The organism is Campylobacter sp. JMF_08 NE1 (assembly GCF_027737875.1).
Classification (GTDB): domain Bacteria; phylum Campylobacterota; class Campylobacteria; order Campylobacterales; family Campylobacteraceae; genus Campylobacter_B.
On the sequence record NZ_JAOVUC010000002.1, the window covers coordinates 172,460 to 230,130 of the forward strand.

A 57,671-nucleotide genomic window follows, 5' to 3' on the forward strand; every position below is an offset into this window, starting at 1 on the left:
ATAAAACTAACAATTATAAAATTTTGAATTTAAAGTAACATTTTAACGAAAATTTAAGATTGTTTTTAGGTATTTAATAATACAATCACATAAATTCTTTCAGAAAGGACTAGTGATGGAAACTAGAAAAGAACACGATTTTATAGGTGAGCTTGAAATTCCTAACGACAAATACTATGGCGTTCAGACTTTCAGAGCTTTGGACAACTTCAAAATGACAGGTCGCAAACTTGGCGATTATCCATTTTTTGTAAAAGCATTTGCACAAATCAAAAAAGCAGCAGCACTTTCAAACAAAGAATTGGGCGTTTTAAAACCAGAAATTGCTGATGCGCTTGTAGCAGCTTGCGACAAGGTTATCGCAGGCGAATTCGCAGATCAATTCGTAGTAGATATGATCCAAGGCGGCGCAGGAACTAGCACAAATATGAATGTCAATGAGGTTTTGACAAATGTCGCTCTTGAAATTCAAGGTCATGCCAAAGGCGAATATCAATTCATCCACCCGAACGATCACACAAACCTAGGCCAAAGCACAAACGATACATACCCTAGCTCAATCAAAGTCGCAGCTTATGCTAAACTTACAGATTTGCTAGCTGCTATGGAAGAGCTAAAAGGCGAATTAGAGAAAAAAGCTGAGGCTTTCAAAGATATCATCAAAATGGGTAGAACAGAGCTTGAAGACGCTGTCCCAACTACACTTGGCAACACCTTCCACGCTTTTGCAAGCTACATTAAAAGCGATATAGCAAAAATCAAAGCTGCAAGAGAGTCAATGAGCTTTTTAAATATGGGCGCAACTGCGATCGGCACAGGTATCAACTGCCACCCAGATTATAAATTTGTAGTAGAAAAACACCTAAGCCAAATCACTGGCGTTGAGTTCAAACCAGCTGAGGATTTCATCGCAGCTACACAAGATACAGGCGATTTCGTGCATGTATCTGGCGCACTAAAAACAGCTGCTGTAAGAATCAGCAAAATCATCAACGACTTACGCCTAATGAATTCAGGCCCAAGATGCGGTCTAGGCGAAATCAACCTACCACAAATGCAACCAGGTAGCTCAATCATGCCAGGTAAGGTAAATCCTGTAATTTGCGAAGTTGTAGGCGAGGCATGCTACGAAGTCATCGGCAATGATGTATCTATCATGCTATGCTCTGAAAGAGGCGATTTCGAACTAAACGCTTTCGAACCAGGCATTGCTTATAATCTATTTAACTCAATCGTAATCTTGGAAAACGCAGTTAAAACACTAAGCGACAAAGCTATCAAAAAACTAACTGCAAATCCAGAAGCTTGCTTAAAATCAGTGCTAAACTCAGTCGGTATCGTAACTGCATTTAACCCAATTTTAGGTTATGAAAAATCAGCAAGTATCGCAAAAGAGGCTCTCCAAACTGGTAAAGCAGTCGGCGATATCTGCTTAGAGCGCGGTTATTTAACAAAAGAAGAAATCGATAAAATTTTAGATCCTAAAAACATGCTAAATCCTGGCATGAAAAAAACAGGTAAATAAATTTTATCGTGGTAGGTCAAATTTTGACCTACCCTAAATTTAGAGTTTTGAATTTTCAAAGGAGTCTTGCATGGATATTATGCTATTTGTCCAACTGGCCGTATTGCTAGCTGGTATCTACCTAGGCGTTCGCTTAGGCGGCATGGGCGTCGGATACGCCGGCGGTTTAGGTATCGTCGTTATGGCGATTATCGGTATGAAGGTGGAATTCAAAGATATTCCAGTAGATGTTATTTTGATCATCGCATCAGTTATTTCAGCGATTGCTGCTATGCAAGTTGCAGGTGGTTTGGATTATTTGGTTCAGATTGCGTCTAGAATTTTGCGCAAACACCCAAAACAAATCAATATCCTAGCTCCGGCTGTTACTTATATGCTAACAATCCTAGCTGGTACTGGTCACACTGCGTTTTCTATGATTCCAGTTATCGTAGAAGTTGCTAAGGGTCAAAACATCAAACCAAGCGCACCACTAGCGCTTTCAGTTGTATCAAGCCAAGTCGCTATTACAGCTTCACCTATTTCAGCTGCGTTCGTAGCTATGACAGGTGTTGTTGAGCCACTAGGTGTAAGCTATCCAAAACTACTTTTCATTTGTATTTCAACAACATTTGTTGCTATGATTATTACAGCGGTTCTTGTAAATACATTTTTCAAACTAGACCTTTCATCAGATCCAATCTATCAAGAAAGACTAGCAAAAGGTTTAGTTTCAGAGGTTAAAGTTACAGAATACGCTGAGCCAAAACCATTTGCAAAACGCTCAGTTGCGATTTTTGCTATCGGTGTTTTGATTGTCGTTGCTTACGCTCTTGCTATCTCAAAAAGCGTTGGTTTGGTCGAAAAACCAATCCTATCTCGCGACGCTGCTATTATTAGCTTTATGCTTACAATCGGCTTTTTTATCACAGTTTTGTGCAAAGTCGATACAGGCAAACTATTACAAGCAAACACTTTCCAAAGTGGTATGAGCGCTTGTATCTGCGTCGTAGGTATCGCATGGCTTGGAACTACATTTGTTAATGGCCACATCGATCTTTTCAAAGATGTAGCGAAAAATATCGTTAGCAACTATCCATTTGTTCTAGCTATCGTTTTATATTTCCTAAGCTGCTTGCTATATTCACAAGCTGCAACTACAAAAGTTATGATGCCAGCAGTTGCATTGGCACTTGGTATGACTAGCCCAGAGACAGCTGGACAAGTTTGGGTTTTGGTTGCTTCTTTTGCTGCTGTATCAGGTCTTTTCGTATTACCTACATATCCTACGACTTTGGGTGCTATCGCTATGGACGATACAGGCACAACAAGAGTTGGAAAATATGTATTCAATCACAGCTTCTTCATCCCAGGAACTATCATGGTCGCGCTATCAGTAGCGTTAGGCTTCTTAGTAGCTCCTGCCTTAATCTAATACTAATTTCTTGCAGAATTTATTCTGCAAGAAATTTTAAATTTTAAAATTCAGTTCTTTTGAAAAATTTCTTCGAAATTGTAAATTTGCGATAGTATGTATGAGAGCATATCTGGCGTAACATCGAGTTTATAATCGTATTTGGAGATCAAATTTAACTCCAATGCCAAATCGCTAATTTTAAGATTATCTAAAAGCAAATCAGGCGCAAACAAATCTCCGTTAAATCTCACCACGCCACGCTCATTGTCCCCCGTGTGAATAAGCGCAAAAAGGCTTTTTAGCTCATCGTATGTTTGCACGCTTTCTAGCGCTCCACTTGGCAAAAGCTCGTTGTGCGAAGCATAAATCGCGAAAATTATCCTATCGCAAAGCTTGTTTAACGCCTCGCTTAGCAAAAGATGATTTAAACTCTCGTTTTGGATACACATATCCTCGAAAAGCGACATACGAAAAATTTTAAAATTTCGGTAAAGTTTGCTAGAAATGTCTTGTTCGCGATACGCCGTGCGCTCCCTCATCGTCACTGGGATACCGGATTTTAGGGCGTTGTAATTTAGCAGTGCGTAAAATTTGCAAAATTCCAAAAAGTCCAAATCCTCAAAATAAAAGCTCTGCCACTGCGCTTCATAATCTAGGTAAAATCTCAAAATTTTTTTATCTGTGATGATGAGATATCTAGCCTCCTCGTGCTCGCCAAGCCTAGCAAACGCCCTTGGAATAACCAAATTTTTATCGGGGTTTGCTTCGTTTAAAATTTCGATTATCCCTATAACCCTGCCTTCATCTATGATATGCGCGCCATAGTCCATAAATTTCATACCCTCATCAGGCAGATATCCCAAACACGCCCCAAAAAGCCCTAGCAAATACTCATCGTTTTTGCGTATCGCGCCAGCCTTTTTGTAAAATTCACAAAACCGCTCCCACGCGATATTTAAATGAAGTCTATCAATATGGGTTTGGGCTTCGATTAAAAGATTGTCGTTGTAAAGTTTCGATCTCATTTTTCTAGTCCAAAAAGTTCTCGTATGCTAACCCCATCATCTTCGCTAAGCACGCTAAATGCGCTAATACGCGAGATTAGCAATCTATCTTCTGCGATATCGACCCTATCCTCGCCTATGCTTAGCGAGGTAATCGCCGTTTTGCCAATCACCGCGCGCTCTTTATTCATACGCCTTAGTCCCCAGACATTGTGAAGCACGGCTGGTGCGCCCTCTATCTCACCTACATAGAGCATTACATGCCCTGGCATATAAATCACGCTCGCATAAGGTTTGGCGTGTGTTTTGATCAAATTTAGTTTCTCGCTCGCACTCAAATTTGCTAGCGAAAATGTCCTTCCGCGCTTTGATTGCGCCTTTGAATTCCTTGGAAGCCAAAGCCCAAAATTCGCCAAAAAATCCTTTGTCAGTAGCGAGCAATCGCGCAGCAGTTTGTATCCGCCCCAGCCGTATTTTTGCCCTATCAGGCTTGCGCTGATTAGTTTTGCGTTTTCGCTATTTAGCTCGGCTGGCCAAATTCTGGCAAATTTATCCTCCACAAAATACGCTCTCACGCCCTCTTTGCTAATCATCTTGCCACCATATAGCCCACCACCAGCGAAATCATACGGCAAAATCGTCCCCGTGCGCGCTCTAAAAATTTCACGCCTATTCTCGTCAAAAATCGGCGCATTATCCTGCAAAATCGCTATAAATCTCGAATTTTTATACGCACTAGCGCCGTTTATCCCCATTTCTTGCACATCGCTAGCCCTCACCCAGCCCCACACGCCGTCATTTTGCACGAAAGCCCAGACGCCGTCTTTGCTAAAATGCGAGATAAAAAGCGGATATCCCACGCCAAGAGCCGAATTTGCCGCATAATCAAAAGGCTCGCCCTCGCCCGGCTCGCTAGGATCACCGAAAATCGGCATATCGCTTGGGATATTTCGCAAAAGCGTGTTTTTTATGGTGATTGCTGGGGTATTTACGCTACCAAGGGCTTTTTTGTTCGCATTTTCGTGCATGGCATCATACACAGCTTGCGGGTAGATGTTTCCCCCTAGATCAAAATGCCTGCCCTTAGCGTAGTTTAGCCCCCAAAATGCGTCCTTTGGGCTAGCGGTGATTTTTTCAGCGTCCCAAACGCGAAAATACCTTTCCTTGAAATTCTCCCCGCTTGCTACGCTTTGGGCGCTCACAGGTGGCAAAATTTCCGCACTTTGCTCAAATTCCAATGCCAAAACCTCTGGATTTTCTGGGATAAATTTGGATTTTTGTGGCGCGTGTGAGGCACAACCAGCCAAAATCCACATAAATGTTATAAATATTAAAATTTGCCTTCTCAAAACTGCTACCTTTAAAAATTTTTGGCTATAATTTTGCCAAAAAACAGGATAAAATTTGATTAATTTCGTATCACAAAAGCTCAAATCACAAAATGTATTTATCACAGGCGGTGGCGGTGTAGGTAAAAGCTATGTCGTCAAAGGCGTCATCGAAGAGTTTCGCACTCACGGCAAAATCGTCATTGTGCTAGGCTCAACCGGCATTAGTGCCGTAGAAATCGGCGGTGTAACCTTGCATAGTTTTTTTAAATTTGGCATTAGTAAAAATTTTGAAGAGCTCAAAAAATTAGACCGCTCGCAAAAAGCCAAAATAACTGAACTTAACCAAATTCTCTCAATTACTGATTTAATCGTGCTTGATGAAATTTCAATGGTCGGAGCTGATGTCTTTGAGATGATTGAATACCGCCTCGTAAAGTCCAAATTTAGCGGTCATTTGCTAGTAACGGGCGATTTTTATCAACTCCCACCAGTCGTCAAAAAAGACGAGCTAAGTGCTGGCAAACAAGGCTCGCTTTTGCGTATGAGCGAGTATGCCTTTGGCACGCACGCATGGGAGCAAATGAAGTTTTTCTACATAGAAATGCTAGGTTCTAAGCGCACGGACGATGAGAGTTTGTATGAAATTTTATCGCAAATCAGGCTTGGCAAAATCAGCGAAAATTTAGTCAAATTTTTGGCGAATTTAATCACTCCGCGTGAGAGTTTAGACGATAATGCGACCATAATCTCTGGGCGAAATGCCGAGGTCGATGCGATAAACGAAGCTAAGCTAGCTGCGCTAGATTCGCAGCTGTATCTGTGCGAGGGGCTGTGTGAAATCCACGAAAACACTTACGATGATAATAAAATTTCAAAATGGCTAAATTCGCTAAATTTAAGCCAATCCCTGCGCCTAAAAGTCGGCGCAAAAGTGCTTTTTACGATGAATAAAACAGGCGAGTTTTACAACGGCGAAAGTGGCGTGGTAGAAAATATCGAGCTAAACGGCTTTGGCGAAATTGAATCTATCGTAGTGCGCAAAAAATCAGGCGCCTTCGTGCGAGTCGAGCGCGCGGGGTATGATTACAGCGAGATTAGAGCGGACGAGGACGAGGCGAGCGATTTTTTAATCGCGCGGTATTATCAATTCCCGCTAAAACTCGCCTACGCGATCACAATCCACAAATCCCAGGGCATGAGTATCGAAAACCTAGCCTGCGATATCGATAGGATTTTTGCCAACGGCCAACTCTATGTCGCGCTCTCACGCGCCACGAGCCTAGACGGCTTAAAAATCCTCTACACGCGCAAAGAAGGTCTTTACGCCTACCTTTCGCGCATAGTCAAAATCGACAAAGCCGTGGTGAAATTTTACGAAGAAAATGAATTTTTTAAAATTTATAATCAAATTTTGTGAAATTTTGCATTAGATTTATTGTTTTTAATCTTTATGGTGGGCAAGGATACCCACCATAAAATAGCTTCTTTTACTATTTCGTTGATATCATATATAAATAAACTAAAATATTCACTATTACAATTCCAAATAGATAAAAAACAGGTTTATAAATATGAACTTGCGATATTCCGTAACTAGCGACATAGCCACAATAATAGCAATATGAAATTATAAAACTTAACCACATAAAAAGCATGGTAATTTTTAATAACTTTATGAGTATTTTTTTGTATGCAACTCGTTTAAAAAATGCAGAAATTAAAATTCCAAACAATGAAATTATCATCAAAAACCATGTGAAAAAAACAAATAAAATAACCTGAAACGGCATATATAAAAATAATTCGTATGGGATTATATAGCCTAAAATCATCTTTACAATATCTAACACAGTTTTTCCTTGAAATCCAAATTTTAAGCGCCATAGAGCGGAGATACTTGCTTGCCGATATACCAAACAAGAATTTCTGCCATGCCAAATCAAACAAAATCAAAAATCAAAATTTCAGGCGCAGTGTTTCTGGATTGCGAAGCGAAATTTTAGAATTTTGAATTTTAAAAATTTGATTAAATTTGCCAAATTTTGCCCGAATTTAAATAAAATTCGAGCAAAATTTCAAAGCAAAATTATAAAAGCCCAGCTTGTTCTTTTAGGTGTTTGGCGTAGCGCTCGCGAATTAGCGGGGTAAATTTGCCGATTTTGCCGCCATTTATCGGCTTGCCGTCAGCTTTGATGACAGGGATCGCCATCAAAGAAGCTGCGCTGATGAAAACCTCGTCCGCGCCATAGACTTCCTCCATGCTAAACGCCCTTTGCTCGACTTTTAGCCCAAGCTCGCCCGCAAAGCCCAAAATCACCTTGCGTCTAATGCCCGGCAAAATGTCGTGCGATAGCGGCCTGGTAATCAAAACGCCGTCTTTTATGATAAACGCACTCGAACTCGAACACTCAGTCACCAAGCCGTCTTCTACCAAAAAGCACTCGAAAGCCCCAGCCTTATGCGCTAGGTGCTTTGAGATACACTGCGCTAAAAGCGAGATTGATTTGATATCGCGTCTATGCCAGCGAATCTCAGGCAGGCTTACGATTTCGATACCTTTGGTGCCAAGAGGATTATCGAAAATCACTTTTGAAAAGGCATAGGCAAACACAGTCGGCTTCGTATCGGTATAGTCGAAGTCCCTAAACGCCGCACCACGCGTGATTTGCGTATAAACCACGCCCTCTTTGACGCCATTTTTGGCGATGACTTCGTTTAAAAACGCCTCGTATTCTTCGTGAGTATATGGGATTTTAAGCTCGATTTGTGCGACAGAATTTTCAAATCTCTCCCAGAAATCGGCTTTATCGCAAATTTTGCCATTTACCACAGGTGCTGCCTCATAAATGCCGTCTCCTAGCATGAAACCGCGGTCAAATGGGCTTATCGCAGCGTCTTTGGCACGCACGATTTCGCCATTGATATAGACAAAATCATCGTTATTCATATTAGCTATTTCAAACATTACGCTCTCCTTAAATTTAAAAGGTGATTTTATCTTATAAAAATTAAAATTCAGATATAATGGCGCCAAATTTGACAAGGAAAAAAGATGAATAAAAACTGCAAAGACAAAATTTTAAATATTATGTTTCATATCTCGGATAAACCTGTGCTTTTTCGCGATTTGTTAGAAGCAAACGCTGAGTTTAACGACGGTATGCTAGTAGATCCCGCTAAGCTAAATTTCAGATTTAATTATGGTCGCTCGTATGCGATTTTTGGGACATTTGCCTTTGTTTTCGTGATGTTTGCCATAGGCATTACTCACCTGCTTTTTACCAAAATCGACTTTCACTTTTCCATACTTTTTACCATTTTGCTGACCTCTGCTGTCTTTATCGGATTTGACTGCTTTAAGGCATGGGGGCGCAAGGAAATCACTAAAAATTTAATCCAAAAAGCTTGGGCAAATCACTTTTTGTATTTTCCATACGAAAAATACTCCAAACCTGTCGAAAAAATCTACAACGAAGCCCTTAAAAACGATATCGCCAAACGAGATTTAGAACAATATGTCCTAAATAAAATAGTCGAAATCAACCCAGAAGAATAAAATTTTAAAATTTGAGATATTTTGATATATTGACAATTATCGAAATGTATGATAAAATCTCGCAATTTTAAAAAAGGTAAAAAATGAAAATTGATGTAATTGAAATTTGCAAAGCACTAAACAACGAAACTAGACTAAATATCCTTAACTGGCTCAAAAACCCTGACGCGAATTTCCCACCACAAGGCAGTTCGCTTGGCGAAGTAGTCGATCTAAAAGGCGGCGTGTGTGTCAGCAGTATCCAAGAAAAGGCAGGTCTGTCGCCCTCTACCGTGTCAAACTACCTCGATATGCTCCAAAGAGCTGGGCTTTTGCTCTGCGAAAGACACGGCAAATGGACATATTATCGTAGAAACGAAGAGACGATAAAAGAGCTAGCTAGCTATATAATCAAAGAGTTGTAACCCAAATTTTATAAATTTTCAAATTTTACTTTTTTTAAATTTATATTTCTAAAATCATAAAAATATCGAATTTTAAAAATAAGGAGAAAAAATGAACTACAACGGCACAATTTACCGCCCACCAGTGGAGGCAAACACCCTTTTACTCCCCATTACTGAGGGCTGTTCGCACAACTCTTGCTCGTATTGCAATATGTATGCAAATGTGAAATTTCGTATGCTAAGCCTTTCAGAAGTCGATGAATTTCTATCCGAAATCACCAAATTTCACGGCTCTTACGCGAGGGAAGCGACGCGAATTTACCTAGTAGGTGGCGATCCATTTGCGCTAGGAACGAAAAAACTTTTAGCGCGAATCGAGCTAATCAAAAAATATTTGCCAAATATCAAAACTATCACAATGTATGCTAGGACCCAAAACATCGCCACCAAAAGCGATGAGGAATTAATCGCGCTAAAAGAGGCTGGCGTAGATGATTTATACATCGGCATAGAAAGCGGTCTTAACGCCGCAATGCGAAATTTAGGCAAAGGTTACGACGCAGATGATAGCAAAACTCAGTGCCTAAGGCTAAATAAAATCGGCATTTCGCATTGTGATTTGCTTATGCTTGGCACGGCTGGGCGTGGCATGGCAAGCGAGTCTGCACGGGCAATGGCGAGGTTAGAAAACGAAATCAAACCAAGCAAAATTTTACTAAACACAATGACTGCGTTTAAGAACACGAAGCTAAATGAGCAAATTTTAAACGCAGAATTTATCCCAGCTAGCGAAAAAGAAATTTTAGAAGAAGAGCGCGAGTTTATCGCAAATTTGGAGCTTGAAGGCACATATTTTTGGGCACTGCATCCGTTTGATAGCGTGAGAATTGACGGCATGCTTAACACTCACAAAGAAAAAATGCTAAGCAAACTCGACTTTGCAATCAAAACTATCGGCGAGAAAAATTTAAGCAGAGTCTCAATCAGCGGAAGTTTATAAAGGAGATAAAATGAATTTTGCAAGTGGAATAAACCGCCCACCATACGAGAGTGCAGACGGGTATTTGCAAACTACGATTGGCTGCTCGCACAACCACTGCCTGTTTTGCACATATTTTAAGGATCAAAAATTTCAAACTTCGCCACTTGGCGAAATCGAAGCTGATATCAAAGAAATCCCAAGCGTTTTTGGCGCACCAAAACGGATATTTTTGCAGGGCGCAGACGGCTTTGCGGCTAGTTACGATACGCTAATGAGAGTCGCTGAACTGCTTCACAAATATGTCCCAAGCATGGAAAGTATCGGCGGATACGCTAGAATAGATAATTTCTACGACAAAAGCGCCGAGCAGATTCGAAATTTAGCCGCCGCAGGGTTTGCCGACCCATACAAAGGAAAATTTGCTAGCTTACATTAAAGAATTTATGCAAAACAGCGATGAAAAAAAGCTTAGCCAGTATCGCAAAATGATAGTAAGGGCGTTTTGAAATTTAGGCAAATTTGCGTTTTTTGCAAATTTGCCGCGAATTTAAAATTCAAGCTCTCTTATACTTTGCCCCATTTTGTTATATTTTTTCTTAAATTCCAACGGATACTCGAATTCTAGGGGTGTCGCACCGTTTTTGCCGATGCGCACAAACCTGCCAAATGGCACGCCGTTTTCATCGACTACCGAGCAAATTAGGATTTTGTTATCATCTGCGATTATGCTTTTTATGATTTTTACGATCCCGCCAGCAGGGGCGAAATACGCCGAAGTGCCAAGCAGGCTAACGACGCTTTTACCGCTATTTAGGGTATTTTGCGAGGCAGTGTTTAAATCAGTAGCTGAAATTTTAGCGTTTATCTCGTCCTTTAAAATCACCATTTCATCGTTGTGAGTGCCTACCACTGGGGCATTTAGAGCAGAAATTTTATCCCCGCTAAATTTCGCAATCTCAAATTTCAGCCTCGCGCTATCTAGCTCGCCAGCCATGCCGATAACGCGACTAGGGGCAAAATTGCTTGCTTTTTGCGCGCACAAAACCATTAAATCAAGCGGATTTGTTACGATGATGATTATCGCATTAGGGGCGAATTTGGCTGTGTTCCTCGCACACTCGCTCACGATTTTGGCATTTGATTTAAGCAAATCTTCCCTGCTTTGCCCCGCTTTTCGCGTAAGCCCAGCCGTGATTACGACGATATCTGCGCTCTTTAAAAGCTCCGGCTCGCTTCCAGCGCACACTTTCACATCGCACTCGCAAAGGCTCGCTAAATGCGCCAAATCCAGCGCCTTACCGCGCGCGATGTTTTCTGCGATATCCACAAGCGCGATTTCGCTGAAAAACCCAGCTAAATTTTCATTTACAATCACATTGTTTGCGACATTTGCGCCGATATTTCCAGCTCCGATTATTGCTATTTTCATTAAATTTCCTCTATGATTTTGTTTAAAATTTTGCTTGGGCGCATGATTTTTTGCATTTTGTCAAATTCCAGCATAAAATATCCGCCAAAATCCACGCCTTTGCCCTGCCCCGCGTTTAATTCATCTAAAATTTCCGCCTCGTTTTCGCTAAATTTTGCATAAATTTGCTCGAATTTTGGCTCGAATTTTGCCAATTCTTCCGCCCAAAATTTAGCCAAAAAATAGTGGCTTGCGCGAATATCATTTTGCCCTACTTCACGGCTTGGGGATTTTGCTTCATTTAAATACCTAAAAATAGCCGCATTTAGCGCATTTGCTAGGGTTTTTGCTTTTTTGTTTTGCTCTTTTTGCGCTACAAATTCCAGCGCCTCACACAGCGCCATAAACTCGCCCAAACTATCCCAGCTAAGGTGATTTTGCTCTCTCATCATAGCCACCAAATCCGGCGCAGTCCCACCAGCACCCGTCTCAAACATCGCTCCACCCTCCAAAAGTGGCACGATTGAGAGCATTTTCGCGCTACTTCCAAGCTCCAAAATCGGGTATAAATCGGTCAAATAATCGCGCAAAATATTTCCCGTCGCGCTTATGACATTTTGCCCGCTTCGGATAATCTCGTTTGTCTTAATTACAGCTTTATACGGATCTAAAATTTCAAAATTTGCGCCCTTAAATTCGGCATTTTGAGCGATTTGGCTTAGCAAAATTTCTTTTATATTTCTATCGTGCGCCCTAGCCTCATCTAGCCAAAAAATCAGCCTCTCGCCACTAATTTTAGCGCGCGAAAACGCCAAATTTATCCAGTTTTTAATCGCTTTTTCTTTGGTTTGCGTCATGCGAAAAATATCGCCTTTTTGCAAATCATACGCAAAAACCACCTCGCCATTTTCGCTTACAACCTCGATACGCCCATCATTTTCCATGATAAAGGTCTTATCGTGCGAGCCGTATTCTTCGGCTTTTTGCGCCATTAATCCCACATTTGCCACGGCTCCGATTTTACCAGGGTCCAAAAACCCATGCGCCCTCAAATCCTCAATCATCGCCTCGTAAATTTTAGCGTAGCTTCTATCAGGGATCGCCGCCATTGCTTCGCGCATTTGCCCATCTTTGGTGCGTAGCTTCCCGCCGTTTCGTATCATCGCAGGCATTGAGGCGTCGATTATCACCAAATTTGGCATATCGAAATTTGTCGTATTTTCGTCGATATGATAAATTTCGGGCAAATTTGCAAACGCTTCGTCAAATTTAGCCTTTATTTGGGCGAAATTTGGCGAATTTTTTATTTTTTCAAAGACCCCTTTTAGTCCGTCGTTTGCATTTATGCCAAGGCTTTTAAACTCGTCTTTAAATTCAGCGAAAACCCCATTAAATAGCACGCTCACAAATCGTCCGAAAATCACAGGATCGCTTACCTTCATCATCGTAGCCTTCAAATGCGCGCTATACACAAGCCCGCTTTGCTTGGCTTTTTGTGCGCTAGCGGCGATAAAATTATCAAGCTCACTCACGCTCATAAACGCGCTATCTACGACCTCGCCAGCTTCGATTTTTAGGGTTTTTAGGCAGGTTTTCTCGCCACTAGCGCAAGTGAAATTTATGCTTAAATTTGCACCATTAGCGAAAATTTTCGATTTCTCAGAAGCGTAAAAATCGCCCCCGCTCATGCTTGCCACGCAGGTTTGCTCGCTCCCGCTCCACTGGGCACTCCACACAGGGTTTGCCCTAGCGTAGTCTTTGACGCTTTTTGCGGCGCGTCTGTCTGAGTTGCCCTCGCGAAGGACTGGATTTACCGCGCTTCCTAGCACCTTTGCATAGCGGGCTTTGATAGATTTTTCCTCGTCGCTTTGCGCGTTATCAGGGTAGTTTGGCAAAGCATAACCCCTCGCTTGAAGCTCGCTAATGCAGGCTTTAAGCTGTGGAAGCGAGGCTGAAATATTTGGCAGTTTTATGATATTTGCATCGCTACTTTTGGTCAAATTTGCTAAAAACGCCAAATCATCGCTAGTTTTTTGCGCCTCGCTCAAATACTCGCTAAAATTCGCCAAAACCCTGCTAGCAAGCGAAATATCAGCCATTTTTACCTCGATATTTTCCGAGCGTAAAAACGCTTTAATTATCGGTAGTAGCGAGTGTGTGGCTATGGCTGGGGATTCGTCCGTGTAAGTGTAGTAAATCGCCATAATCTCTCCTTTTTGTTATTTTGCGCTTCGCGCGGCTCTGACATTGCGCTCGTGCTCGGCCTGTGTTTTGGCAAAATCATGCAAGCCTGTTTTTTTATTTCGCATGAAATATAAAAATTCAGTGCTTGCTGGCGCAAAGACCGCTTTTATCGCGTTTGGCGAGACCACACACACAGGCTCGTGTGGCAGGCCGTCGTTTAGGTATGTATTGTAGTGGCTAGTATCGGTGCGGATACGCGCTGGCGTAACCCTAGTGTGCGAATACAGCCCGTAATTTAGCGTGCCGTCCATTTGAAGTCGCATGCCAATTTTTAGGCGGTTTTCAATCACTGAGGCTACGATTGGCATTTCATCAGCGTTTGCGGCCTCTTTTTGGATAATCGAAGCCTTGATTAGCGCCTCTTTATAGGCTGTATCGTTGCAATCGGCGCAGTGTTTTTCTCTAAATTCGGCGTGAAATTTATTCGCACTCGCACTTAAAATTTTAATGATATTTTTTTCGTTTTCGTTTTTATTGATTTTATAGGTTTCAGGCACCAAAAATCCCTCATAAAACGGCGCAGTTGCGTTGTATTCGCTCTCTAAAATTTCAAAGCTTAACGCACGGGATTTGGCTAAATTTTGCAAAAATACTATCGTGGTCTCGCCAGGAATCAGCTTGATTTCGTTCATCACAGGCTTTGCGTGAGCTAGCTCGTATAAAAATCTATATTTTGGTAAATTTTCCGCGCTAAGCTCCAATTCACCGGTTTTTGCGCCACCATAAAGCGAGAGAAGTCTAGCGTGAGTCTTGCCAAATCTCGCCCCAGTCCCCAGCGATGATAGGATTTTTACCGCGCTTCCTTGGCCTACTGCGACGATTTTTGGGTTTTGCGCGCTTTGGTGAAAATCCCAGAAAATAACTGCTACGAAAATTAGTAAAATTTCAACTACAAAAGATAAAAAACGGATAAGCCTGCCCAAAGATTGCATAATTTTCCTTAATCAAATTTTGCGAAATTATACGAAAATAAGCCCAAATTTTGCCTAAATTTTATATTATACGCACAAATTTATTTAGCCAACAGTTTGGAGAGCGTGTGATACGAAAGATAATCTACGGATTTTTTACCATTTTGCTTTTACTTTTTATGAGTGGAATTATCTTTATAAAAATAGGGGTAAAAATCGATAAATTTGAGAATAAATTCGTCAAAATCGAGGGATTTTTTTTAAAGCTTGAAAACAATCTAATCTTGCGTGTAAAAGATCTGCAAATCAACAAAAAAGAGCTTACAAGCGCAAATCCTACGCCAAAAACCCCGGCCGAGCTTAGAGAAAAAAACGAAAAACTCATCGAATATAGCAAGAAATTTACCCTTGCGATGAAATTTTTCGAGGAAATTAATATCCAAAATTTGCGCATTGGCGAGGATAAAATCGAGGTTTTATACCACGATGATATATTTTTTATCGACACTCGCTATTTTCGCATAAACGCAGGCCTTAGCCAGCTTAGCAACGGACTAAAAGTGAGCGTAAATGAAATCTCACTCAAAGATTTCAACGCCACGCTTAAAGGCGAGGCTAGCGCGAATTTCAAATCTAGCATTTATGATTTTAACGGCACATTTGCTTCGCATGAAATCTCAGGCGAAATTTCTGCGCTAAATATAGGCTCGAATTTAAATTTAGAGGTTTCAAACGCCCACGCCACGAGCCTAAAACGCTTTATGGACGAGCTTGGCGCGCTCACAGGCCTCAATCCTCACGCCAAAGAGTGGATTTACGGGCTGGTCGTAGCGCAGAAATACTACATCGACACCCTAAAAATCGCCATTGATTTAGACGATCCCCACGCCGATGAGAAGCGCATTTTCGCAAGAGCTAGCGCGCAGGATTTAAATGTGAGCTTCGCTAACACCGTTTCGCCAGTTTTGGCTGATTGCGCTGATATCACGCTAGAAGATGGCACGCTAGATATCGCTATCGGCAATCCGACCTTTAATGGCATTAGCCTTGATGGCTCTGGGGTGAAAATCAAGCAAATTTTTAGCGGAGAGCCGATTGTCGCGCTGGATTTGCGCACCAAAGAAAATATCGGCAAGGATTTGATTGATATTTTGGCGTTTTATGGCATAAATGAGCCAGTGTATGTCAGCAAGGCCGAGCAAATCGACGCACGAGTGCTAATCGACATCGACCCAGTGCATGAAAGCGCAGCCCTGGATGCAAATGTGAGCCTAAAAAACGGCGAAATTATGATTTCAAAAGCGAAATTTAAAAGTAGCCACGCTAGCGTGCATATCACAGAGAAAAAGCTTGATATCAAAAACTCAAATCTAAGCAATGAAATTTTCAACGCCACAGCAGACGGGAGTATCGATTTTACCACGCGAAAGGCTAAATTTAGCGGAGAGATAAAAAGCTTTAATATCACGGCTGGGGATAATGAAATTTTAAAATTCTCAAATGTCAAAGACAATCTCACGCTCGATTTTAGCGGGACTGCGCCGATTTTGCACTCGCAGTTTTTAGGTGCAGATATGAGATTTGGCGATAAAATTGACATAAATGTGGCCGAGATAAAAGATCTAATAAATTTTTCCAAAACCCTCAAAACTATCGGAATCACGGGCGGTGATGCGCACATTAGCACGGCTGATTTTTTAAATTTCACAATCACTAGCAAAAATTTAAAATTTGACTTTGGTTTGATAGAAAAAAATGGCAGGTATTACAATAGCGATAGCCTAAATTTAAAGGTCGCAGGAAGCTCGCTAAATGGCGCTACGGGCAATGGCAAACTAAGTTTTAGCAGTGGCAAGGCTGGCACAAATATCACGCTCAAAGACCTCGATATCATGATAAATACTAGCGTCCAAACCAGCGAATTTAACTCAGGCTCAAATTCTGCGCGCTCGAAATTTAACTTTTCTGGCACAAATTCGTCTGTGATTTTAACAGATATGAACAAAACTATCGACTTGGTGTCGTATTCGGGCTCGCTTTCTGGCAAGGATATGAGCCTAAATGCGAAATTCAAGCAAGGCGATTTTAAGCTAATTTTCAAAAAAAGCCTATTTCAAATTTTCGCGCAAAATATCAGTGGCAGGGAGCTAAATCAAATCATCGGCTCGCAAAGCTTCGATAGCGGAAATTTCACGCTCAAAGCCAGCGGAATCGATCCGAGAAACTATCGAGGCGAAATTTTAGTCGAAAATACATTTTTGAAAGATTATATCGTCTATCAAAAACTCCTTAGCTTCCTAAACTCCGTCCCTTCGCTTCTGGCTTTCAAAACGCCGGATTTTAATGACCGCGGATTTAGCGTGAAAAACGGCAAAATTTACTTCCGTCGCAGCGAGGATAAAATCTATCTAAACGCAATGCAGTTTGAGGGCACGAGCGCAGATATCGCAGGAAACGGCGAAGTAAATCTAAAATCAGGCGCGCTAAATATTGATTTGGAGCTGAAATATCTCAAAGACGCAAGCTCGATAATCTCGAAAATCCCGCTTTTAAATCAAATAATTTTGGGCGAGGATAAGACAATCTCGACTATCATCGAAATCCGAGGCACTATGAGCAAGCCGACCTACTCCACAGCCGTTACCACAGATGTTTTAAAAACCCCATATAATCTCATCAAAAACACGCTAATGTTGCCGTTTGTGATATTTAAGGACGAGAAATGAAACAACCCTTAGACGCCAAAGAAAATTTCGCCTCTTCGCTACTTTTTTGGATGGCCAAATTCGTCAGATATAAGCTAAGCTCGCTTTCAAACAAAGAGCTTAAAAACGAGGAGCTGTTTAGCAAAACCATAATGGCACTAGCCAAAAATGTCCCAAATATAGAGGCTCTCTCAGCACTAGCCAAAGACGCTAGAAACGCAGGGCTGACTGGCATTAATACATATTTCAACCCGCTTTTTAAGCTCTATAACGCGCTTTTATCCTACGAGCTAGAAAGTATGAAAAATATCGACGAAGAGCTTTTAAGCGAGGTTTTGGCCTCTATCACGGGAGGGCTAAGCGATGCGAGCAAAAAAAACTACCGAATCGCCGTGATAAACTTTTTTGGCTTCATCGACCGCCAAAACGAAACTAATGGCGCCTCGCACAACTACGGAATAGAGCTTAAAAGCTGGGGCGGTGTGAGTGGAAATCGTGGCGTGAAACTGCCTGAGTTTTTAAGCGAAGATGAAATTTCAAAATTTATCGGCGCGATAAATAGCGCGGATTTTAAGAAATTTACCCATAGAAATAGATTGATTTTAAAGGTGATTATCTACACGGGAATCCGCGTCGGAGAGGCGATAAACCTGCGCCGCAAAGATATCAGCGAGGACGGAGATTTGTATGTATTGCGGATACGAGGCAAGGGAAATAAATACCGCGTCGTAATGATAAAAAAGCGCCTTATCCAGGGCGATTTGGACGCATTGGAAACGAATTTTGCAAACAAAGATGATTATGTCTTTACCAACAAAAAAGGCTCGGCGCTCACTCAGGCTTATATCAGCAGAATCGTAGAAAAACTGCTTTTAAGCGTAGGAATTCGCAAGAAAAAAAACGGCGCGCACATGCTACGCCACACCTTCGCGACCATGCTTTACAAACGCGAAAAAGATTTGGTGCTAGTCCAAGAAGCCCTAGGGCATGCGAGCCTGAATACCTCGCGCATTTACACGCATTTCGATAATGAAAAACTCCGCCTAGCCGCAATGGTAGCAGAGGATTTCTCTGGCGAGTGAAATTTGGCGTGAAATTTGCGGAATTTTAAAATTTTTTGATTTGTATTATTGAAATTTTCGAATTTACTTGATTTGTCATTGCGAGGCGAGTATCGCCGAAGCAATCCACAAACGCAAAATTCATTGCCCTAAAATCGCTGTCATTGCGGGCGAGTATCGCCGAAGCAATCCAGGGAAATTTAAATCAATTTAAATTCGCACATTTTAAGTTCTCACTAAATTTTACTGGATTGCTTCGCTTTCTACGAAAGCTCGCAATGACAAATCAGAGATGAAAAAATTTTTCTGGATTGCCACGCTCGCTTCGCTCGCTCGCAATGACAAATCAACCAAATTTCGCTCGCCAGTGTCATTGCGAGGCGACGCAGTCGCCGTGGCAATCTACGAATATAAAATTTAAGGTCAGTAAATTTGCAGTCACTACAAACGGAGCGAAGCAATCTAGTAGCGCAAAATTTCGGCGCAGTATTTTTGCAAAAATATAAAATTTAGCCAAAATTCGAAAAATCGCTCAACGCTAAATTTATGCGGAATTTTGAATTTAAAATTTACTAGATTTCTTTATGGGCACCAAAACAGCTCCTCGCAATGACAAGAAATTTGCGTTTTGGTAATTCAAACTCGTAGATTGCTTCGCTTTCTACGAAAGCTCGCAATGACAAAAATTTTTAAAATTCAAGCCCAAATTTTACTTGAAATTTTGCGTAAAATTTTAAGTAAAATTTATCATAAAATTTCACGCAAATTTCAAACAAAAAGCCAAATTTGACCCGAATTTCAGTCTAAAAGCCTGTCAAATTTGATTTTATAAATTTTATTTAGGATTGTTTGGATATCGCCAAGCGCGCTTTTGTAGCTCTCGATTTTCAAAAAATCGTCATAAACGCTAAATTTCGCATACAAATCGTAAAAATTCTCGCCACTTCTATTTGTGATATTTTTCAGCGTCTCTTTGTGCTTTTCTAGCAGTGTCGAAATCTGCCCCGCAACCTCAAATTTAGAGCGTTTAATCATCTCGCTATCTAAATTTTCGTTTTTTGCTTTTTCGACGGTTTTGGCGGCATTTATGTTCCACTGCTGGTTTCGCACATCTACGCTCGCAACCCTTCTAGTGTGGTCAGCGTCAAGGTCGATCTTAGTCGGCGCATGGTATTCATCGACGCTGAAATCTTGGCCATTTAGCATGATATCGACGAGGCAAAACATAGTCTCTTTGTCGTTTGCGATGTGCAAAACCTCGATGAGATTGTCGCTAGCGTCGTAAGCTGAGGCATAGACGAAGTGAAACTCCACATCTTTTCGCCCGATTCTGGTTTTGGTATGGCACACGCCCTGATACAGCCTCGGAGCCTTGTCGCCGTAAAACCTAATGCGCCCCGCGCTGAATTTCAAAAATATATCGCCCACATCGCCAAAAAGCACATGGCCAGCTCTGAAAGTATCGACTTTGAGATTCGATAACGAAATATTGTAGCGTTTGATACGATCGAAATTTTCGTTTGCCACGCACATATCGCAAATTTCTTTGTTTCTGCCCGCCCAAAATGTCAAAATATCCTCGTTTATAAACAGCTCGCTTGCAACCACGCTATCAATCATTTTCCGCCCTTTGTAAAAAAAATAAAGTTTATATTGTATCCCCCCCCCCTTAAAATGGGCTAAAATTTGGAAAATTTACGAGAAAATTTGAAAATTTTTTGATTTGAATTATTGAAATTTTGGCTTTACTTGATTTATCATTGCAAAGAAAGGTAAAGCCTTAGCAAAGCAGTCTATGAACTTAAAATTTAAGGTTTGTGTTTTTGCAAACTGACACTTCGGAATTTTAAACTCGTAGATTGCTTCTCTTTCTATGAAGGCTCGCAATGACAAATTAGGCAAATTTTCTGACAAATTGGGAAAAATTGCATATTTAATTAATGATAAAATGTGTAAAATTTGAAATTTGGCTGAATTTTGGCTATTTGAATTCAGCCGCGGCAGTATCTAAAAATAAAATTTAACGAAAATTATCTAGCCAAAATTCGTCTAAAAAACGCGCGATAAAATGCACAAAATTTCGATTCTTTTTTTGCATAAATTGCACAAAATACGCTTTGTAAATCCATTTTTTCTTGCAATGTAATCTTATACATATCAGTCTCCTAATAATTTTTTTATTTTATGTAGCACAAAAGACGCCTCATCGCTATCGAGCTCGCAGAGCATTTGACAAATCGCAGTCGCTGCCTGCGGTTTGGTCGTGCCAAGGCGCCAATCCTGGTATGTCCTCATCGACACGCCAAGCTTTTTCGCCATTACAGCGTGAGAAATCTTTTTGCCCATATTTTTTGCCTCGACGGCATTATGCAAAATATTGAATATATCGCTCGTTTCTAACATGCCAAAATTATACAAGTTTTAGGATTAATTATACATTAATCTGTATAATTTATCTAAATTTTGTATTGTTTATAAGCAAAATTAGTAAATTTTTGCGTTATACCGTGTGAATTATACAGAATTTCTCATAAAACAAACATAAAATTTTACAAAATTTCCAAGAATTTTAAGGGAGAAATTTAGCTATGAAACCGCCAAATTTTGCACTCAAAACCAAATTTTGAAATTTCAAAATTTAGCAAACAAACAAGTAAAGTGCTAAAATTTTTGAAAAACCTTGACATTTTGCCACTCAATGTTGTATAATATTAGCAATCAAAACGAAAGAGTGCTAATAAATGAAAACAAACAAGCGTGATTTGATACTTGATTCTATCATCGAAGCCTATTTAGACCTCAACGCTCCGATTGGCTCGTCGCAGTTAGGCGGGCGCATGGAGGTCGCTATACCAGCCTCGACGATTAGGGTGTATTTCAAAAAACTCAGCGACGAGGGCGCAATCACGCAACTTCATGTCAGTGGCGGGCGTATCCCCACAGTAGCAACCATGCAAGATTACTGGCGCGCCAAGCTCGATTTTAGCGAGATTTTATCGCTAAGAGACGGCGATGAGTTAGAAGCAATCTTAGAGGATTTTGATATTTATTGTATGATTTTTAGCGCAGAAAGCGAGTGTTTGACCGAGGTCATAAAGCACGATGAGCGTTTTATGATTTTGGTTTTCGACAAAGATGAGATTATTTTGAAATTTGATAGCAGAATTTTCGAGCTTTTGTCGAATTTAATCGGAATTTCGCTCAAAGATTTGGAAGTCGCCTCTATGCAAATCGGTCTTAGGGAGCTAAACACCAAAATCCGCGAGCTGAAAAACTCAAAAATCGAGTTTATCGCAAACGAAGTCATGGCGTATAAAATTTTTAAAGATGAGAGATTTAAAATTTTGCTAAACCCCTCAATCGCCGTGAATTTTGACAAAAATTTAATCTTTGCGCCCTATTTCGAGCCTGGTTTTATGGGGATAAAATGCCCAGTAAAATTCGAAAACAAGGACGCTACGATGATTTGCGCTGGAAGTGTTTATGAGGATTATGAAAAATTTTTTAAATTTAGTAAAGGAGTAGCATGAGCCAAGAATTTGACGAAAAAACGCAAAATTCAGCAGGTGAATTTGAGGAAAAAGAGCACAAAAACTGCGGCGCTGGTTGCGGCTGCCAAAGCCCGCTAGCGGACGACGGCGATGAATTTAGCGAAGAGTTACAAAGCGAGTGTGAGTGCGAAAGCGCGCAAGATGATGAAATCACTAAGCTACAAAACGAACTTAGCGAGATTACTGATAAATTTTACCGCGCTAGTGCTGATTTCGACAATATCAAAAAGCGTTTGGAGCGCGAAAAAACCACAGCCGTGGAGTATGCGGCGGAAAAATTCGCAAAAGATCTCTTGCCGATAATCGACGCGCTTGAAGAGGCCGCGAAAATCGATATCGAAGGCAACGAACTAGCCGATAAAATCGAAGAAGGCGTGAAGCAATGTATAAATTTGTTTTTAAGCACATTTGAAAAATACGGCATTACGCCGATTTCGACCGAAAGTGGCTACGAGAGCGAAAGCGGTAAATTTTACCCAATCCAACTCGTAGAAAAAGATGGCGCAAAAACGAACGAAATCGTTCAAGTTTTGCAAAAAGGTTACCTTTACAAAGAGCGAATTTTACGCCCTGTAATGGTTATTTTAGCGAAGTAAATTCGCAAATTTACAAAATTTAAAGAAAACAAAATTTAATAAAAAAGGATAAAACATGGGAAAAGTCATTGGAATTGATTTAGGCACAACCAACTCTTGCGTTAGCATTTTTGAGCGTGGCGAAAGCAAGATTATTCCTAACAAAGAGGGCAAAAACACAACTCCATCAGTTGTCGCATTTACCGACAAAGGCGAGGTTTTAGTCGGCGACAGCGCCAAACGCCAAGCCGTAACAAACCCTGAAAAAACGATTTATTCAATCAAAAGAATTATGGGTTTGATGATGAACGAGAAAAACGCGCAAGAGGCCAAAAAACGCCTTCCGTATAAAATCGTAAATCGCAACGGCGCGTGCGCAGTCGAAATCGCAGGCAAAGTTTATACCCCACAAGAAATTTCAGCAAAAGTTTTAATCAAGCTAAAAGAGGATGCAGAGGCTTTCTTGGGCGAGCCTGTGGTCGATGCGGTCATCACTGTGCCTGCGTATTTCAACGATAGCCAAAGAAAAGCGACAAAAGAAGCCGGCACAATCGCAGGGCTAAATGTCCTTCGTATCGTAAATGAGCCAACCGCGGCAGCTTTGGCGTATGGATTAGACAAAAAAGAAGCCGAAAAAATCGTAGTTTATGATTTGGGTGGCGGAACATTTGATGTTACTGTGCTAGAAACCGGCGATAGCGTGGTCGAAGTGCTATCTACTGGCGGAAATGCCTTCCTTGGTGGCGATGATTTCGATAACAAAGTAATCGACTTTTTAGCAAGCGAATTCCAAGCAGAAAACGGAATCGACCTTAAAGGCGATGTCATGGCAATGCAACGCCTAAAAGAGGCCGCAGAAAACGCTAAAAAAGAGCTTTCAAGCGCAATGGAGACAACGGTAAATTTACCTTTCATCACAGCAGATGCCACAGGCCCAAAACACCTTATGAAAACCATAACTAGGGCTAAATTTGAAAGCATGATTGATAGTTTGGTAGATGAGACAATCGACACTCTAAAACGCGTCGTTAGCGAAGCAGGTCTTGGTATGAGCGATGTCAAAGAGGTCGTTATGGTCGGCGGCTCGACTCGCGTGCCACTTGTGCAAGAAGAGGTCAAAAAAGCATTTGGCAAAGAGCTAAATAAAAGCGTCAATCCAGACGAAGTCGTCGCAATCGGCGCAAGCGTGCAAGGTGCTGTTATCAAAGGCGATGTAAAAGATGTGCTTTTACTCGATGTTACGCCACTTAGCCTTGGTATCGAAACACTTGGTAATGTTATGACAAAAATCATCGACAAAGGCACTACAATCCCAACCAAAAAATCGCAAGTCTTCTCGACTGCCGAGGATAACCAATCAGCCGTTACGATCAATGTCTTGCAAGGCGAGAGAGAGTTTGCCAGAGATAACAAATCACTAGGAAATTTCAACCTAGAAGGCATTATGCCAGCCCCTCGCGGTGTGCCTCAAATCGAGGTTGAGTTTAACATCGACGCAAACGGAATTTTAACAGTTACCGCAAAAGACAAAGCCACAGGCAAGGCAACTGATATTCGCATTACTGGTTCAAGCGGTCTAAGCGACGAGGAAATCGATAAAATGGTAAAAGACGCCGAACTTCACAAAGAAGAGGATAAAAAGCGCAAAGAAAGCGTCGATGCTAGAAATCACGCTGACGCTATCGCTCACCAAACAGAAAAATCACTTGCTGAAATGGGCGAAAAAGTCCCAGGCGAGCTAAGAGCAAATATCGAAAGCGCACTAAATGATCTAAAAGAAGTTCTCAAAAACGAAAACGCGACAAAAGATCAAATTGACGCTAAGGTAAATGCCCTAAGCAAGGCGGCTGAGGATCTTTACAAGGCAGCCAGCGCCAACCAAAACCAAGGCGCAAATTCAAACAACGCCAAAAAAGACGATGATGTCATCGACGCAGAAGTCGAATAAATAAAATTTGAGCTAGCTTGCTAGCTCAAATTTCCGCCCAAATTTCCAAAATATCAAATTTTAATTTTATCCATATACATTAATATTCTATATCAATACAAAATTTGCAGGAATTCGATTATTAGCACAAAATCGTGCTAAATTTATTTAAATTTAAAAATTATAATTTTATACATATTAGAAATTTAGGGATTTATTGCAAATTTTATTGATTTAAATCAATAAATTTGATTAATAATTTGTTATAATTTGCCTTGTGTTTCACAAATTTCTTTGAAAGAAAGGATAATTCTATGGACAGACGAGAATTTATCAAAAGTTCAGCAGCTGCTGCTGCGTGTAGTGCCGCTGGAATTTCTGCCCCAAGCCTAGCTAGTGCAGCGGATGGCGAAAAAGACTGGCGCTGGGACAAAGCGGCTTGTCGTTTTTGCGGAACCGGTTGTGGTATTATGGTTGCCACAAAAGGCGGAAAAATCGTAGCTGTAAAAGGCGATCCACTATGCCCTGTAAATCGTGGTCTTAACTGCATTAAAGGTTATTTTAATGCTAAGATTATGTATGGCGAGGACCGTATCACAAAACCTCTTTTGCGTATGAACGAAAAAGGCGAATTTGACAAAAAAGGTAAATTCGGCGAAGTTAGCTGGAAAAAAGCTTTTGATGTCATGGAAGCGCAATTCAGAAAAGCTTACGAGGAAAAAGGTCCAAGCGGACTAGCTGTATTTGGTAGCGGTCAATACACTATCATGGAAGGTGTCGCTGCTGTCAAACTTATCAAAGCAGGTTTTAGATCTCACAATATCGACCCGAATGCTCGCCACTGTATGGCAAGTGCGGTCGTTGCGTTTATGCAAACATTTGGTATCGATGAGCCATCTGGTTGTTTCGATGATATCGAGCTAACTGATACAGTTGTTTGCTGGGGCGCGAATATGGCCGAAATGCACCCAGTGCTTTGGTCTCGCGTAAATGACGCTAAACTTAAAAATCCTGATAAATACAAAGTTGTAAATTTATCAACTTTTTCAAGCAGAACTTCAAGCATAGCTGATATTGAGATTATTTTCAAACCTCATACTGACCTTGCGATTTGGAATTTAATCGCTCACGAGATTGTATATAACCACCCAGAAGCGTTTGATGAGAAATTTGTCAAAGAGCACTGCGTGTTTGCAACAGGTCCAGTTGATATCGGTTATGGTATGAGACCAAATCCAAAACACCCTAAATTTGATCCAAAAGAGGTCGATACAGTAGAAAAAGAGCTATCAAAAGTTCTTAGCGAAAACGAAGGCGTAACACTATCATACCTTGGTATGAAAGCTGGCGACACGCTAGAAAATAAAAGCAATGGCAAAGCTGATGCTCACTGGCTAATCGGTTTTGAAGATTTCAAAAAAGCCTTAGAGCCTTATACACTAGATTTCGTTGCCCAACTTGCCAAAGGCGATGACAACGAAGATTTAGAAACTTTCAAGAAAAAACTTCAAGGATTAGTTGATTTATATGTCGAAAAAGGCAGAAAAGTAGTAAGCTTCTGGACAATGGGTATGAATCAACACCAAAGAGGAACTTGGGTAAATGAGCAAAGCTATATGGTGCATTTCTTGCTAGGCAAACAAGCAAAACCAGGCGAAGGCGCGTTCTCACTAACAGGACAACCAAGCGCTTGCGGAACCGCACGCGAGGTAGGAACTTTCTGCCACAGATTGCCAGCTGACATGGTCGTAGCAAATCCAAAACACAGAGAAATGACAGAAAAAGTATGGCAAATCCCTGCTGGCACAATCAACCCACGCCCAGGCTTCCCTTATGTAAAACTAATGAGAGATATTGAAGACGGAGCGGTTAAATTTGCTTGGGTTCATGTAAATAACCCATGGCACAACACCGCAAATGCTAACCACTGGATCAAAGCAGCAAGAGAAATGGATAACTTCATCGTAGTAAGCGATCCATATCCAGGCGTATCTGCAAAAGTAGCGGATTTGATTTTACCAACTGCTATGATTTATGAGAAATGGGGAGCTTATGGTAATGCTGAGCGTAGAACTCAACACTGGCGACAACAAGTATTGCCAGTAGGCGAAGCGATGAGCGATACATGGCAAATTTTAGAATTCTCAAAACGCTTTAAGATTAAAGATTTCTGGGGCGAGAGAAAAATCGATGATAAGCTAACCTTGCCAGATGTTTTAGAAGAAGCTAAAAAAATGGGTTACGATCCAGAAGATACTCTATTTGATGTATTATTCGCTAACAAACGCGCACTTGAATACAAAGCAGACGATCCAATCATCGCAGGCTTTGACTGCACCGAAGTTTTCGGCGATAGCAGAAATGTCGTAGGAAGCGACGGAGAGGTATTTAAAGGCTATGGATTCTTCGTGCATAAATATCTATTCGAAGAGTATAGAATTTTCGGCGACGGACACGGACACGATTTAGCTGATTTTGATACATATCACAGAGTTAGAGGTCTTAGATGGCCAGTTGTCGATGGTAAAGAGACTCAATGGAGATTTAATACCAAATACGACACTTACGCTAAAAAAGCTAATCCGGACGGCGATTTCGCATTTTATGGTAACCAAGGCGCATTGCCGACAGGCGATATGAAAAGCGCAACCTCAGGCGATGAGAAAACTTCATTTAAAAACAAAGGTAAAATTTTCTTCCGCCCTTACATGGATCCATGCGAAATGCCAAGCGAAGAATATCCGTTCTGGCTATGCACAGGACGCGTCCTAGAACACTGGCACTCAGGCTCTATGACAATGCGTGTTCCTGAGCTTTACCGCGCTGTTCCAGAGGCTCTATGCTTTATGAACAAAGCAGACGGCGATAAAATGGGCATAGCTCAAAATGATATTGTATGGGTAGAATCAAGAAGAGGAAAAGTAAAAGCAAGAGTAGATTTCAGAGGTAGAAATGTTCCGCCTGTGGGTCTTGTTTATGTTCCTTGGTTTGATGAAAATGTATTTATCAACAAAGTTTGTCTAGACGCGACCTGCCCTCTTTCAAAAGAGACAGACTATAAAAAATGCGCAGTAAAAATTTATAAGGCATAATTATGGAAAGACGCGAAGTTTTAGGTTTATTAGGACTGCTTGTAGCAGGCGGAAGTGGATTTTGTGAATTTGCCAGAGCAGAGGATAAAATCCGTCTAAGACCGCCAGGTGCCCTTGATGAAAAAGAATTTATGAGCAAATGTATTCGTTGCGGGCTGTGCGTCGAAGCATGTCCATTTGATACGCTAAAACTAGCAGAATTTGGCGATAGCGGAGTGCCAAACGGAACTCCGTTTTTCCAGCCAAGACTAACTCCATGCTATATGTGCCAGGATATACCTTGCACAGTAGCGTGCCCGACTAGCGCGTTAGATAAACAAAAAGTTAGCGAAAATGACAAATTAAATATCAACAAAGCTCAAATGGGCGTTGCGGTAGTAGATCAGAAAAACTGCGTTGCATACTTTGGAATTCAATGCGACGCATGTTATAGAGCCTGCCCTGTCATGGATAAGGCACTATTTATCGAATACAAACGCAACACAAGGACAGAAAAACACGCATTTTTACTACCTGTTGTAGATAGCGATTACTGCACAGGGTGTGGAAAATGCGAAAAAGCCTGTATAACCGAAAAAGCAGCCATTACGGTGCTACCACGAAATTCAGTTTTAGGCAAGGTAAATGACAACTATGTCAAAGGTTGGATCGAAGGCGATGACGCGAAGCTAAAAGACGCTGATAGCCAAATCAACTTAAATTTGAAAAAAGGTATTGACTACTTAAACGGAGGCGAGCTATGAAATACACACTTTTAAGAAGATTAGTTCAATTCCTAATCCTTGGCCTTTTCATAGCCGGAAACTGCTATGGATTTAAAATTTTGCAAGGAAATTTAAGTTCGTCAGTGCTTTTTGGAGTTATAAATTTAAGCGATCCTTTTGCCGTGCTTCAACTATTTTTGGCAAGTTTTAGCCTAGGTGCGCTTAGCATGGTTGGCGCGTTAATCATATTTGCGTTTTACGCTTTGATTGCGCCACGAGCTTTTTGCGGTTGGGTATGTCCTATCAATATCCTAACAGATTTGGCAGCTTGGATAAGAAAAGTTTTAAATATCCAAACTAAAATGTTTAGCGTCAGCAAAAACGCTAGATACTATTTGTTAGTTTTAGTCCTACTTTGTAGCGGATTGTTTAGTATAGCAGCCTTTGAGATACTAAATTTCGTCGGATTTTTCACAAGAGCGGTCGTTAGCCTTAGCGTTAGTGCATTTAGTATAGCCGCAATCATTGTGATATTTGAAATTTTCGCAGGAAATAGAATAATATGTTCCCATATATGCCCACTAGGGGGATTTTGGGCGATAGCAAGTAAATTTAGCTTAATTCGCATTTATCATAATGCAAACAAATGCACCAAATGCAACAAATGCAAGAGCGTTTGCCCTGAGGTTCAGGTGTTAAAAATGGTCTCAAAAGAGAGTTTTAAAATCGATTCTGAGTGCATAAGTTGCGGTAGATGTGTCCAAATTTGCGATGATGATGCGTTAAATTTTAGCATACTAGGAGTAAAAAAATGAAAAAGAAATTTGCTTTTTTAAGCCTTGTTGCAGCTACAATTTGTTGTTTGGGTTTGAGCGGTTGCCAAGATGAAAAAGGCAAAGCGAGCTCAAATACAAACCAACCAGTAGCGCAAACACAAGCCGCCTCAGCACCTGCTGCTACTAACGAAGTAAAAGCAGAAGCGCCTAAGGCAGAGGTAGCGCCAGCTGCTGCACCACAAGAACCAGTCGCACCAGCGCCGGTTGCTGAGAAAAAGGAAGATATACCAAATTTAGAGCTTGCGCAAAGTCCTAAATTTAGAGAGGATTACACTAACGAAAACCTAACCTTGCCTACCTATGAGGTAAAAGGTGGCGCACCAGGCGAAAATATGGTATTCGAGAGAAGCTTTGAGAACGCTCCTCCGCTAATCCCACATACTTTGGACGATATGCTACCTATCACAGCCGAAAACAACATGTGCACCACATGCCACCTTCCAGAGGCTGCACAGGCTATGCAGATCAAATCAGTCCCACAAAGCCACTTAGCAGATTTGCGTGATGAGAATCAAAAGAGCCTTGATGGCGCACTTTCTATGGCTAGATATGACTGCGTTTCTTGCCATGTTATTCAAACAAACGCAACCGAGCTAGTTCAAAACAAATTTGAAGCAGATTTTAGTCGCTTTGCAGACTCAAATACTAGCTCAAATTTGCTTGACATTTTAAATCAGGGTGCTGATATCAAATAACCATTTTGTTGTGAGTTTGGACCTCCAAACTCACACAAAATTTACGAGGTAAAAAATGAAAAAATTATTCGTTGCTTTTATCTTTTTAGCAACCTTTCTTTTTGCAAATGACAAAGTCATAGTAGATGGCAACATCGCGATTTTAAAGCAAATGGATGAGAAAATCTATGTTGGCACGGATACTGGAAAGCTTTTTAGTATAAGCGGGAGCGATGAGAACGCTACTCTTGTTTTAGCTCTTCCGCAAGTCAAAAGCTATGTCGATGGCGATATCGATTCTAAGGTCATCGATGTCGATAAACTAGGTGAAAAATTTGCCCTTTTGATAAATGGCGATTATATGCACAAAAAACTCGCCGTGTATGAAAATGGCACGCTTGACACCTTTGATTTGCCGATAACTGGTATCAAAAGACTATTTTTGCTCGATGAAAACACCATGATTTTACTAGGCGTGGGAAGCGAAATTTTATACTACGACATAGCCTCAAAATCGGTGAAATTTGAGCACAAAATTTCAGATTCGCCTTTTGGTGGCGTGAGCTTTGACCGCGAGAAAAATTTATTGCTTCTTTCAAACGAAGGCGGTATGATTTACTTTTTTGACACAAAAGAGAAAAAATTCTTACGCGAAAAAAGTATCCACAAAGACAATGTCTTCAATGTAGCCTTTGTAGGCGAGAGGGTGATAACTGGCTCAAACGACAAAACCTGCTACTACGAAAACGCAAGAGAGTCTAAGCTTTTCGAAACTGGCTTTATCGTGTATAGCGTGGCATTAAGCGAGGATTTTGGCGCATTTACGACACTTGATGGCATAAATATCATAAACAAAGCTGGAAGCGTCATCAAAAAAATCCCTTATGATGGCGAAATCATAAACAACATGACATTTTATGGCGATTACTTAGTTGGCGCAGGATACGACAAAACAATTCATTTTTGGAGCTATAAATGAACATTTCAAGTGTGATAATCTACACAGATAATAAGACAAATTTGGACGAGCTTAGCGCTCTCGTGGCAAAGATAGAGTTTTGCGAAGTCGTAGCTGCACAAGATGGCAAAATCGTAGCGACTATCCAAACCGAGAGCCTAGATCAAGAGTTGGGCGCATTTAAGGCCATGCAAGCCCTAAAAGGTGTAAGCGATGTAGCTATGATATACTCATACCAAGACCTAGACGAACAAATCGACGCCGCGAACAGCAACAATATAGAAGAGATTATGCAAAAAATCGACGATGAGCCAGAAATCAAAAAAATCAAATACGGCGGTAGTTTAAATATCTAAATTTACCTCTTTTTAAAGGCTGAATTTGGCAGAATTTGGCCTTTTTATAAATCCAAAACTTACTAAAAATTTCAAAACTTACCGATAAACTTACCTTAAAGATAGAAAAAAACGATAATTTAGCTGATTAAAATTGCGTATAGAAATGTTTTGGTGACCCATAGGAGACTCGAACTCCTGTTACCGGCGTGAGAGGCCAGTGTCCTAACCGCTAGACGAATGGGCCACAAAAAATAAGAAATATGATTTTACCCAAAGGATTATAAATTTTAGATAAAATTGAAAGCAAATTTGCGCTAAATTTCAAATTTTAAGTTAAATAGCTAAATTTAAAATCAAATTTTGAAATTTGGCGCGGAAATGAACAGCCCGCCAAGACAGTGTCTGAAAACAGCGAAATTTTCTCTCAAATCAACCTAAATTTGCGCACAAATTCAAATTCAACGAGCAAATTTTAAATACAAATTCTGCGGGCAAATTTAGCGCAATTTCAAATTCACAATTTCAAATTCACAATTTCAAATTCACAATTTCAAATTCACAATTTCAAATTCACAATTTCAAATTCACTCAAATTCTACAAGCAAATTTAACGCATTTTCCCTATTTTTTCGTGATTTTATATAGTAGATTTCCCACGCTTTGGATAATCTGCACGACTACTATCAAAATCACGACCGTATAAGCCATGATGTCAGGACGGAAACGCTGGAATCCATACCTAATCGCCACATCGCCCAGTCCGCCACCGCCGACCGTGCCAGCCATAGCCGTAAATCCGATAATCACAATCAAAGTAAGCGTAATAGCGTTTATTATCGCAGGCAGTGCCTCGACGAACATCACGCGGAAGATTATCTGCGACTTACTCGCCCCGAAGCTCTTCGCAGCCTCGATTACGCCGGGATCGACCTCGACTAGCGCACTTTCGATTAGACGCGCGATAAATGGCGCGGAGCCGATTGTTAGAGGCACGATCGCCGCCGTGGTGCCGATACTCGTGCCTACGAGCATTTTCGTAAATGGAAACAGCACGATTAGCAGGATAATAAACGGAAAACTTCGCAAGATATTCACCACGATATCAAGCACGGCGTATAGCGAGCGGTTTTCGTATAGCCCGCCAGCGCGCGTGAGCACCAGCACGATAGCTAGCACGCTACCTAGCAAAAACGCCAAAAATGTCGATACGAAGGTCATATACAGCGTATCTCGCGTCGCTTCTAACAAAAGCGAAGTAATCTGTGAATTAAAAAATCCCTGTATGCTCTCAAACATTCCAATCTCCAAATTTAAACTATCTCAAATTTATGCCAAAACTCTTCGTCGCGCTCGATAAGCCCCCTAGCTACCAGAGTTTCTAGCACTTCGCGCGAACACAGCGTCTCGCCCGGCCACTGCCTATCATACCCGTCCTGCACGCCCTTGCTAGTAGCGTCGATTCCGATATGCTCGCCATTTATAAAAACATCGCGCAGAGCGTCGATATTATTCACCACACGCCAAAGGCTCATATACAGGTTGTTTGGGTCGTTTTTCTCATCTGTGAAAATCAAAATTTTAAAATTCGCCCCAGCTTCCTTGCAAAGCAGTTCAAAGGTCTCCCTCACACTCGAAGATTTTTTCAAATTCACAAGCACAAAGGGATTTTTGCACTCGGTAAAGTGCTGCGCTAGGGAGACTACATCTTTTTTGACATTATGAAAGCTCTCTAACAAATCCTCATCGCTAAGCACCTGTGGCGCAGGACTCGCGCTATCTTGCGAAACATCAACGCCAAGCTTACCGCCAAAGCACGCATTTGGGCTAGCGTGATCTAGTTGGTCGCACACACCCTCGCTAAATGTGAGCGATCTAGGCGAAATCCTATCAAGGATAAATTTTGCTAGCGCCCTGTAATCGCCCAAATTTGGCGCATCTTCACCCACAAAAATCGCGTGTTTTACGAAGCTCATCTGCCCCACGCCCCAAAATGCGTGCATTAACTGCTGTGCGTGCGCTGGGTAGCGAGAGTGAAATTTAGCCAAAATCAGGTTGTGAAAAACCCCATTTTCAGGCATACGATAATCAATCAAATCAGGCGCGCTCGTGCGAAAAAGTGGCAAGAAAATGCGCTCTGTGGCGTATCCCATAAATTTATCTTCTAGTGGCGGTTTGCCCACGACCGTGGCGGCAAAAATCGGATTTGTCTTGTGCGTGATAGCCTCCACTCTCATCACCGGAAACGGCAAAATCGGCGTATAAAAGCCCGTATGATCACCAAATGGTCCCTCATCGCACATCTCGCCAGGCTCCACGAAGCCCTCTATCACGAAATCCGCGTCATGCGGGACATAAATATCGTTTGTGATGGACTTGACTAGGCAGGCTGGCTCTTTGCGGATAAATCCATAAAGCAAAAGCTCGAAAACACCCTTTGGCAGGGGCGCTTGACCGCACCAGATATACAGCGGATCGCCACCGATCGCCACTGATACTGGCATTTTGCGCCCAGCGCGCGCGTATTCGTGATATAAATGCGCGCCGTCTTTGTGGATTTGCCAGTGCATGCCAAGGCGGTTTTTATCATAGACTTGCAAGCGATACATGCCCAAATTTTGGGTATCACCGTTTAAATCTTTCGTATAGACCTGCCCCATAGTGATAAACGCTCCGCCGTCGTTTTTCCAAGTTTTTAGGATAGGAAGCGCGCCCAAATCGACATCCGCGCCAGTATGCACCACCCCCTGACACTCGCCCTGCACTTTTTTTCTTTTTGTAAAAACCTTGCGAAGCGATACTAAATACGAGAGAAAATCTATTTTTTCTTTAAAATTCTTTGGTTTTTTTGGCTTCAAAAGTGCTTCGATTTCGCCTGCGATTTCCTCTACTTCACGGCCTAAAATCAAATTTAGCGCCTCGAAACTTCCAAAAATATTTGTCAGCACAGGCGCAAATTTCGCCCCAGATGAATTTGTCGGGTTTAAAAAAAGCAGAGCTTGCGAATTTGGCTTTTTCACCTCGATATAGCTGATATGAGCGATTTCTAAATCTATATCGCAAGGCTCAGCGATAATGCGCAAAAGCCCAGCCTTGTGGAGTTTGTGAATCCAAGGATTGCTTGTAATGAGATTTTCTATATTTTCTACACTTTTCATTCACACCTCCTAAATTTAAAAAAACAGATTTTTCTCGCGCGGTTTTTGGCTCAAAAAACTCACTATATCGGCGCGGTTGCCGTAAATCAGGGCATAGTGAAACTCTGGGATTGTTTTTAGCATTTCGAGTTTTGAAAATCTAAAATCGATTGCGGTTTCGCCAAACTCATGGTCCCAGCTCGCGCAAATTAAAATTTTATCCCTAAATTTAGCCCGCAAATACTGCGCCGCGCGCACAAAAAGCTCTTTATCACTTTCGATGATAAAGGCGCGGTAACTCTCGCCAAAAGGGGTAATATTTAAAAATTTATCCACGAAAATCGGCTCAAAATGGCTTAGAGTGCTGAAATTTTGAAGTCTAAATTCGATATTTTTGCGCCCCAAAAATTTCAAAATTCCGCATAAATCTGGCAGGAAAATTTGTGGAAAAACTAAATTTGAATAATAAATTTCATCATAAATAAAACTCGAATAAAATATCGACCCGCTGTAAGTTTCGCTTAAATTTTCATCTTTTTCGATTTTTTGATAGCTAATCTCCAAAAGCTGCAAAAATTCCCTATTTTTGGTGAAATAAATGTGCTTTTGCTCGTGGCTGATTAGATGAATAAAAAGCTCGTGAAGCGTATTTGGAGCAAAAATCAGGTTTTTTGGCACGCTGATAAAGCGCAAAATCGAGGCTTGGATTTCATCAATTAGCACGAATTGATGACGCCAAATATCGCCTAAAAATTTAATCATTCTAAGCAAGGCGACATTTAAATTTTCGACCTTGATAAAGGCGACCTCGTCGTTGCTAACCTTAAAATCACTATCAAAAATCACGGCATAAGCGCCGTTTGCAATAGCCATCTCGACATCTTTTGCGCTCGCATTTACCGCTATGAAGGCTGCTTTTTTGTGAATTTTATGCGCACAAATAGAAAAACTCTCCACCGCCGAAACACTCGGGCGGTTTAGCATTTTTCCATTTACAATGCGGACTAGATTGGCTAAATTTGTCATTGTTTAATCGCCAAAATGCGTAAATTCGCGCTAAATTTTAGCAAAATTTGTGCCGAAATTTGGGAGATAAACAGCACAAACCTACCCTACTCGCGCGCCGTTTTTTACTTCGCCATGTGTGCCAAGAAGCGTAAGTTTGCCGTCTTCCGCGCTTAAAATCATACCTTGGCTAATGTGTCCGAAAATTTTGGCTGGTTTTAGGTTTGCTAGGACGCAGACTTGTTTGCCGATTAGTTCTTTTGGACTATAAAATTTAGCGATACCGCTGATGATTTGGCGCGGAGCCTCCTCGCCTAAATCAACCATAAATCTTAGCAATTTATCGCTACCCTCGATATTTTCGCACTCCAAGACCTTGCCTACTTTAATCACGCATTTTGCAAAATCATCGATTTTAATCTGCGCCTCAGCGTTTTCATCTTTTTTAGGCTCGACACTTGCCTCTGGTCTGCTCATAAGCTCGCTTTCTACCTTCGCAAACAGCGGCTCACACGCACTCGCGCTATAATCCAATAACTCGCCGCGAAGACAGAGTTTTTCGTAAATTTCAGTTGAAATTTTAAATCCAAGCGCAGAGGCGATTTTATCCGCAGTTTTTGGCATTGCAGGGCTTAAAAGCACAGCAACTTTTGCCAAAATATTGGCTACAAGTGCCACAAGCGCATTTGCCTTTTCGCTCTCGCCATTTTTTATCAAATTCCACGGCTCGTATTTTGCAATCGCGCCATTTGCCAGCGCAAGAGCCTTCCAAAGCTCCTCTAAATAGCGATTTGTCGCGACTTCTTCAAGTTGAGCAATCGCCGAGCTTATCAAAGTATTTGCCTCGTTTATCTCGTCTGTGTAGTATTTTAAGACATCTTTGGAGTTTATGATATTTGCCGAATACTTCGCGCTCATACCAATAATGCGGTTTAATAAATTTCCAAGTTCGTTTGCAAGTTCTGAATTTATGCGACTAATGATAGCTTTTTGCGAAAAATCGCCGTCTTGACCAAACGGCACCTCACGGAGCAAAAAGTATCTAAACTGCTCCAAACCATAAGCCTCAGCCACTTCGGCAGGATTTACGACATTGCCTAGACTTTTGCTCATTTTGCGTCCGTCCCTAGTCCACCAGCCGTGCGCTGCGATAGTGCGTGGCATAGGCAAATTTAAGCTCATCAAAAACGCCGGCCAATACACAGCGTGAAATCTCAAAATATCCTTGCCGACTATATGAAGCGTGTCGCCCCAAAAGTCCATTTTAGCGTCATCTACACCATAACCTATGGAAGTGAGATAATCCATCAACGCGTCTAACCAGACATAAATCACATGTTTATCATCTTTTAGTTCGCTTGGAATTTTAATCCCCCAATCAAAGCCTGTGCGTGTGATAGAAAGGTCTTTTAAGCCACTTTTTACAAAGCTTATAACCTCATTTTTCTTACCCAAAGGCAAAATACACTTATCGCTCTCATACCATTTTAAGAGCCTATCGCCATAAGCACTGAGTTTGAAAAAATAGCTTTCCTCTTTTAAAATTCTAGTTTTTTTGCCACAATCAGGGCAGTATTCGCCGTCTATTAGCTGATTTGACGGGAAAAAACTCTCGCAACTAACGCAGTAATTCCCCTCGTATTCGCCCTTGTAAATATCGCCATTTTCATACATTTTGCGAAATACATTTTGCACGCCTATTTCGTGGTTTTTATCTGTCGTTCTTGAATACATATCGTAAGAAATTTCAAATTTATCCCATAATTCTCTGAATTTCGCACTGATTTCATCTGCGTATTGTTGCGGTGTTTTGCCCCGTTTAGCAGCGGCTTCTTCGATTTTTTGACCATGTTCGTCGGTGCCGGTTTTAAAGATAACCTCATGCCCTTGCAAACGATAAAATCTAGCCATAGTATCGCAGATAATCGTAGTATAAGCATGCCCGATATGCGGGACATCATTGACATAATAAATAGGCGTTAGTATGTATTTTTTCATCTTTTTCCTTGGGTTTGGTTTATATTATTGGCTGATATCTGCGCCACTTAGCTGATATGAAACATAGCCAGTTTCTGGGCGTATAGTTATAACAGAGCTATCGCCAGCGTCATTTGTAAGTGTAATCCTGCAATCAGTAACAAATACTTTATCATAAGGCGTCTTAGAACTCTTTAAGTTTCCCATTGGGCGTCCAATATGATCAAACGAAATAGTATGATTATTAGCTTCACCACAACCAGTAAAAGCAATATTTGTAATGCCATATTTGCCTTGTAAATTTAGCTTATTATTCATCAAATCGCCTCTGTTGTTAAAAGCTTGATTAGCAAAACCAGAGGTTAAAAGTCTAGCTGGATTTTGTGGATCTCTAGCAATTTGGTTTATGCCATTTGGATTACCACTTAGACTAGTATCCTCATATATAGTATATCTCCACCCAGTAGCATGACCAGCCGTAGCCGCATTGTGGAATTGAATTCTCCATGCTTTTTTATACCAATCAGCGTCATTTGCGTCAAATTTATTATCATACATCGCTAATTGTTGTGTATAGCGTATGTGTGATACGAGCTGATCACTCGCTTCGACTAGGGCATTTCGCTCTGTTTGGGGAACTGCAACCGCTGCAAGTATCCCAACTATAACTACAATAAAAATAAGTTCAATTAATGTGAAACCTTTTCTCATAATTTTTACCTTTCATAAAAATTCGCTATATTTTAACATAAAATTTCGCAATTTGAACGCCTAGTTTATAAATATCAATACTTTGATCGAAATTTCTTTCATTTTTTTCCTCTATTATGGCCTCAAAACCTTTGTTTATACCATAAAATTTAAGCCTTAACTGCATTTGCTCATCATCGCAAAGCACGCTTGCAACCCCGCGCTTTTTTAACTCATTAGCTAAATTTTTTGCCACATCAAATTTATAAATGAAATGTTTGCTAGGGCGATTTTGAAAAAACACCACATACATCGCGTCGCTAAAAATCACAGAAAAATAGCTAAAAACCAAGCTAAAAAGGCTAAGACCAAGCGCAAATTTGTGAAAAGAGCGAAATCTAGGGAGCCTTACTCTGTATGAATTAAACACGACCCGCACGATTAGTGGCGTCGCAATCACGCAGTATGGAAGCATCATCTCCATAGCCACACGCTGTCTAAGCGAAAAAATCAGTGCCAAACAAAACGCGCTAGTAGCGATATACCAGAGCAAATCTTTGTTTTCTTTAATCCAAATTCGATAAATCGCATAGACAAAAAACAAAAAAACAAAAGGCGAAAACGCCCCCGCAAATACGCCAAGAGCGTCTAGGAAATACCCGCGCGGTTTGCCCTGCGTGTCGATATCATAAAAGAGTATGCTAAATATAAAAAGCGCCAAATTTAGCACGAAAATTTCTCGCTTCCCAGATCTCAAAGCCCAAATTCCAAAACCGATATAAAGCATAAAAAACGCCCTATCGATAAAGGCGCTAAGCACCAAAACAGCGATTAACGCACCCCAGTTTTTGGTTTTGGCAAAATAGTATGCCAAAAGCGTAGCAAAGATAATAATGCCGGCTGGATTTAGCAAAATCGCACTACTCATCGAAGCAGGAAGCCCCATAAATAGCGCAGTTGCGACAAGTCTATCGAATCTGCGTTTTAGGGTAAATTTTGAAATTTTATAAATCAAGGCGCAGTTTATGAAATGCAAAATCAAAAAAGGCGCCCTTAGCGCGTAATCATTTTGAGAGAAAATTTTGCACGAAACATTTGCTATGAGCGAAGTTAGGCTGTTTTGGTTATAAAAAATTTCAGCCTCGTAGTAGCTTATGCTTAAATTTGATATGGCGTAAATCAAAAAAAGCGCGTCAGCACAAAACAAAATCGCTAGGATTAAAATTTCGTTTTTAATGATTTTTTCTAAGCTCATATCGTTTTAGTTTCCATATAAAAAATATCGACGCCATAACCACCACGCAAAGCGCGCTTAAAAAGGCTCCCCAGCCAAAGCTATCATACAAAAATCCAGGCACGAAACTCCCCAAAGCCCCGCCACAATAATAAAAACTAATGTAAAGTCCGTTTGTAATGCCCTTGTGAGCGGTGGCCTTTTTATTGACATGCGCAGTGGCGACCGAGTGCGCCATAAACGAGCCGAAATAAAACACTATCATCGAACCAAAAATCACGCCGAAACTCTCCACATGCAAAAGCAAAAGCGCGATGAAATATATCAAAAACCCTATCATAATCGCGTTTGTCGGACCCTTGCAAAAATTCGCAATTCGCGCGACATTAAAGGAAATAAAAACTCCCACGATATAGCCAAAATACATAAAGCCGATTTTCGAGCCGTTAAATTCGCCAAGAAGCCTTTTTAGCTCAAATGGCAAAACATTTAGCGTAGCTTGAAAGACAAAGCACATGCCAAAAATCGCGCAAAAAATATAGATATTTCGCGGAATTGATAAAATTTGGGCTATGTTGCGAATTTTAGGCTTTACAAGGCTGATTTTAATCACAGGCAAAATTTTATAAAGTAGCGCGCTCACGCCAAATGCAAGCACTCCAAGCACAAAAAAGAAAAATCTCCACCCAAACAAATCGGTAAAAAATCCGCTCAAAAATCGCCCGATAAATCCCCCAGCTATCGTCATACCCACATACGCGCCGATTGCGCTGGCTAGGTTTTGTTTGTTTGCGCTTTGGGAGATGTAGCTCATTATCCCAGTCAGGGCCGCTGGAACGATGAAGCCTTGGATTATGCGAATAGTAAGCAAAATTTCATAACTATCTGCAAAAGCAAAGCAAATTTCGCTCGCGCCAAATACAAAAAACACCCCCACTAGGACATTTTTAATCGAAACTTTTTCTAAAATATAGCCATAAATTATCGAAGCAAATGCAAGTGGAGCCAAAATCGCAGTGGTAAAAAGCGAGGCTTTAAATTTTGAAATTTCCAAAATTTGCTCGAAATGCGGTTGCAGGGGCTGTGGCGCATACATAATGCACATTGCTAAAACCGCACAAAAATATAAAATCAAAAAATTAAAATTCTTCACAGCCCACTTCTAAATTTTAAAATTTACTCTTCTATTTTGTAATTTTCCCAGAAAAAGTTAATCCACTCATCGGTCTCTTTGATTTTAAAATCAGGCTGGATTAGTGCCTTGCTTTTGTAAAAAATCACCGCTGTTTTAATCTCGGCATTAGGGTATTTTTCCTCCAAAACACGCTTGATTTCGACCATACTATCGCCACTATCGATGATATCATCGACTAGCAAAATTCTTTTATAAAGTTCCAAATCAGGGATATTAAAAACATCGATTGTATCGAGCTTTTGCGTATCTGCGTAGTGGATTGAGTTAATCGAAAAAATCGTCCTCATATCAAGTGCGTTTGCCAGCGCATGACCAAATGTCAGCCCGCCACGCGCAATCGCTACAATCGCGTCAGGCGCGAAGCTATCGCGCACCTGCTTGGCGATGATTCTACTATCTTTATCAAGTTCTTCGAAGCTGTAAAATTTCATATTTTCTCCTTATTAATGCAAAATAAATACCAGCGCGCTAATCCCTGCTAGCACCAAAACGCCCAAATTTATATCGCTAAACCTTCTTTGCACCAAGCGCACAAGCAAATAGCTGATAAATCCGAAGCTTAGACCATTTGTAATCGAATATGTAAAAGGCATAAGCATAACGATAAAAAACGCCGGAATTAAAATTCCAATATCGCTGTAATCAAGCTTGCCAAGCTCGCTAAACATCAAAATTCCAACCATTACCAAAACTGGATAAATCGCGTTGCTTGGAATCGCTTTAAAAAGCGGAAGCATAAATAGCGTCAAAATAAAACAAACCGCCGCAAATACAGCAGTTAGACCAGTGCGACCACCAGCCTCGACACCACTTGCGCTTTCTGCAAAAGCCGTAACCGTGCTAGTGCCCACTATCGCGCCACCTACTGAGCCAACAGCGTCGGCAGTTAAATTTCGCGCTAGTTTTTTCATACCCTCAGGATCTTCGTCGCTAAAAATTTTCGCCCTATTTCCGACACCAGTTAGCGTGCCGATACTATCGAAAAGGTGAGTTACAAAAAATGTGATGATAAATGGCAAAAACGCGAGTTTTAGCGCGCCCATGATATCAAGCTGTCCAAAAATCGGCGAAATTGAAGCAGGAAGCGAGACGATACCCTCTGGTTTAGGCGAGATCCCAAACACCCATGCAATCACAGAGGTAATCAAAATCGCCAAAATAAACGAAGCTTTTACCTGCAAAACAAAAAGCAAAATCATGATAGTAAGTCCGCCAAGACCAAGCAAAACAAGTGGATCGCGCAAATTGCCAAGAGCGACAAGGGTAGCTTGATCGGCTACGATAATGCCCATTTGTTTAAGTCCGATAAAGCAGATAAATGCGCCAATACCGGCACTTATCGCACGACGCAAATCAAGCGGAATTGATTTGATAACCCAAATTCGGAAATTTGTAAATGAAAGAACAGTAAATAAAAATCCGCTCAAAAACACGATTCCAAGGGCTGTTTGCCATGGAATTTGCGCTCCCATACAAAGCCCAAATGTAAAATACGCATTTAAACCCATACCCACACTAAGTGCGACAGGCGTATTTGCAAAAAAGCCATTAAAAAGCGTCGCCAATATTGTAATTAGCGCAGTTGCAGTAACTAACGCCTCGTATGGCATGCCTGTTTGGCTCATAATGATAGCATTTACAGGCACGATATAAATCATAGCCAAAAATGTGGTAATTCCCGCATTCAACTCTTGCTTGATAGAAGTTTTGTTCTCTTCTAACTTAAATAACGAAGTCATCGCCGTCCTTTTCAGTGATATTTAGTTTTTTTGCTGCAAAATTTATAGTCGTTCCTTGGATTAAAACCGAGATTAAAACCATAAAGAAAACGATATTAAAAATAATATGAGATTCCTCTAAATGATAAACATAAGGATATGTCGCAAGTATGATAGGAACTGCACCCCTTAGCCCTACCCACGAAATATAAAATTTTTCAAATTTGGAATATTTGCTTTTGATAAGTGAGATAAAAACGCTAGCTGGCCTAGCTATAAAAATCAAAACAAGCGACAAAATAATCGCATTGTGCGCGATTTGAGGCAGGTCTGATGGAAAAACCAAAAGCCCAAGGGTCAAAAATACGACGATTTGCATCATCCACGCAATCACTTCGTGAAATGCTATGATATTTTCTTTGTTTGGAAATGCGTATTTGTTCGCCAAAACCCCAGCCATATAGACGCTTAAATATCCATTACCGCCCAAATGCGAGCTTAGCCCAAACATTATAAGTAGCCACGCAATGCTAATTAGCGGGTAAAGTCCTGTTTGCATAAGGCGTAAATTTATGCAAATTCTAGGAAACAAATACCCAAACGCAATGCCCAAAACTCCGCCGACTGCAAACTGCAAGAAAAAGTGCATTAGCATTTTTTCTATCGTTGTATCTTGGGCTAAAACTATCAAATTTAAAATAGCGATTGTCAAAAAAATCGCCATAGGGTCGTTGCTGCCGCTTTCTAGCTCCAAAAGTTCATTTAAGCCATTTTTGAGCTTGATTTTTTGGCTTCGCAAAATCATAAACACAGCCGCTGCGTCTGTCGAAGATATAATCGAGCCAAGTAAAAGTGCGTGAAGTGGCGCAAAACCCAAAACCAAATGTATAAAAACCGCCATTATCAAAGCAGTCAGAAAAACACCAATGGTCGCAAGCAAAACCCCGCTTACCATAACGCTTTTAATGTGTTCAAATTTGGTATTTAATCCGCCACTATAAAGTATGAAAACAAGGGCGATTGTCCCCACAGCTTGTGCCAAATGCGGATTGTCAAATTCGATGCCCACAATGCCTTCGCTTCCTAGCAACATACCAAAACCCAAAAACACAAGCAGAAGCGGAAGCCCGATTTTTTCTGAAATTTTACTAGCATAAACACTGATAAAGAGTATAACACCGATACCGATGATATATAAATTCAGGCTACTTAGTAAAATTTCCATTTTTAACTCGCATAAATTTGGATTTCGTTATACAAACTATCGCGCTCGACTGGGATTAATCCAGCAGTTTGAATTAAATCGATAAAATCTTTTTTATTCACACCCTTTTTGCTCTGCGCGCCTGCGCTGCTTTGGATACTTTCGTTCTCTATCGTGCCATCGATATCATCTGCGCCAAATTCTTGCGCCACTAAGGCTAAATTTAGCGTCGAAGTCGCCCAATACGCCTTGATATGCGCGACATTATCCAGCAAAATTCGGGCGATTGCGATTGTTTTTAAAATCTCAGCCGAACCCATAGCCTTAGGCGTCTGCAAATAGTTATTTTCTCTTTGATACACAAGCGGGATAAATGCGTTAAATCCGCCACCATTGCCGTTTTTAAGGGCCTCATCTTGCAAAGCGCGAATTCGCAAAATGTGATCTGTGCGGTGAGCGAAATTTTCAATATGGCCAAAAAGCATAGTTGCGTTGCTTTGGCGACCCATTTTATGCCAAATTCTGTGAATTTCAAGCCAGTTTGCCGAGCTTACCTTTCCTTTGCAAATCTGCTCCCTCACGCCCTCATCAAATATCTCAGCACCGCCACCAGGCATGCTATCTACGCCACTAGCAATCATATTTTGCAAAGTTTCTTCGTAAGGCATTTTCCATTTTCTCTTGAAAAAATCCACCTCGGCTGCGGTCATTGCTTTGATATGCAAATTTGGAAATTTAGATTTTATAGTGCTAAATAGATCGAAAAACCACTCAGGCTTTAAATTTGGATTATGCGAGCTTACGATATGCACCTCTTTGGTGCCTCTCTCCACAGTATCAGCCACAATGCCCAAAATTTCATCTTTGCTCATTGTGTAAGATTGCTTCTCGTTTTTGCGATGAGCCGAAAAAGCGCAAAATTTACAGGTATCAGCGCACAAATTTGAAGGATTTATATGACGATTTGAGTTGAAAAACACCTTTTTGCCGTTTTTTTGCTCTCTAATCAAATTTGCAAATTTAGCTAGGTCGAAAAGGTCTAAGTCCCACAATTTGGTCGCTTCATCGAAATTTAATCTTTCATTATTTTCTAATTTTTTTAATATTTCCATAAAACTTCCTAAAATTTAAATCGTAATTATATAGTTTTAAAATTTAATCTAGCTAATTTTTTAAAAATTTTCTAACGATTTACGAAAAATTACTATAATTTTACGAATTTTACTGAAAGGAATAAAATTTAAAAATGTGCGGAATCGTAGGATATATCGGAAATAAAGAGAAAAAAAATATCGTCCTAAATGGTCTAAGAGAGCTTGAATACAGAGGCTATGATAGCGCTGGAATCGCTATTATGGAGGGCATGGAAAATGCGAATATTACATATTTTAAGGCTGTTGGAAAACTAAAAAATTTAGATGAAAAAATGGCTGATTTTAGCAGCGAGTGTTTTGGCGTGTCGATCGGGCATACTAGGTGGGCGACGCACGGCAAACCGACCGAGCTAAACGCTCACCCGCATTTTGGCGAATTTAGCTTTGTGGTGCATAATGGAATTATTGAGAATTACCAAGAGCTAAAAGATGAGCTTAGCAGCGAGGGCGTGGTGTTTTTAAGCCAAACAGACACTGAGGTCATCGTGCATTTGTTTGAAAAATACTATAAAATTCACGCCGACGCATTTAAGGCTTACGAGGCTACGATTGCACGCTTGCATGGGGCTTACGCGACACTTTTGATCACAAAAGCAGCACCTGGGAAGGTATTTTTCGCCAAAAACGCAGCCCCACTAATCGTGGGATTTGGCGAGAGTGGTGAAGTTTTGTTTAGCTCATCAGACGCGCCATTAATCGGACTAGCTAGCAAGGTTACCTACCTAGATGACGGCGTGTATGGCGTGGCTAATAGCGATGAAATCAGCGTATATCAAAACGGCAAAAAAATCTCTCCAAACTACGGCGAACTTCCGAAAGACAAGGGCTACGCGCAAAAAGAGGGTTATAGATTTTTCATGGAAAAAGAGATTTACGAGCAATCCCAAGTCATCACAGAGACCATGATGGGGCGCGTGATAAAGGCTGGGGATATTAAATTTGATGAAATTTCGCCTGATTTGTTTAAGGGTGTAGATGAGATTATGATTTGTGCGTGTGGCACGAGCTACCATGCTGCGCTAGTTAGCGCGTATCTTTTCGAAAGACTAGCCAAAATTCGCACCAAAATCGAAATCGCTAGCGAATTTCGCTATAAAGAGCCGTTTTTAAACCCAAACGCGCTTTTTATCGTAATTAGCCAAAGTGGCGAGACAGCCGACACCCTAGAAGCCCTAAAAATCGCCAAAGAAGCAGGATTAAAAACCCTAGCAATCTGCAATGTCGATAACAGCTCAATCGTGCGCTTAGCAGGCAGTGTAATCCTAACTCGCGCTGGTATCGAAAAGGGCGTGGCAAGCACAAAGGCCTTTGCTACGCAGGTCATGGTGCTATGGATGCTAAGCGTCTATGCTGCAAGGCTTCGCAAAACTATCAGCGAGGACGAGCAAAACGAGCAAATTTCAACAATGCTTAAAATTCCACAAATTTTAAAAGTTGATCCGCGCCTGCAAGAGCGAATTTACCGCCTTAGCAAGCACTATTTGCACGGACATGGATTTTTCTTTATCGGGCGGGATATTTTCTATCCGCTAGCATTAGAGGGCGCACTCAAACTAAAAGAAATTTCATATCTCCACGCAGAGGGCTATCCAAGTGGCGAGATGAAACACGGCCCAATCGCGCTAGCAGACGAGCACCTTTTCACAATCGCGCTAATGCCACAATCTCTGCTATATGAGAAAACCAAAAGCAATGTCGAAGAGCTCGCTGCTAGGGATTCTTACATTTTGGCGATAAGTCCGAAAGAATTTGACCTAGCAGATGATTTTATCAAAACCAGCGACCAAACCAGCCCAATGGCTGAATTTTTCGAAATGATGATAATACTGCAACTTTTAGCGCTTGAAATCTCTGTGCGCCTTGGCAACGATGTGGATATGCCACGAAATTTGGCAAAAAGTGTAACCGTAGAATAATTTTAAATATTTATTTACTTTAAATTTATAAAATTCCGTGAAAAATTCACTTTCACGGGGTTTTTATGAAACTTGCAGGACAAATTCTAAACAAATCTGTAATCTTAGGCGACGATGGCAAAAGATACACCTACTCTACCTTTGATTTCCACGACGAAAATTTAAAAATCGGCGATTTTGTAAGCTTCATCGCCGAAAAAGACAAAGCAGTTTTTATCAAATACATAAAAGACGGCGTAAGCCCAGAGCCACAGGACGAGACTTCATTTCTCAAAAAAGAGGTAAATTTCGAATTCGTCGAAATCGAGCCTAAACAAAACGAAAATTTAGAGAGCAAAATTTATTCAAATTTCATACGCAAACACGGAATTCTCTCGTGCATTTTGCCACTGATTTTCGCTGGGGGATTAATGTTTTTCAAAGGCGAAATAATCTCATTTTTGCTCGCTAATAGCGCAAATTTGGGCTTTGCAAATTCAGCTTCGGTTGGGATTTGCGTAGATTTAGCCATAGTTTTTATCTGGTTACTTGCCTATTTAATACCGCTAAATTTCGCATTTAACGGCCTTGCAGTCGCCACGCACGATCTATACGCCAAACGCCAAATCAACTCATTTAATCTATTTTTTATCCTAACTTTGATTGTCGCACTAGCAGAAATGAATAATTTCTTTGGGCTGCAAAAATACGGCCTTGGCCTGCTGTGCGCGCTAGGCGTGCTGGGGTTTTGCGGATATTTTTACAAAGCCAAGGCATTTTTTTATCTTAGCAAAAAAACAGGGGTCAAACTCTTCATTTTAGCCCTGATTGTGGATTTCGTGGCTGTATTTAGCGCAAATGTGCTAAACAGATTTTTTGGCTTTATTAACCCTGATTTGATTTGGTGGCAGCATGTCGCAATCTGTGCTGTTATCGCGCCACTTTATATACTTTCGTTTTTGCTTATAAAACGCCTTGTTTAGGCGTTTTATTTAGCTCTTTTGGCGTAAAAATTTAGCCTAAATTTAGCAAATTCGCCCCGCATTATCGCTTCTCGCATTTGTTTTACTAAATTTAGATAATAATGCAGATTATGAATACTTGCTAGGCGGTAAAATGTCAGCTCGTGCGCGCGAAATAGGTGGTTTAAATACCCGCGCGAAAAGTTTTTGCAAGTGTAGCAATCGCACTCATCATCAAGTGGTCCATGGTCATGGACGAAACAAGCGTTTTTAATGCTAAATTTGCCCCTGCTTGTAAATATCGTGCCATTACGCGCATTTCGCGTAGGCATTACGCAATCAAACATATCCACGCCCCGCGCGACATTTTCGACCAAATCCTCTGGCGTGCCCACGCCCATTAAATAGCGCGGTCTGTTTTCATCAATAAAAGGTATAACCCCCTCGACCGTGTCATACATTAGCTCGTTTGTCTCGCCTACGCTCAATCCGCCGATTGCAAGCCCGTCAAAGCCCATTTCACAAAGTGCGAGCGCGCACTCTTTTCGCGCCTCATAATCCGTGCCACCTTGGATAATGCCAAAGATATTTTGGTGAGTGTGAGATCCGCGCGCTTTGTTTTCGCTGTGAAATTCCACTGCTTCCTTTGCCCATTTTATAGTGCGTTTCACGCTCAAATCAATGCGCTTTTTTAGCCTAATTTTAGCCTCGCTTTCAAGCTCGTTTGGATTGCGTGGCAAATCGACCAAATCATCTAAAATCATCATAATGTCCGAATTTAGCGCGTATTGCGTCTCTATCACAGAGCGAGGCGTGAAATAATGCGTGCTTCCGTCAATATGGCTTTTAAATTTTATGCCGTTTTCGTCGTTTTTGGTGTTTGCCCGCAGTGAAAAGGCCTGAAACCCACCGCTATCTGTTAGAAAATTTCCCCCAAATTTGCTAAATCCATGAAGTCCGCCAAACTCCTCTACCACGCTAGCTCCTGGGCGCAGATACATGTGATATGTGTTTGCTAGGATTATCTTTGCGCCTAGTATTTCGCTCGCATCGTGCGCGTCTAGGCCTTTGATAGCACCCACCGTGCCAACAGGCATAAAAATCGGCGTTTGCACCACGCCGTGCGCCATTTCTAGGGTGCAGGCGCGCGCTGCGCCGTCTTTTGCGTCTATTTTAAATTTCATTATTTTCCTTTGGTAAATTTTGCGCTATTTTACCAAAGTTTTTGCCTTTTTTAGAGTTTTTGAAATTTTTGCGTCCGCTTAAATACTCGCTGTATCTCGTGCCATACAGACTTGCGTGCCAAATCGCAAAGCCAAGCATACTAATTCCGCTTATTTTGTGGATTTTGCGCCATGCCTTGCCCTTTTTAAACCCGCTAAACGCGCAGATTCCCATACTTACTGCAAGGCTGTTTTTGGCTAGTTTTCGCTGAAATTGCAAATCCAAAATTTTATCCTTACTTTTCAAATTTAGCCCCTTTTATCGAATTTAAAAGCAGAGCAATCGTCGTGCCGTTATGCAAAATCGCCGTGGATATCGGGCTTAAAATCCCAAGCGTAGCCAAAAGCAAAATCGCTGAATTTATCCCAACGGTGGCGTTAAAATTCCGCCTAATCAGCCTTAGTGTATCATCTGCTGCGGCTTTGATTTTCGCCACGCCCTCGATATCGTTTTTCAAAAGCAAAATTTGCGCGCTCGCCTTTGCGATGTGTGCAGAGCTAGGCATACCTATCCCCACATCTGCCGCCATTAGGCTAGGAGCGTCGTTTATGCCGTCGCCTATAAATGTAACCTTATGCCCGCGCGATTGCAAATCTTTGATAATCTCGGTTTTTTGCGTCGGCAAAAGCTCCCCATACGCCGCGTCAAGCCCCAACTCGCGCGCCACTTCATCGGCTTTTTGCTTCACATCGCCACTTAGCATTATGATTTGTTTGACCCCTATTTTGCGAAGCTGGGAAATCACAAATTTAGCATTATCACGAAGTCTATCACGCAGTCCAATCACGCCCAAAAGCTTGCCGTCAAATGCGATAAAAAGTAGCGAGAGGCCGCGATTTTCTAAATTTTCAATCCGTTTTTTAAACGGAGAAAAATCTATCATCTCATCATCTTGTAAAAAATGCTTCGAGCCAATGATTAAAATTTTGCCCTCTATGTTTGTTTTCACCCCGTGCGCTACGACAAATTCGACCTCATCGTGGCTGACATGGATAAATCCACGCTTTTTGGCTGCTTCAACGATAGCCTGGGCGACTGGGTGGAAATAATGCTCCTCCGCGCTCGCTGTCAAATTTAAAATGTCTTTATTGCTGAAATTTTTATCAAAGGATATGATTTTTACGACCTCTAAATTCCCGTGTGTGAGCGTGCCTGTTTTATCGAAGACAAAGGTATCGCTAGCTCCAAGGCTCTCTAAGGCTTTCGCCCCTTTTATGAGAATTCCAGCCTTGCCAGCCTTTGAAATACTCGATTTAAAGGCAACTGGCGTTGGGAGTTTGAGCGCACAAGAATAATCAGCCTGCAAAACAGAGGCAACGCTAGTAAAATTTCGATTTATCAGATACGAAACCCCAGCTAGCCCAAAGGTAATAGGCACTAGCTTATCGCCCAGCCTCATCGCACGCGCGCCGATTTGCGAGCGCTCTTTGAGTGCGTTTGCGATGTATTTTTTGATACTGTGCGCTGATGTTTCATCGCCCACGCTCTCAGCCCAAATTCGAATTTTACCCTCTGCGACAATCGTGCCAGATAGCACACTATCGCCCCTGCTTTTGCGCGCTGGCAAGGCTTCGCCTGTCATGGAGGATTGATTAATGAGTGCTTCTCCGCTTAAAATATGGCCATCTACGCCGATGATATCGCCAGATCTTACCACGACGATATCGCCTGTTTTAAGCTCTTTGGCCGGGATTTTCATCTCGATTTTTTCGCCGTTTTGCTCTACCTCGACCCACGCCTCGCTAATATCAGGTTTGGCTAGTTCTTTTATCAAATCATCGCTTTTATAAACGGTGCTTTCTTCCATATACTCGCCAAGGGCTAGCATTGTATTTGTGCTATTTGCCGCGAAAGTATCGGCCCTGCCAAAGGAAATCCCCACAGCCAAAGCTTCAAGCGTTTTAGAAGTTAGTCCATGCGCAAGGCTCTCTTTTGCCCCCTCTTTAAGCAGCGGCAAACAAGCAATCAAGCTAAAAAGTCGCACAAACGCCGAATTTCGAAAGAAAAAATTCGCCCCAAGCGCAGCAGCTGAGACAATCAAAGCGTTTTTGCTAGGGGCATGTGAGCGTTCGCGCTTTTTGGCGCGCTTAAATTTGGCTAAGTCTAAATTCACTAGGTGCTTTATCAACTCGTCGCGAGTGCTAGTATTTGCGCTCTTGCGAGAGTTTGCGCTATTGCGGGAGCCCTCACTCTCGCCCTTGGCTTTGCGGGCAGTATTTTTGAAAGCTAACCTAGTAAAATTTTTGTCATAATTTATAATTAAAGCACCGATTTTAGCGTTAAATCTGCACTCTTTAACGCCACTAAATTTTGAAATTTCTTTTAAAAATTCGCCCTCATTTAAATTTTTAAAAGCGCAAATTTTAAGCCTGATTCGCCCCGCACACTCGTGTTTTATCTCAAATTTCATTTTCGCTCATTTGCGCTTTTGCGTCCAAAAAACGCTCCTTCATCTCCTCAATCCCCATTTCAAAGAGCTCTGAGCCCTTTGCGATAAATTTAAAAAGGTTTGTTTGCGCATTTTCGTTAGTGAAAAAATACACAACCGCAGCGCCCAAAATTGCGCCATTTAGAAATGAATTTTTCTTAAAAAATTTGCTTTTGCCTAATTGATTTAGCCCGGCAAAATTTGAAAGGTTTTTGGATTTTTTGCCACCAAGTGCGCTATTTATCCATTTTGATAGCTCGCCAAGCTCGCCATTTGCGCTGTTTTCGCAATATTTTAAAATTTGTTTTAACTCTTTTTTAGAAATCTTTTTTTTGCTCATTTTTCTTCCTTTGTAATTAAATTTTCGCTCATTTCTAGCGCGCATGTCGCCAAAACTGCGCCCACAAGCGCCCCCAAATACTCGCCCTGGACAAGTTTGTTTGCGCTATAAATCGCCCCGCCTGCGATGATGCCTCCACGAAGCGCCGAATTTAGCCCGTCGCGCATAGCCTGCTTTTTGTTTTTTCCTTTTTTGACATTTGCAATCTCGCTCGCAGCCCCAGCAATCGCCCCAGCTAGCGCGCCACTTAGGGCATTATCGATTGGCGAGCGCGACAAAGTTAGTTTTGTATTCATACCCTAACCTTAAATTTGCGTCTCAGTCGCGCCCTCTGCGCGTTTGGCGCGCGGTTTAGGGGTGGTTGATTTTTTCGCGCGTGGTTTTTTCACTGGTTTTTCGACACTTTTTTTGTTTGCGGATTTTTTCGGCTCATTAGCAGTTTTTTCTGGCTCGCCTTTTGCATTTTTAAATTTCTCGCTAATCTCATCACCTGCCCTATTTAGCGTGGTTTTAACGCCCTTGCTCGCGCTTTTTACCTTATCTTTTAGCTTTTTTGCGCCCTCTCTTTTGGCAAGCTCGCTAAGACCTTGTGCGATTTTTTTGCGATTTGTGAGCGCATAGACACTAGCCCCGCCAAAAACTAAACCTAAAAAAAATCTAATCGGCATAATTTCTCCTTTTAAAATTTTGAAATTTACATACTTATGATTTTTGCTATCATAATTAGAAAAAGTAAAATTTGATTTTACGCTAAAACACCTTAAAATCAAAATTTCAAGGCGTTTTAAACGATAAATTTATCAAATTTTTAGTGTGAAATAATAGAATATTTTTGTATAAAATTAGCTGAATTTATAAAAACGATTTTCATTTAATTATGAAAATTTTAAGAGCAAATATCATTAGCCGTAGAATTTACAAGCGAAATTAGCTCAGGCGAAACCTGCCCAGATAAAAACTCCTCCCACAGCTGGGGCTTAAAAATTTGGCTGTCATAAAAAATCGTCAAAGAGCCAATTAGCGGGTTAAATTTATACTCTTTTATCCCGCTAATACTAGCGATTTTCGCCTTCAATTCCGCCTCACTAACCCCGCTAATCTCCCTAATCTTGGGGCTTACGCGAATTCGCAAACGCCCCCTTGTGTGGGCGATTTTGGTGAAATATTTGGCGAAATTTAAAATATCGTTTTTCTCAATTTGCATTTTTACTTCTTTTTTGGGCGAAAAGCTGTGATTTTATCGCTTACCTCGATATAAGCACCACCGATTAAATCTATGCAGTATGGAATCGCCGGGAAAATCGGCTCTAAACACTGCAAAATCGCCTTTGGATTGCCCGGCAAATTTACGATAAGAGAGTTTTTGTAAATACCGGCCGTTTGCCTCGATAAAATGGCGGTTGGGACATATTTTAGGCTCACAGCGCGCATTAACTCGCCAAAACCAGGTAGCATTTTTTCGCACACTGCCTCGGTAGCTTCTGGCGTGACATCGCGCGGGGCTGGACCTGTGCCACCTGTGGTAAATACAGCGTCGCACCCGTTACCACACATTTCTCGCAAACTTTTCTCGATTAGCGCGCTCTCATCGGCGATTATGCGGTAGTCAAATTCCACCTCGCCCTCTATCCACTCGCTCATTATGCGCTTTATCTCTGGGCCGCCAAGGTCTTCATAAACCCCGCTTGAAGCGCGGTCGCTAATGGTTAAAATTCCTATTTTTACCTTTTTTTGCATATCTTTCCTAATCATCGAAATTTAATCTATCACTTCTAGGCGCAGGTGTTTCGCTCTGAATTTCGCTGTGAATTTCACCCTGCTCTTCGCCCAAATTTTCCTCGTCCTCATCAAGCTCTGGTTGCAAGATCGAGCGCACGCCAGAGTGAGTGATATACTCATAAACAAAAATTTGCTTCGCTATCAAATTTAGCGCCTCTTGCATAGTGCGAAGCGTCTCGCCCACATCCTCAAAGCACGAATTTAATATCTCATTGACGCTGACTGGATTTGGCACGAAACTATCCCCCATAGCGTATTCATAGACCATTTTTTGCGCCAGCTCGGTCGCTTCTTTGACATCGTTTGAGCCGTTTGTAAAGGCGTCGTTTTTGTGTATCGCAAGGGCTGCGGTGCCGCTGAGTAGGACTTTGATTTGATTTAGCATTTGGGTTTTGGAGCGGATTTCGAAATCATCGTTTAAAAATTTATCGTTTAAAAGCTCGATTTTATCGAAATTCATCGAATACCAATACGCAATTAGCGCCTTTGCAGCCTGATAAAAAGCTTGGATTTCTTTTTCGTTTTCGGTTAAAATTTGGCTTTTTTGCACGCCATAAAAGACCTTTGTGCGCACATTTTCGAAGTCTATTAACTCGATTTTATCGCTTCCCCTCTCCAATGCCTTCATAGCAGCCTCATTGACAAATGTCGCCACGCCTGCCCCACTAAATCCCACGCAAAGGCGACTTACCTTGGTTATATTTAAATCAAATTTTTTATCCGCAAGGTAAATTTTTAAAATTTCAATCCTGTCTTTGTAATTTGGTAGTGAGATAAAAATGCGCCTATCAAACCTGCCAGAGCGAAGCAGAGCCTCGTCGATCAAATCGATTTTATTTGTCGCGGCGATGACCATTACACCGCTATTTTCTTCAAATCCGTCCATTTCTGTTAGAAGCTGATTGAGCGTAGCCTCTCTCTCGTCATTTCGCCCAACACCCCTTTTACCGCCCACAGCGTCGATTTCGTCGATGAAAATAATCGCAGGTGCGCACGATTTTGCCCTCGCAAAGAGCTCCCTGACGCGCTTTGCGCCCACTCCGACAAACATCTCAGCAAAACTCGCCCCGCTTTGGTAAAAAAACGGCACGCCAGCCTCGCCAGCTACGGCCTTTGCAATTAGCGTTTTTCCCACACCTGGCGCTCCTATCATCAAAACGCCTTTTGGGAGTTTTATGCCAAATTTTTGGTATTTGAGCGGATTTTTTAGAAAATCTACGATTTGGATTAGCTCGTCTTTGACCTCGCTAATACCTGCAATATCGCTAAATTTCACATCGCTTTTAACTGGTTCAAATGAGTTTGGTGCGAAATTTTGCGGCGCAGTATTTTGGGCTTGCGAAGCTAAATTTTGCCCTTTTTTACGGCGCGAAAGCACGGTTTCAAAATAATAGACAAAAAGAAAAAAAGCAAAAGTGAAAATCACCAAAATCGCGCTGATTGTCATTTCGCCACTATTGCCGTGCGATTTGCTGATAACTGCGTGATTTGCCAGCTCTTTGAGATCGACGATATCGGCTAAAATGCGGTATCTTTTGCCCTCGTAAATGAAATTTAGCGCGCCGTCCTCGATATGGGCTCGCTTGATTAAATCCCTTTGCATAAGCTCGCTAAATTCGCGCTCGCTGATGTATTGCGCGTCATCTTTGAAATACACAATACTAAGCAAAACGATAAGCAATCCCAAAAACACAAGGATCAAATTTAGCTTGTTTGCCTTAAATTTCTGCCACATTTGACTCAAATTTGACTTCATAATCTTCTATCCTTACCCATTTTTTAGATAAATCTTTTTCGCTTTTTATCAAAATTTTATTATAAAACTCATCGTATCCTTCGAAAAATTCGCCGTTTTTGCGCTCTACTAGCACCGAAAGTGGCGATTTGTGAGCTTTGCGAAACTCGAAATTATTTAACGCTACGATATTTTTAAGCATTTTAAGCCTAGCTTTCGCCACTTCGCCATTAATCCTCCCACTCATCGAAGCAGAAGCTGTGCCCCAGCGCGGAGAGAAAATAAAGGCGTGCAGGTGCGTAAGCGGGAATTTTTTGAAATTCTCAACCGCCTCGCCCCAGACTTCCTCGCTCTCGCCTGGGTGAGCGACGATGAAATCAGTCCCAAGCGCAAACCCTCTCTCGCCTAGCTCCAAAAACAGCTCCAAATCCCTAAACGCTGTGTTTCTGCGACGCATAATGCTAAGCATAGTCTGCGAAGTGTGCTGCAAAGCGATATGCAAATGTCGCTCCAAAAAGCTCTCGCCCAAAATTTCGCGAAAACTCTCATCAATCTGACTTGGCTCGATTGAACCCAGCCTAATGCGCTTTATGCCCAAAATCCCGCCAAGCCTTTGCAACAAAGCCCCAAGAGATGTGGCACTATCTTTGCCATAACTTCCGATATTCGTGCCAGTTAGGACGATTTCGCTAAAACCATTTTGGGCTAAATTTCGCGCCTCATTTATAATCAAATTCTCATCGATAGAGCGCGCGCGCCCCCTTACAGAAGGGATTATGCAGTAAGCACACGAAAAATCGCAACCCTCTTGGATTTTGATAAAGGCTTTCGTGTGATTCTCAAAATCGCCAAGCACGCTACTTTCTTTATACTCCAAATCTCCGATATCGTAAAATTTCGTATCTGCTCGCAAATACTCATCGATTTTGGCCTTTTGGCTCATACCAAAAACGCCAAAAATTTGATTTTTTGCTAGCAAATTTTGCCCCTGAGATTTGGCTCCACAGCCTGTTAAAATCACCCTTTTTCCAGACCTATTCATACGCGAAATATAGCCTCTGACATCGCTATCTGCGCCGTTTGTAACGGTGCATGAATTTACCACAATGATATCTGCTTCGCTCTCATTGCCCACAATCTGCGCGTTTTGCACCATTTTTTTGATTAATTCAGTATCGTAAATGTTCGTGCGACACCCAAAGGTCTTAAAATACACCCTCACCTATACTTCCCCCATAGGTGGCTCGTTTGGCTCGAAATTTGGCGCTTTGTTTGCGCCGTAAGTTTTGCCGTTGTAAAGCGTGTAGGCTGGGTAAGCGATTTTGATATCATCTTCTTTTTGTAAGCTTTCTAAAATTTCACTTGAAATATTGCTTCTAAGCCCCAAAGTAGCGTATGAATTCGTCATATACCAAACCGAAATTTGAATACCATAAGGCTCAAAAAAGCTAAAAATTCTAGGCTCCACATTTGGGTTTTTTATGCTGTATTGAGAGCGAAGTTTTGACATTTGCTTTTTGGCGATATCAGTATAGCCTTTCGAATACTTCCTAACTATGTTTTTGATAATATACATAGCTTTTTTGTGATTGCTATCAAATGTGAGTAAGATATCGATGCCGTCCCAAACGGTCTTTAACCCGGAGTGCGTATAATTAGCCAGCAAATCTGTAAAAATGTAGTTATTCGGTATAAATACAACCCTACCTGCGCGTTTATTTTCTCTCCATGTTGTCATCGTAACATCTTCGAAAATCGTCATTCTAAGCACGGAAATATCGATGATATCGCCCACATACACGACGCCATTTTTGCAGACTTTGACGCGATCCCCTACTCTAAATGTGCCGCCAAATACGATTACAAGCCAGCCAAGCGAGCTCATAAACATATCCTTCATCGCAATCGCCAAACCTGCCGAAGCAAAGCCCAGCACGGTGACAAAATGCGTCATATTATCAATATACGAAAATAGCAAAATCAGCACGATAATGGTGAAATTTATGACATTTATGATTTTATTGACAAGGTAGAAATTTTCATCATTTATGACATATCGTTTGGCGATAAATTTGGCTAAAAACGCCAACGCCAAAACTATGCCAATCCATATAAGGATATTTCCAGCGCGCTTGATTTGCGTCGTGATATCGGCAGTTAGCGCGGTGATTTGGGAGTTTATTTTTTTCTCATACACATCATAAGTAGTGCCTGCAAGCTCGTAAGCAGAGCTAAATTCGCCGATTTCATATTTTAAATTTTTGTAATCTTTGATGAGTTTATCATCTGGGGAAATTTTCTCCACTTTGGCGTATAATTCGGCCTTGGTTTCGAGTTTTTCTATCAAAACCTTTAAATTTTCGATTTTTCGTTTTTGCTCCAATTTTTGCTCTTGCAAATTTCGTATCGTCGAAAAACCCGTGATTATCGAAAAGGGATTGCTCACACGCTCTGGCTCTGGGGTCTCTGGCATAGCGACAATGTCCAAAAATGGGCTTTTTTCATACTCTTTTAAAAGCGAGAGTTGCTCATTTACGGCGCGAAGTTTTTTGCCTATTTCGTTGATCTCGTCCGCGTCGCTTAGGGATTTTTGCTCATCTTGCAAGATTTTTTGCTGTTTTAAAAGCTCTTGGTAACCGATGAAATTCGCAAATCTGCTAACCCAAAGATTGTTTTTGATCTCCTCATCAATCGCCCTAATCTGCTCGCCAAGCGGAGCAATCATCGCTACATCGGCACTTTCGCTCGAATTGACATATTCTTTATTTAATCTAGTGGCGGAGCTGTTTTGCTCTGATAAGCTTAAATTTTGCTCTGCTAAATTTTCGCTTAA

Annotated in this window: 51 protein-coding genes and 1 tRNA gene (1 of these 52 cut by a window edge); 21 read left to right on the plus strand and 31 right to left on the minus strand. The window is 41.3% G+C overall.

Features of this window, described 5'->3' with window-relative positions; genetic code table 11:
* Positions 1–115 precede the first annotated feature (115 nt).
* Together OFN91_RS02830 and OFN91_RS02835 are read left to right on the plus strand one after the other, a co-directional pair.
* On the plus strand, positions 116–1,525 hold the full coding sequence (locus OFN91_RS02830) for an aspartate ammonia-lyase (RefSeq protein WP_270858973.1): 1,410 nt from the start codon (positions 116–118) through the stop codon (positions 1,523–1,525).
* Positions 1,526–1,595: 70 nt separating this feature from the next.
* The gene (locus tag OFN91_RS02835) at positions 1,596–2,939 is read left to right on the plus strand and encodes an anaerobic C4-dicarboxylate transporter (RefSeq protein ID WP_270861796.1); all 1,344 of its coding nucleotides are present in this window, start codon (positions 1,596–1,598) and stop codon (positions 2,937–2,939) included.
* A 50-nt stretch (positions 2,940–2,989) separates the two neighbouring features.
* On the opposite strand, the gene OFN91_RS02840 is transcribed toward OFN91_RS02835, so the two are convergent.
* Positions 2,990–3,946, minus strand: coding sequence for a hypothetical protein (locus OFN91_RS02840; RefSeq protein ID WP_270873198.1), 957 nt, complete (start codon positions 3,944–3,946; stop codon positions 2,990–2,992).
* Positions 3,943–5,274 (minus strand): SH3 domain-containing C40 family peptidase, encoded by a 1,332-nt coding sequence (locus OFN91_RS02845; protein ID WP_270873199.1) that lies wholly within the window; start codon positions 5,272–5,274, stop codon positions 3,943–3,945. Before OFN91_RS02845 ends, OFN91_RS02840 begins: the two co-directional genes overlap by 4 nt.
* 55 nt (positions 5,275–5,329) lie before the next feature.
* On the opposite strand from OFN91_RS02845, the gene OFN91_RS02850 reads away from it, so the two are divergent.
* Positions 5,330–6,673 carry an ATP-dependent DNA helicase gene (locus OFN91_RS02850; RefSeq protein WP_270873200.1) on the plus strand — a complete coding sequence of 448 codons (1,344 nt, stop codon included), beginning with the start codon at positions 5,330–5,332 and terminating at the stop codon, positions 6,671–6,673.
* Positions 6,674–7,063: 390 nt separating this feature from the next.
* A complete protein-coding gene (locus OFN91_RS02855) occupies positions 7,064–7,267 on the plus strand; it encodes a hypothetical protein (RefSeq protein ID WP_270871917.1) in 204 nt (67 codons plus the stop codon).
* A gap of 75 nt (positions 7,268–7,342) precedes the next feature.
* Here OFN91_RS02855 and OFN91_RS02860 read toward each other — a convergent pair whose 3' ends face one another.
* A complete protein-coding gene (locus tag OFN91_RS02860; protein ID WP_270861801.1) occupies positions 7,343–8,221 on the minus strand; it encodes an aminotransferase class IV in 879 nt (292 codons plus the stop codon).
* A gap of 87 nt (positions 8,222–8,308) precedes the next feature.
* Between OFN91_RS02860 and OFN91_RS02865 the strand changes: the two genes are divergently transcribed.
* The 4 genes from OFN91_RS02865 to OFN91_RS02880 all read left to right on the plus strand — a co-directional run bounded on the left by OFN91_RS02865 (position 8,309) and on the right by OFN91_RS02880 (position 10,616).
* Positions 8,309–8,812, plus strand: a complete 504-nt coding sequence (locus tag OFN91_RS02865; RefSeq protein WP_270858980.1) for a hypothetical protein — start codon at positions 8,309–8,311, stop codon at positions 8,810–8,812.
* 83 nt (positions 8,813–8,895) lie between these two features.
* The gene (locus OFN91_RS02870) at positions 8,896–9,216 is read left to right on the plus strand and encodes an ArsR/SmtB family transcription factor (RefSeq protein ID WP_270873201.1); all 321 of its coding nucleotides are present in this window, start codon (positions 8,896–8,898) and stop codon (positions 9,214–9,216) included.
* Positions 9,217–9,307: 91 nt separating this feature from the next.
* Positions 9,308–10,198: a radical SAM protein gene (locus OFN91_RS02875; RefSeq protein ID WP_270873202.1), complete on the plus strand. Its 891-nt coding sequence runs from the start codon at positions 9,308–9,310 to the stop codon at positions 10,196–10,198.
* Between the two features lie 10 nt (positions 10,199–10,208).
* Positions 10,209–10,616 carry a hypothetical protein gene (locus OFN91_RS02880; RefSeq protein ID WP_270873203.1) on the plus strand — a complete coding sequence of 136 codons (408 nt, stop codon included), beginning with the start codon at positions 10,209–10,211 and terminating at the stop codon, positions 10,614–10,616.
* Between the two features lie 111 nt (positions 10,617–10,727).
* Here the strand turns inward: OFN91_RS02880 and OFN91_RS02885 are convergent, their stop codons facing one another.
* The 3 genes from OFN91_RS02885 to mltG are packed head-to-tail and all read right to left on the minus strand — an operon-like array spanning position 10,728 to position 14,764.
* Positions 10,728–11,609, minus strand: coding sequence for a lactate/malate family dehydrogenase (locus tag OFN91_RS02885; protein WP_270873204.1), 882 nt, complete (start codon positions 11,607–11,609; stop codon positions 10,728–10,730).
* Positions 11,609–13,792 (minus strand): NADP-dependent isocitrate dehydrogenase, encoded by a 2,184-nt coding sequence (locus OFN91_RS02890; protein ID WP_270873205.1) that lies wholly within the window; start codon positions 13,790–13,792, stop codon positions 11,609–11,611. Before OFN91_RS02890 ends, OFN91_RS02885 begins: the two co-directional genes overlap by 1 nt.
* A gap of 15 nt (positions 13,793–13,807) precedes the next feature.
* Positions 13,808–14,764, minus strand: coding sequence for an endolytic transglycosylase MltG (gene mltG, locus OFN91_RS02895; RefSeq protein ID WP_270873206.1), 957 nt, complete (start codon positions 14,762–14,764; stop codon positions 13,808–13,810).
* A gap of 107 nt (positions 14,765–14,871) precedes the next feature.
* On the opposite strand from mltG, the gene OFN91_RS02900 reads away from it, so the two are divergent.
* Positions 14,872–17,469, plus strand: coding sequence for a YhdP family protein (locus OFN91_RS02900; RefSeq protein ID WP_270873207.1), 2,598 nt, complete (start codon positions 14,872–14,874; stop codon positions 17,467–17,469).
* Complete coding sequence (locus tag OFN91_RS02905; protein WP_270873208.1) at positions 17,466–18,530, plus strand: tyrosine-type recombinase/integrase; 1,065 nt, start codon at positions 17,466–17,468, stop codon at positions 18,528–18,530. Before OFN91_RS02900 ends, OFN91_RS02905 begins: the two co-directional genes overlap by 4 nt.
* A 777-nt stretch (positions 18,531–19,307) precedes the next feature.
* Here OFN91_RS02905 and OFN91_RS02910 read toward each other — a convergent pair.
* Complete coding sequence (locus OFN91_RS02910) at positions 19,308–20,129, minus strand: hypothetical protein (protein WP_270873209.1); 822 nt, start codon at positions 20,127–20,129, stop codon at positions 19,308–19,310.
* Positions 20,130–20,666: 537 nt separating this feature from the next.
* Positions 20,667–20,912, minus strand: a complete 246-nt coding sequence (locus tag OFN91_RS02915) for an XRE family transcriptional regulator (protein WP_270859471.1) — start codon at positions 20,910–20,912, stop codon at positions 20,667–20,669.
* 338 nt (positions 20,913–21,250) lie between these two features.
* Between OFN91_RS02915 and OFN91_RS02920 the strand changes: the two genes are divergently transcribed.
* From OFN91_RS02920 to OFN91_RS02960, 9 genes are all read left to right on the plus strand, one after another.
* Positions 21,251–22,039 (plus strand): HrcA family transcriptional regulator, encoded by a 789-nt coding sequence (locus OFN91_RS02920; protein ID WP_270869799.1) that lies wholly within the window; start codon positions 21,251–21,253, stop codon positions 22,037–22,039.
* The gene (locus tag OFN91_RS02925) at positions 22,036–22,656 is read left to right on the plus strand and encodes a nucleotide exchange factor GrpE (RefSeq protein ID WP_270873210.1); all 621 of its coding nucleotides are present in this window, start codon (positions 22,036–22,038) and stop codon (positions 22,654–22,656) included. Before OFN91_RS02920 ends, OFN91_RS02925 begins: the two co-directional genes overlap by 4 nt.
* A gap of 55 nt (positions 22,657–22,711) precedes the next feature.
* Positions 22,712–24,583 carry a molecular chaperone DnaK gene (gene dnaK / locus OFN91_RS02930; RefSeq protein WP_270873211.1) on the plus strand — a complete coding sequence of 624 codons (1,872 nt, stop codon included), beginning with the start codon at positions 22,712–22,714 and terminating at the stop codon, positions 24,581–24,583.
* Positions 24,584–24,876: 293 nt separating this feature from the next.
* Complete coding sequence (gene napA, locus OFN91_RS02935; RefSeq protein WP_270873212.1) at positions 24,877–27,654, plus strand: nitrate reductase catalytic subunit NapA; 2,778 nt, start codon at positions 24,877–24,879, stop codon at positions 27,652–27,654.
* Between the two features lie 2 nt (positions 27,655–27,656).
* Positions 27,657–28,397, plus strand: a complete 741-nt coding sequence (gene napG, locus OFN91_RS02940) for a ferredoxin-type protein NapG (protein ID WP_270866451.1) — start codon at positions 27,657–27,659, stop codon at positions 28,395–28,397.
* The gene (napH, locus tag OFN91_RS02945; protein WP_270873213.1) at positions 28,394–29,173 is read left to right on the plus strand and encodes a quinol dehydrogenase ferredoxin subunit NapH; all 780 of its coding nucleotides are present in this window, start codon (positions 28,394–28,396) and stop codon (positions 29,171–29,173) included. Before napG ends, napH begins: the two co-directional genes overlap by 4 nt.
* Entirely contained in the window at positions 29,170–29,889 is a 720-nt protein-coding gene (locus OFN91_RS02950) for a nitrate reductase cytochrome c-type subunit (protein ID WP_270873214.1), read from the plus strand. Before napH ends, OFN91_RS02950 begins: the two co-directional genes overlap by 4 nt.
* A gap of 55 nt (positions 29,890–29,944) precedes the next feature.
* A complete protein-coding gene (locus OFN91_RS02955) occupies positions 29,945–30,847 on the plus strand; it encodes a WD40 repeat domain-containing protein (RefSeq protein ID WP_270873215.1) in 903 nt (300 codons plus the stop codon).
* Positions 30,844–31,182: a chaperone NapD gene (locus tag OFN91_RS02960; protein ID WP_270873216.1), complete on the plus strand. Its 339-nt coding sequence runs from the start codon at positions 30,844–30,846 to the stop codon at positions 31,180–31,182. The genes OFN91_RS02955 and OFN91_RS02960 overlap by 4 nt, the downstream gene beginning before the upstream one ends.
* A 151-nt stretch (positions 31,183–31,333) precedes the next feature.
* Here OFN91_RS02960 and OFN91_RS02965 read toward each other — a convergent pair.
* The 12 genes from OFN91_RS02965 to mqnE form a co-directional block, all read right to left on the minus strand.
* Positions 31,334–31,408: transfer RNA gene (locus OFN91_RS02965), tRNA-Glu, on the minus strand.
* 377 nt (positions 31,409–31,785) lie between these two features.
* Positions 31,786–32,460 (minus strand): methionine ABC transporter permease, encoded by a 675-nt coding sequence (locus tag OFN91_RS02970; protein WP_270859153.1) that lies wholly within the window; start codon positions 32,458–32,460, stop codon positions 31,786–31,788.
* 14 nt (positions 32,461–32,474) lie between these two features.
* Complete coding sequence (locus tag OFN91_RS02975; protein WP_270873217.1) at positions 32,475–34,319, minus strand: menaquinone biosynthesis decarboxylase; 1,845 nt, start codon at positions 34,317–34,319, stop codon at positions 32,475–32,477.
* Between the two features lie 15 nt (positions 34,320–34,334).
* Complete coding sequence (locus OFN91_RS02980; RefSeq protein ID WP_270873218.1) at positions 34,335–35,324, minus strand: hypothetical protein; 990 nt, start codon at positions 35,322–35,324, stop codon at positions 34,335–34,337.
* A gap of 81 nt (positions 35,325–35,405) precedes the next feature.
* Positions 35,406–37,301: a methionine--tRNA ligase gene (gene metG / locus OFN91_RS02985; protein ID WP_270873219.1), complete on the minus strand. Its 1,896-nt coding sequence runs from the start codon at positions 37,299–37,301 to the stop codon at positions 35,406–35,408.
* 24 nt (positions 37,302–37,325) lie between these two features.
* Positions 37,326–37,991 carry a type II secretion system protein gene (locus OFN91_RS02990; protein ID WP_270873220.1) on the minus strand — a complete coding sequence of 222 codons (666 nt, stop codon included), beginning with the start codon at positions 37,989–37,991 and terminating at the stop codon, positions 37,326–37,328.
* 25 nt (positions 37,992–38,016) lie between these two features.
* A complete protein-coding gene (locus OFN91_RS02995; RefSeq protein WP_270873221.1) occupies positions 38,017–39,225 on the minus strand; it encodes a hypothetical protein in 1,209 nt (402 codons plus the stop codon).
* Positions 39,203–40,357 (minus strand): MFS transporter, encoded by a 1,155-nt coding sequence (locus OFN91_RS03000; RefSeq protein WP_270873222.1) that lies wholly within the window; start codon positions 40,355–40,357, stop codon positions 39,203–39,205. Before OFN91_RS03000 ends, OFN91_RS02995 begins: the two co-directional genes overlap by 23 nt.
* A gap of 23 nt (positions 40,358–40,380) precedes the next feature.
* Entirely contained in the window at positions 40,381–40,830 is a 450-nt protein-coding gene (locus tag OFN91_RS03005; protein ID WP_270859160.1) for a phosphoribosyltransferase, read from the minus strand.
* A gap of 12 nt (positions 40,831–40,842) precedes the next feature.
* Positions 40,843–42,138, minus strand: a complete 1,296-nt coding sequence (locus OFN91_RS03010) for an NCS2 family permease (protein ID WP_270866754.1) — start codon at positions 42,136–42,138, stop codon at positions 40,843–40,845.
* A complete protein-coding gene (locus OFN91_RS03015) occupies positions 42,122–43,342 on the minus strand; it encodes a potassium/proton antiporter (RefSeq protein ID WP_270873223.1) in 1,221 nt (406 codons plus the stop codon). Before OFN91_RS03015 ends, OFN91_RS03010 begins: the two co-directional genes overlap by 17 nt.
* Positions 43,343–43,344: 2 nt before the next feature.
* Entirely contained in the window at positions 43,345–44,433 is a 1,089-nt protein-coding gene (gene mqnE, locus OFN91_RS03020) for an aminofutalosine synthase MqnE (RefSeq protein ID WP_270873224.1), read from the minus strand.
* 134 nt (positions 44,434–44,567) lie between these two features.
* On the opposite strand from mqnE, the gene glmS reads away from it, so the two are divergent.
* Together glmS and OFN91_RS03030 are read left to right on the plus strand one after the other, a co-directional pair.
* A complete protein-coding gene (gene glmS / locus OFN91_RS03025; protein WP_270873225.1) occupies positions 44,568–46,391 on the plus strand; it encodes a glutamine--fructose-6-phosphate transaminase (isomerizing) in 1,824 nt (607 codons plus the stop codon).
* A gap of 65 nt (positions 46,392–46,456) precedes the next feature.
* Positions 46,457–47,353, plus strand: coding sequence for a hypothetical protein (locus OFN91_RS03030; RefSeq protein WP_270873226.1), 897 nt, complete (start codon positions 46,457–46,459; stop codon positions 47,351–47,353).
* 5 nt (positions 47,354–47,358) lie between these two features.
* Here OFN91_RS03030 and tgt read toward each other — a convergent pair whose 3' ends face one another.
* The 11 genes from tgt to OFN91_RS03085 form a co-directional block, all read right to left on the minus strand.
* Positions 47,359–48,516 (minus strand): tRNA guanosine(34) transglycosylase Tgt, encoded by a 1,158-nt coding sequence (gene tgt / locus OFN91_RS03035; protein ID WP_270873227.1) that lies wholly within the window; start codon positions 48,514–48,516, stop codon positions 47,359–47,361.
* Positions 48,506–48,802, minus strand: a complete 297-nt coding sequence (locus OFN91_RS03040) for a hypothetical protein (protein WP_270862364.1) — start codon at positions 48,800–48,802, stop codon at positions 48,506–48,508. The genes tgt and OFN91_RS03040 overlap by 11 nt, the downstream gene beginning before the upstream one ends.
* Positions 48,792–50,966, minus strand: coding sequence for a heavy metal translocating P-type ATPase (locus tag OFN91_RS03045; protein ID WP_270873228.1), 2,175 nt, complete (start codon positions 50,964–50,966; stop codon positions 48,792–48,794). The genes OFN91_RS03040 and OFN91_RS03045 overlap by 11 nt, the downstream gene beginning before the upstream one ends.
* Positions 50,956–51,324 (minus strand): YtxH domain-containing protein, encoded by a 369-nt coding sequence (locus OFN91_RS03050; protein ID WP_270873229.1) that lies wholly within the window; start codon positions 51,322–51,324, stop codon positions 50,956–50,958. Before OFN91_RS03050 ends, OFN91_RS03045 begins: the two co-directional genes overlap by 11 nt.
* Complete coding sequence (locus OFN91_RS03055) at positions 51,321–51,620, minus strand: Cys/Met metabolism pyridoxal-phosphate-dependent enzyme (protein WP_270872019.1); 300 nt, start codon at positions 51,618–51,620, stop codon at positions 51,321–51,323. The genes OFN91_RS03050 and OFN91_RS03055 overlap by 4 nt, the downstream gene beginning before the upstream one ends.
* 9 nt (positions 51,621–51,629) lie before the next feature.
* Positions 51,630–51,992, minus strand: a complete 363-nt coding sequence (locus OFN91_RS03060) for a hypothetical protein (protein WP_270873230.1) — start codon at positions 51,990–51,992, stop codon at positions 51,630–51,632.
* Between the two features lie 218 nt (positions 51,993–52,210).
* The gene (locus tag OFN91_RS03065; RefSeq protein ID WP_270873231.1) at positions 52,211–52,528 is read right to left on the minus strand and encodes an HMA2 domain-containing protein; all 318 of its coding nucleotides are present in this window, start codon (positions 52,526–52,528) and stop codon (positions 52,211–52,213) included.
* 2 nt (positions 52,529–52,530) lie between these two features.
* Complete coding sequence (mog, locus tag OFN91_RS03070) at positions 52,531–53,061, minus strand: molybdopterin adenylyltransferase (RefSeq protein ID WP_270873232.1); 531 nt, start codon at positions 53,059–53,061, stop codon at positions 52,531–52,533.
* A gap of 7 nt (positions 53,062–53,068) precedes the next feature.
* Complete coding sequence (locus OFN91_RS03075) at positions 53,069–54,859, minus strand: AAA family ATPase (RefSeq protein WP_270873233.1); 1,791 nt, start codon at positions 54,857–54,859, stop codon at positions 53,069–53,071.
* Positions 54,822–56,060, minus strand: coding sequence for a tRNA (N(6)-L-threonylcarbamoyladenosine(37)-C(2))-methylthiotransferase MtaB (mtaB, locus tag OFN91_RS03080; protein ID WP_270873234.1), 1,239 nt, complete (start codon positions 56,058–56,060; stop codon positions 54,822–54,824). Before mtaB ends, OFN91_RS03075 begins: the two co-directional genes overlap by 38 nt.
* Positions 56,061–57,671: the 3' portion of a mechanosensitive ion channel family protein gene (locus tag OFN91_RS03085; RefSeq protein ID WP_270873235.1), read on the minus strand. Its footprint extends 57 nt past the window's final position; 1,611 of the gene's 1,668 nt are visible here — the last part of the coding sequence; its start codon lies off the right edge, out of view; it ends in the stop codon at positions 56,061–56,063.

What these genes read in the sequence shown, in the direction of transcription:
- napG (WP_270866451.1), top strand. Translation starts at nt 27,657, where the DNA reads ATGGAAAGACGCGAAGTTTTAGGTTTATTAGGACTGCTTGTAGCAGGC.
- OFN91_RS02950 (WP_270873214.1), top strand. Translation starts at nt 29,170, where the DNA reads ATGAAAAAGAAATTTGCTTTTTTAAGCCTTGTTGCAGCTACAATTTGT.
- OFN91_RS02960 (WP_270873216.1), top strand. Translation starts at nt 30,844, where the DNA reads ATGAACATTTCAAGTGTGATAATCTACACAGATAATAAGACAAATTTG.
- OFN91_RS02925 (WP_270873210.1), top strand. Translation starts at nt 22,036, where the DNA reads ATGAGCCAAGAATTTGACGAAAAAACGCAAAATTCAGCAGGTGAATTT.
- OFN91_RS02905 (WP_270873208.1), top strand. Translation starts at nt 17,466, where the DNA reads ATGAAACAACCCTTAGACGCCAAAGAAAATTTCGCCTCTTCGCTACTT.
- OFN91_RS03065 (WP_270873231.1), bottom strand. Translation starts at nt 52,528, where the DNA reads ATGCAAATTGAGAAAAACGATATTTTAAATTTCGCCAAATATTTCACC.
- mltG (WP_270873206.1), bottom strand. Translation starts at nt 14,764, where the DNA reads ATGCAATCTTTGGGCAGGCTTATCCGTTTTTTATCTTTTGTAGTTGAA.
- OFN91_RS02955 (WP_270873215.1), top strand. Translation starts at nt 29,945, where the DNA reads ATGAAAAAATTATTCGTTGCTTTTATCTTTTTAGCAACCTTTCTTTTT.
- OFN91_RS02885 (WP_270873204.1), bottom strand. Translation starts at nt 11,609, where the DNA reads ATGAAAATAGCAATAATCGGAGCTGGAAATATCGGCGCAAATGTCGCA.
- OFN91_RS02990 (WP_270873220.1), bottom strand. Translation starts at nt 37,991, where the DNA reads ATGAGAAAAGGTTTCACATTAATTGAACTTATTTTTATTGTAGTTATA.
- OFN91_RS03050 (WP_270873229.1), bottom strand. Translation starts at nt 51,324, where the DNA reads ATGAGCAAAAAAAAGATTTCTAAAAAAGAGTTAAAACAAATTTTAAAA.
- OFN91_RS02880 (WP_270873203.1), top strand. Translation starts at nt 10,209, where the DNA reads ATGAATTTTGCAAGTGGAATAAACCGCCCACCATACGAGAGTGCAGAC.
- metG (WP_270873219.1), bottom strand. Translation starts at nt 37,301, where the DNA reads ATGAAAAAATACATACTAACGCCTATTTATTATGTCAATGATGTCCCG.
- OFN91_RS02975 (WP_270873217.1), bottom strand. Translation starts at nt 34,319, where the DNA reads ATGAAAAGTGTAGAAAATATAGAAAATCTCATTACAAGCAATCCTTGG.
- OFN91_RS02970 (WP_270859153.1), bottom strand. Translation starts at nt 32,460, where the DNA reads ATGTTTGAGAGCATACAGGGATTTTTTAATTCACAGATTACTTCGCTT.
- OFN91_RS02830 (WP_270858973.1), top strand. Translation starts at nt 116, where the DNA reads ATGGAAACTAGAAAAGAACACGATTTTATAGGTGAGCTTGAAATTCCT.
- OFN91_RS03010 (WP_270866754.1), bottom strand. Translation starts at nt 42,138, where the DNA reads ATGACTTCGTTATTTAAGTTAGAAGAGAACAAAACTTCTATCAAGCAA.
- napH (WP_270873213.1), top strand. Translation starts at nt 28,394, where the DNA reads ATGAAATACACACTTTTAAGAAGATTAGTTCAATTCCTAATCCTTGGC.
- OFN91_RS02920 (WP_270869799.1), top strand. Translation starts at nt 21,251, where the DNA reads ATGAAAACAAACAAGCGTGATTTGATACTTGATTCTATCATCGAAGCC.
- OFN91_RS03030 (WP_270873226.1), top strand. Translation starts at nt 46,457, where the DNA reads ATGAAACTTGCAGGACAAATTCTAAACAAATCTGTAATCTTAGGCGAC.
- OFN91_RS03055 (WP_270872019.1), bottom strand. Translation starts at nt 51,620, where the DNA reads ATGAATACAAAACTAACTTTGTCGCGCTCGCCAATCGATAATGCCCTA.
- OFN91_RS03015 (WP_270873223.1), bottom strand. Translation starts at nt 43,342, where the DNA reads ATGGAAATTTTACTAAGTAGCCTGAATTTATATATCATCGGTATCGGT.
- OFN91_RS02855 (WP_270871917.1), top strand. Translation starts at nt 7,064, where the DNA reads ATGGGATTATATAGCCTAAAATCATCTTTACAATATCTAACACAGTTT.
- OFN91_RS02870 (WP_270873201.1), top strand. Translation starts at nt 8,896, where the DNA reads ATGAAAATTGATGTAATTGAAATTTGCAAAGCACTAAACAACGAAACT.
- tgt (WP_270873227.1), bottom strand. Translation starts at nt 48,516, where the DNA reads ATGAAATTTAAAATAGACGCAAAAGACGGCGCAGCGCGCGCCTGCACC.
- dnaK (WP_270873211.1), top strand. Translation starts at nt 22,712, where the DNA reads ATGGGAAAAGTCATTGGAATTGATTTAGGCACAACCAACTCTTGCGTT.
- OFN91_RS02865 (WP_270858980.1), top strand. Translation starts at nt 8,309, where the DNA reads ATGAATAAAAACTGCAAAGACAAAATTTTAAATATTATGTTTCATATC.
- OFN91_RS02875 (WP_270873202.1), top strand. Translation starts at nt 9,308, where the DNA reads ATGAACTACAACGGCACAATTTACCGCCCACCAGTGGAGGCAAACACC.
- OFN91_RS03075 (WP_270873233.1), bottom strand. Translation starts at nt 54,859, where the DNA reads ATGAAGTCAAATTTGAGTCAAATGTGGCAGAAATTTAAGGCAAACAAG.
- OFN91_RS02915 (WP_270859471.1), bottom strand. Translation starts at nt 20,912, where the DNA reads ATGTTAGAAACGAGCGATATATTCAATATTTTGCATAATGCCGTCGAG.
- OFN91_RS03005 (WP_270859160.1), bottom strand. Translation starts at nt 40,830, where the DNA reads ATGAAATTTTACAGCTTCGAAGAACTTGATAAAGATAGTAGAATCATC.
- mqnE (WP_270873224.1), bottom strand. Translation starts at nt 44,433, where the DNA reads ATGGAAATATTAAAAAAATTAGAAAATAATGAAAGATTAAATTTCGAT.
- OFN91_RS02835 (WP_270861796.1), top strand. Translation starts at nt 1,596, where the DNA reads ATGGATATTATGCTATTTGTCCAACTGGCCGTATTGCTAGCTGGTATC.
- OFN91_RS02860 (WP_270861801.1), bottom strand. Translation starts at nt 8,221, where the DNA reads ATGTTTGAAATAGCTAATATGAATAACGATGATTTTGTCTATATCAAT.
- OFN91_RS03060 (WP_270873230.1), bottom strand. Translation starts at nt 51,992, where the DNA reads ATGCCGATTAGATTTTTTTTAGGTTTAGTTTTTGGCGGGGCTAGTGTC.
- OFN91_RS02890 (WP_270873205.1), bottom strand. Translation starts at nt 13,792, where the DNA reads ATGGCGATTTACTACACTTACACGGACGAATCCCCAGCCATAGCCACA.
- OFN91_RS02910 (WP_270873209.1), bottom strand. Translation starts at nt 20,129, where the DNA reads ATGATTGATAGCGTGGTTGCAAGCGAGCTGTTTATAAACGAGGATATT.
- OFN91_RS02980 (WP_270873218.1), bottom strand. Translation starts at nt 35,324, where the DNA reads ATGACAAATTTAGCCAATCTAGTCCGCATTGTAAATGGAAAAATGCTA.
- mog (WP_270873232.1), bottom strand. Translation starts at nt 53,061, where the DNA reads ATGCAAAAAAAGGTAAAAATAGGAATTTTAACCATTAGCGACCGCGCT.
- glmS (WP_270873225.1), top strand. Translation starts at nt 44,568, where the DNA reads ATGTGCGGAATCGTAGGATATATCGGAAATAAAGAGAAAAAAAATATC.
- OFN91_RS02995 (WP_270873221.1), bottom strand. Translation starts at nt 39,225, where the DNA reads ATGAGCTTAGAAAAAATCATTAAAAACGAAATTTTAATCCTAGCGATT.
- napA (WP_270873212.1), top strand. Translation starts at nt 24,877, where the DNA reads ATGGACAGACGAGAATTTATCAAAAGTTCAGCAGCTGCTGCTGCGTGT.
- OFN91_RS02840 (WP_270873198.1), bottom strand. Translation starts at nt 3,946, where the DNA reads ATGAGATCGAAACTTTACAACGACAATCTTTTAATCGAAGCCCAAACC.
- OFN91_RS03045 (WP_270873228.1), bottom strand. Translation starts at nt 50,966, where the DNA reads ATGAAATTTGAGATAAAACACGAGTGTGCGGGGCGAATCAGGCTTAAA.